Source organism: Pyruvatibacter sp. HU-CL02332 (assembly GCF_040362765.1).
Taxonomy (GTDB): Bacteria; Pseudomonadota; Alphaproteobacteria; order CGMCC-115125; family CGMCC-115125; genus Pyruvatibacter.
In genome coordinates, this window is sequence record NZ_BAABWK010000001.1 from 795702 (window position 1) to 853372 (window position 57671).

A 57671-nucleotide genomic window follows, 5' to 3' on the forward strand; every position below is an offset into this window, starting at 1 on the left:
ACTCACCGCAATCACCGTGTCTTCCACAGGACCAATCGGCAGGCCGCGCACATAGTTCACCAGCGACGTCGAATGAAACAGCGCCAGAATGAACATGCCGAACAGCATGGAATAGAGTGCACGCTTGAACGTGCGCGTGGTTTCCTGCTCTGCGTTGAGGGAGGCCTTGGGCTTCATTTCAAAGCCGGGCTCGTAAGCGTCGGCTTCAGGATCGATATGTTCCATCATTGTCGAACGCCCTCCCTAGAACTGGAAATAGATGAATGGGGCAACGCCTTCAGGCGCCATGGCTTCAATGGCAAGGATGCCAAATCCAAGCATCAAACCCAAGACCGGCCACGGCGCGCGCTGCAACAAACGTCCTGCACCGCTTGCCCAGTTGGATGGCAGGAACTGACCGGCCAATGACAGCCCAACAAGGCCGACGATAAACGGCGTCGCGAATTGCGCAGGCTGCGACCAGTCAAAGATGCCAATCACATAGTCCCACGCGCCGGAGAATGTTGGCGCGCGGAAGAAAATCCACGCAAAGCACACGAGGTGGAACGTCAGGACGATACCCAGCACAGTGGCAAAAGAATTCTGGATGCCGCGACCGACCCCAAGGAAGAAGGCCACTGCCCCGCCACCATAACCATTGGTGTCCTTGTTCAGCTCTTCCCAGCGTTTGGTCAGCGCCCGCTCGACACCCAACATCGCGCCGTGGAAGGCGCCCCAGAACACGAATGTCCACGCTGCCCCGTGCCAGATGCCACCGAGGAACATGGTCAGGAACAAATTGCGATACGTCTTGAACGTAGAGCCGCGGCTGCCACCCAGCGGAATGTAGAGATAGTCCCGCAGCCAGGTGGACAACGAGATGTGCCACCGCCGCCAGAACTCCTGCAGGGAGGACGAGCGATACGGATGATCAAAGTTGCGCGGGAAGCGATAGCCAAGCAGCGCTGCTACCCCAATGGCAATATCTGAATAGGCCGAGAAATCGCAATAGATCTGCACCGCATAGGCATAGACGCCCAGCAACAGATCACCGCCGCCAAAGGCTGTGGGATCAAAGAACACATGATCCACCACTTCCGTCGCCAGATAGTTGGCAATCACCATCTTCTTGAAAAGGCCGACGAGAATAAGCACCACCGCCAGCGAGGCCATGCGGCGGCTCACATGGGGCTTGCGCTCAAGCTGCGGCAGGAAATGCGCCGCACGCACAATCGGACCCGCCACAAGCTGTGGAAAGAACGAGATGTAGAGGAAGATATCCAGCAGCGACCGCGAGGCGTCCACATGACGGCGATACACATCCACCAGATACGAGATGCCCTGGAAGGTGAAAAACGAGATGCCGACCGGCAGGATCACTTCCAGGAATGGCAGGTCCCGCTCGATGCCCCAGGCGGTCAGAATGTCGGCCAGCGAATCCAGGAAGAAGCCGTAGTATTTGAAGAAGCCCAGCACCGCGAGATTGAGCGCAATGGCAATACCCAGCACCCATTTGCGCGTGATGCCGTCATTCAGTCCGCCAATGACGCGGCCAGCCGCATAATTCAGCAGCGATGAGCCGGCGAGCAGCAGCGTAAAGCGCCAGTCCCAGTAGCCGTAAAAGAAGTAGGAAGCGAAGACGAGAACCAGCTTGCGCGCGTCCATGTCCCGTCGCAGTTCCCATGCAACTAGGAACACGATGACGAAGAACAGAGCAAAATCCAGTGTTGGAAACAGCATGCCCGAGCGCGTCTCATTTGGGACAATGAGCCATGGAACGGGTCAAACCGCGCCACAAATCTTAATCCCTGGTTACCCCTGAGCCCGACTTGTCCCGATCTGGAACAGGTCGACCCTCCCTATCCCCCTGCCTTGCCACAAACGCGCCATTTAGCGCCTCAAACAGCGCCTTGGCGGATGCCTTGTAGCCGTCGCCGGTCAGGTGAACATGATCGGGCCGTGCGAGTTGGGGGTCCTCGGCCAGTCGCCAGCGATGGACCGAGCACGGGCCGCCCATGGCCGCCCGCCAGTCCCAGTGGGCAGCCCCCACATCAAGCGCCACGCGTTTTTGCAAAGCGAGTACGGCTGACAGCTGCGGTGCATCGTGCCAGCGCAGCAGCGCCTCGCTCTCCTCGGCAATCAGCTCCACATATTGCTGCCGCTCCGCCTCGGTGAGCGGCGCACACGTCCACTCATGAGGCTCGCGGGCATCCGTATCCGCGTAGTACGGCAGCCGCGTCCCGTCCGGTCCACCCGTCAGCAGGATCGACGCACCGGGCGCGAAACGCTTCAGCCGCGCCAGCTGCGCCCGCAAAGCGGCTTCGTAGTCCCCAAGCTCCAGCTTGTCGTCAAAACCTTCATTGGTGCCGTAGCCGACAATGATCAGATCAGGGTCAAGCCGGGCAAGCTCCATGCGCAGCAGATCATCATCCCACCGCGCCATGATGTCTGCCGTCGCCCCCGGCCAGCCGGAATTGGACAGCACCGCCCCGCCCGCATCCGCTTCAAGTGCCAGGGAGAACAACGCCACCGGCCCGTCACCGGCGGCCGCAATCCGAACAATCTGAGTGCCGCTGGGCACCGGCAATGCTGCAAACGCAAATCCACGGTCACCTGACGTGGGCACCGCATGGATCTTGCTGTCCACATGCACCTGCAACACGCCGCCTTGCGGCTGGCGCTGATAGCTGATCAGCAACCGCTCAACCGGTGTTTCAAAACCTGAAAGGGCAATCCACGGGCTGGTGCCTGCCTCCGCCACCACCCGCGCATTCATCAGGCCAAAGGGCCCTGAGGCGTCCTCGTTGCGGGCCCGCACCACGTCCCATCCATCGGACATATCCATCTCGACGCCACGCGCCATGTAGAACGGATAGACAGTGCCCGCAGGCAGCATGCCGCGCGGCCCGGACTTGCCATCGGCAGCAAACAACGCCCGCAGATCACCGGAAAATGTGTCGCGCGCAATGTGGCTGTCGCCGATATGCAGAATGCGCACATCAGGACCGGCAGACTTCGCGTCAAAAAACGCTGACAGGCCTGCTGGATTGGAAATCGGGACAAAGGTCGTCTGCGGCACGCCCGCACCCATCAGCCCCACAGAGGCTGACGCAAACGCAGCAGCCGCAGCCACCCGTCGCAAGGGAAGGAAAGTCACTTACTCAGCCGGTTGGCGCAGATCATCCGCCCGGCCGGGCTTTGGCTCAGGCAGCACAAACCCGCGCAGATCAGACAGCGCCCCGGCAATGGTAGACGCCACTTCTGACACACCCGCCCGTTCGGAGCGTTGCGGCGTACCGGAGACAGCACTTTGATCCCCCGGCGCGTCAGGCGCAGCGGGTTGATCGACACTTGGCGCAACAGGCTGATCCGGTGCCAGGGGAGCCGGGGGGGCCGGAGCCAAGGGAGCCGTGATCGTCGCACCGGTGATGGGGTCAATGAGTGGGGCCACGGCCACCGGCTCGACCGGCAATTCCACAATCGGCCCGACTTCTTCCATCCGGGCAGCTTCTTCCATGGCTGTGGTTACAAAACCCGCCATCTTGACGTAGCCGCGCATGGTGAAATGAATGCCGTCATTGGTCCGCATCAACCGCTTGCGGCCTTTGTCATCAAGGCCGTATGCGGAGTATTTGCCATTGCTGCCAAGGGTGCGCTGCCATGTGGGCACATAGGTAATGCCATTGGCTGCCGCACGGTCTTCGAACAGCGTGTTGAAATACTTCATGTCGCGGCCAAACCGCGGGCTGCGCATGGCGGGCAGTTCCACCCAGAAGACCTCCGCCCCCTCATCCTTGAGGACCTGCGTCATGTCATCAATGCGCGCCTTGTAAATCGCTTCCCAGCCGGGCGAGCGCAGCGCATGGCGACCGCCCTCAACAATCGTCTGCCGGTCATTGGTGCCGATCATCACAACCGCCACATCGACACGATGCTTGGCAACGATCTGCCGCACGGCCTTCGACCAGTTGTAAAAATCCTTGCGCACCAGCCCTGTTGAAACGCGGGAATGTTTGGTGACCTTGTAGCCGTCAGCCTTGGGCAATTTGCGATAAAGCCCGGCCCAGATGCCGTCCCCCAGTGAATCCCCAAAAACATGCACATTGAGCGGACCTGTCCGCTTTTCAGGCACGACATCAGGAATAGGCGCCATGTCAGCCGCCTCGGCCGGTACAGGGTCCTGGATCGGTGGCGGCAGTGTCTCGACCAAAGAGGTGGTCGAAGACGTGATGGAGGGCAGATTGGCGGATTGCACGGGCTCAATCGCCTGTGCCAGCGCAGCGCTGCCAAAGCCCAAAGCCAGGCCCGCAACGACAACCGTCCCAATCACAGCTCTACGCAATACGCTTAACCCTACCATGTGCCAAATTGGCTCAATGCGGCTCACACTTGCCCCCACAAGATTGTCCCCCACGCGTGGCTCAATCGTGCCCGAGATGGGCGGATGAGTCACCCCGCTAGCGGCCAATCTCCCCAAATGACGTCATACGGCGCGGGCTGGATACGCGGTTTCCCGTCAGGGTGTGCCACCAGCACAACATTTTAGGCTGTCCGGCAAGCACTCTCGCGACCCGCCCCGCATGACGCCCTGACAACATCCAAGCAATTTGCGCGCCCTTCGAAAATGAGATGCCTCAATTGGGTGCCGTTAACGTAAACCGCGGGGTTCCAGCGAAACGCCGTCCACAACCCTGTCGCTTGGATGAACAACCACACGGTCCCCCGCCTCAAGGCCCGCCACAACCTCCGCCTCCAGAGCATTCCGGCGACCGATCTCAACAGGTGTCAGTGCTGCCTCACCCTCAGCTTCCCGAAACACCACCCAGGCGTCCCCATCGCGAAACAAGGCGCTGACCGGCAGCTTCAGCACATCTTCAGCTTCCCAGACAAAAATGCGCGTATCCAAACGGTACCCATGGCCAAGCGCGGACCATGCTTCCGGCGTGTCTTCAAAATCAATGATGACATTGACCCGCTGCTCCTCGATGCCAAGCGCTGACACCTTGGTGAACCCAAATGGCTCAATCCGTCGAACGGTGCCATTCAGGTCCTGCGTGCCACCCCAATCCTCGACCAACACCCGATCGCCTTCGCTTACGCGCACCGCATCTTCTGAGAGCAGGTCCACCACGATTTCCAGATCAGCAGCATCGCCAACCTCAATCAGTGGCGCGCCCGGAAGAACAATCGCTTCGCTTTCCTGCATGATGCGTAGCACCCGTCCGGTAATCGGCGCACGAACCGGCACGCAACACCCAAGGGCACCAGTATCAACGTCTCCGTCTGCCTCTCCCGGCTGGATCAGGAGCGCTCGCGCATTTTCAAGTTCAAAGTCACGCATCTTGAAGGCAGCCTTGGCTTCATCCAGCGCTGCCGCGCGCGTACGCATATCCAAGCGTGCCTTGTCCAGCCTGGCCTGTGAAACTGTGCCCTTGGCGGCAAGGCTCTTGGCACGACGATACTCAGACTGTGCGAAATCAAGTTCGGCCTGAGCCCGCGCCACGTCTGCTTCAGCCAGAGTGCGCGCCGCCTCCGCAGCTTTGGCCAGCGCTTCTGCCTGCCCCAGCGAGCGCGCATCCAGGAAAGAAGGGTCGGTCGGCTGAATGGTGGCAACGACCGTTACGCGCTCAGTCACCGGATCGCCAACGTCAGACCGGATACGCAGCAGACGCCCACCGACTGGCGCGGACACAGTGTAAATGTCCTTGACCCGCGTCCGACCTTCTTCATGCACTGTCACTGCCAATGAACCGCGCTGCACCTCAACCAGGTCTGCTGGAACTGCCTGTGGCATGAACGCAAGAGCAATCGCTCCCAAAACAATCACTCCAATGACAATGCTGACTATGTTGCGAATGGGCATGAGGCTAATCCCTCGTTTTTAGAACTGAAATAAGATCAAGCCGCGCCACCCGGCGGCCTACAATTAGGCTGGAAACAAAAGAGGCTGCCAGCACCACCAAAATGGCGGTGCCATAGGTTGAAGGCGCAATGATAATGGGGATCCGGTAGAGCTCGGTCTCAAGCCCAAGCTCGCCGACCAGATGGGCCAGCCCAAACCCGAATAGGCAGCCCGGCAGCAGGGCCAGCATGGTCAGCAGCGCCAGCTCGCCAAGCAGGATGTAAGCCACCTCGCCACGGCTGAACCCCAACACCCGAAGGCTTGCAAGTTCACGTGCCCGCTCCGCCAGGGAAATACGCGCAGCATTGTAGACAACGCCGATGGCGATAAGAGCTGCAAAAACGACATTGAAAATAACCGTCGTGGAAAAATTCTCATCCACGGTCTCGCGAAAGGTTTGCAAGGCCTTACGCTGCAAGGTGACGCCGGCAACGGCTGGCGTGTCCTTTAGCTCTCGGTACAGCTCATCCTGATATGCCGTATCGTTGAGGATGTACGCACCGGACACCGACCGGCCCTCCTGCATCACCGTGTTGAGGGCTGGCAGCTGCATATAGGCACTGAGCCCGATATAGGTTTCCACGATCCGTGTTACCGGGACAAACAGGGTCGGACGGCGTCCCTCCAACACTTCTATCGTGATGGTGTCGCCTTCATCTACATCCAGTATCTTGGCGAGATAGTCACTCAGCAACACACCAGCTTCCGGCAGCTGCACGGGACGTTGGTTGGCATCCAGAACACGGGAAATCTGTGGGTCCTGCACCAGACCCGTAATAGACACCCGCTTCTCGCGCGGTCCATGGATCATCCGCACACCAACCGCCCGGAACGGCTCCACCGAGAGGACACCCGGCAAGCCTTCGACTGCGTGAATGGCATCGAAGTGGCGCGGCTGCTCAAAGATCACCGTCATGTTCTGCCGCTCGGTCTGAAAGAAGTTCACGTCCATCATGAACTCCATCGAGTCGAGCGCAAAACTTGACCCGATCAATAAGCCAACAGCAGCAGAAATCCCGGCAACGGTGAGACCCGACCGCAGCGGCCAACGACCGATATGACGCAGGATCATACGGGTCGGTTGATCCGTCATCCGCCGCGGCAGCATCCGTTCGATGAGAGAGGTCCCATAGCGCGTCGGCGGAGCAGGCCGCATGGCGACAGCTGGCGGCAAAAGAGCTGCCCGGCGCACGGCGACAAGTGTTCCAACCACCGCCGCTAGAATGCTGATGGCCGCACCCAATGCAAAGACGGTCGGATCGGCCTTGTAGTAGAGGAATGGAAACTTGAACAATTGCCCGGCATAGATGCCAGCTAGCCCGCGACCCATCCAGACCCCGGCAGCAATGCCCGCCACAATGCCAAGCGTCGTAAGAACGCCAACGAATTTGAGGTAGTGAAGCCCGACGTCCCAGTTTGAGTAGCCGAATGCCTTGAGCAGTCCGATCTGTTCCCGCTCAGTCTCAATCATCCGACTGATCACCACATTGAGCAGAAAGGCCGCCACCAGCAAAAAAATCGGCGGCAACACCGCGCCGAAATTGCGCAGTTGATCCATTTCACTCCTCAGGAACGCGTCGGAGATCTGGTCCTTTCGCTCATACGCTCCACCGCCACCATATCGGTCCGTCAGAGCATCCACCTCATCAATCACGTCCGAAACATTTGCGTGCCGCAGCACACGGATCAGCGCTTCGTTGAATGCACCGTCCAGGTCGTAAGCTGCGGCAAGAGCCTCCCGGTTCATCCACAGAATGCCAAAACGTTTTTCGTCCGGCATCAATTCGCCCGGCGCAATCGCATAGACAAACTCAGGACTCAGAACGACACCTACAACCGTCAGCGTGCGCTTTCGGCCATTGATGATGGCGGCGACTTCACTGCCGGGTTTGAATCCATGAGCATCCATGAAGGTCTGATCGGCCAGCACTTCGCGTGAGTGGTTTGGTTCAGGCCACCGACCGGCGCGCAGCACCACATCATTGATGGCTGGCCGTCCCGATTCAGGAAGCGATATCATTCGCCCAGTGGCCGGTTCCACCATGCCCGGCACATCCAGCGTCACATCCACGAATACTCTGGTCTCAACCGATGCAACCCCGTTGATACGGGAGATGTCCGTTTTAAGACTTTCAGGCGCACGCTTCACCGGCACCCAGATGTCGGCAAACCGGTAGCGCTCATAGTAAGCCGCCCGCGTTGACTCAAGCGATGCCAGCATCCCGTACATCATCACCAGCACAGCCACACCGGCGCCAATAACCGCTGCAATGGCCAGCGCCTGGCCACGCACCCGCCACAACTCGCGAAGCACTTTCTTGTCCAGGGGATGCAGCAATGTGTGAAACATGCGTTGTGCCCCTACCAGGTGATGTCGCGCGCTGGCTTACGCGCATCATTGACCTCAACACGGGCAATAGTGCCATCAGCAAAGCTCACTACCCGATGCGCCATGTCTGCAATCGAGGCGTTGTGGGTAATCACAGCGGTTGTGGTGCCAAGCTCTGCATTTACCCGCTCAATGGCCTCCAGCACGATGACACCCGTCTGGGAGTCGAGTGCGCCGGTGGGTTCATCACACAACAAAACATCCGGCCGTTTTGCGATGGCGCGGGCAATGGCAACGCGTTGTTGCTCGCCGCCTGACAATTGTGCCGGAAAATGATCGACCCTCTCTTTGAGGCCGACAATGTCCAGCGCTTCGCGTGCATCCATCGGATCGCGCGCAATCTCCGTGACCAGCTCAACGTTTTCACGCGCAGTCAGGCTGGGTACCAGATTGTAGAACTGAAAAACAAAACCCACATTGTCGCGACGGTACCGCGTCAACTCGCGTTCCGACGCGGCTGTGAGTTCCTGATCGCGAAACCACACCTGCCCGTCCGTTGGCTGATCCAACCCGCCCAGAATATTGAGCAGTGTCGATTTGCCGCTCCCCGAAGGGCCCAGCAGGACGGCGAATTCGCCTTCATAGAGCTCAAGATCGACACCACGCAGCGCATGGACCTGCACGTCGCCAGTGTCATAGACCTTGGTTATGCCCTTGGTCTGAAAGGTAATCTGCGGTTTCGGGTCGCCGCTTATTGCCGGTGTTCCCATGACAGTCTCCCTTATAGGAAGAATGTCGGCCCTTAGACCGCCGTGCGCAAGATGTCGTCGACCACCCGTTCGAGATCCTTGAGAGACCCGCACATCTGCGCTTTGTGGCAGAACGGCTTGAGCTTCAGCATCTCGCTGTCGCCGGTCCCCCAGATGCCTTCCGGCTCCGGGTTGAGAATGATGACCCGCCGCGCGCGCTGATAAACCAGTTTCATGATGTCAGCCCGCGGATTGCTGAAGTTCGACCGCGCGTCCCCCATCAAGATGACAGTGGTTTTGTTGTCGATGTCATTGAGCGCCAGATTTGAAAAATCCTGCAACGACGCGCCGTAGTCCGTGGAGCCACCGCCATACTCTTTCTGGATCAGCGGAATGGCCTGTTCCAGGTCCAGCGTCTCAAACAGATCCGTCACCTCTCCCAGATGCCCCGAGAACGCAAACGACCTGACATTGGGCAGCACTTCGCCCAGCGAATACAGGAACATCAGCAGGAAACGCGACACCGTGGCGACAGAGCCTGACACATCGCAGATCGCCATCACATCCGGCTTGTCCACCTTGCGGCGCTTCCAGTGGGTATCAAACATCAAGCCGTCAAAGGCGATGTTGTGCCGGATGGTCCGCCGCACATCCAGATGGCCCCGTCGTGCTTTCTTCTTGCGGCGCGAATGCACGGAAACCAGCTTCTTCGACATCTTGCGCACAAGCTGCTGCATCATCTTGAAGTCGCGAATGTCCACATTTGTCAGGCGCACGCTCTCCAGCACTTCTTCGCGCAGCCGCTTGCCTTCGTTCTGTGCGTGGAGCTGCAAATTGCGCTCCACATAGTCGTCCACATCCTGGCGCAACATTTCGCGCATGCCTTTGAGCGCTTCTACCTGCGGCCCGCCGACGCCTTCAGCCCGTTCTGCTGCAATGATCTGGTCGGTGATTTCCTGCAGCCCGATGCGCTCCATGATCCGGCGGCCATAAAGCCCCCGCTGGGTAAAGAACCGAATGTTCCGTATACCCACCTGTTCGCCAGCCCGCGCAATCGCCATGGACAAAGATGTCCGGTCGCCCGATTGCAGCATCTCCATCAGGGTCTGATTGAGGTTGGCGTCTTCATATTCCGTGTCGTTGAGGTCGCCTGTCTGCGGCTTGTCGGTCGCACCACCTTCGCCTGAACCCGACGGCTGGCCGCCGGACGCGGACGCACTTTCAGACGCGTCTCCGTCGCCCTCGGCGTCGGACTCTTCCCCATCGCCCTCACCACTATCTTCGCCGTCAGCATCCTGAGACCCGTCACCAGCTTCCTGCTGATCCTGTTCGTCGCCGTCCTCACCAGACTGCGACGCCGCGTTTTCCCCTGTCGCATTCTCCATCGTCTCAAACGAGAAGAACCGGTCAAACGCCTCATCAAACGATTGCTTTTCGTCCGGTGTCTTCGCCAGGGACAGCGCAAGCGTGTCCTTCAGCAGCGCCCGGTCGCCAAACCCCACAAGGTCGGCCGCCTCCATGGCATCCAGCGTTTCCGCTGGCGAAACCTGCAGGTCCGCAGCGCGCAGCGCATCGACAAAATTTGTCATCATCTTGGACAAGACAGCGACCCTCAAAAATATGCGCCGGGATACCCGGCTTTTCGCGGCCTTTATGCCATGAAAAGCCCAAGTGCCACAGGCATTCATTCCGGCAACGAAACATCAGAGTCAGATTCATCCTCAATTTTGATGACGAACCTCCCATCCCAGAGTCTCTAGTCTCACCATTGAAGCGATGGCCGCGACGCGCGGAAGCCGGGGTTACGGGAATTTGTCTACAACACTGAGATGGCTGTGCGCGATTGCCATAGCCGCGCCAACATATGCGGCATCAATAACGCCAGCGTTCGCTGTTTCTGCCGGCTGTACAGCCGCCAATGGCGGAGCCTTCAACCAGAACGTCGTCGCCGGTGGGGCCAATGCTGTTGGAATCGCAGGCGCGTTTGACCAGGGCGACACGCTGACCATCACGGCCGCCGGCAATCCCAATCTGGCCACGGTTCAGCTCCTGCCGAGCAATACGGGTATATTCGGCACCGCCGTCAACCTCGTGCAAACGGTCACTGTCAACGAGGCAGGTGTGGTGGGTCTGGGCATCACGGTGCTCGCCTCCGTCGGCCAGGCAGCAACACTGACCATCACATGCGTGCCTGTTGCAGCAGCGGCAGCCCCTCAGGCGTCCGGCACCAACAGCAGCGCCGGTACGGCCAGCACACCGGTGCAGACCGCCAACGCCGTGGATGCGGCCACAACTGCCGTCACCGGCAACCGCCTGCCGACCACACCCGCAGCCCTGCCCGGAGCCGGCCGCGCCTTGGTTGCCCGCCCGCAAACACGGGCGCAGACCAGCCGTAAGGACCACGAGGCCCTGTGGGAAGAATTTCAGAACGCACTCAACGATCTGTATGTGCGCGACCATGAGGAGCAGCAACAGTTCCTTCCCGACAACGAAAAACGCATCGACCGTTTCAAGCACGGCATCAGCCTGTTCGAATCCGGCAAGCCATTCCCCTCCGATCAAGACTCCGCCGACACGCGGCGCGGCTGGACTTATGGCCGCGCCCGGCAGGCGATCATTGACAGATACCGCAAGCGCTTCGAGGAAGCGGGCCTGCCCATGTCGGACCCGCGCCCCCAGGTCGAGTTGCCGGAGCCTGACCCCGACCTCGATCCCGATGTCGATCCCGATCCCGAAGAGCTTGGTGACGGCGACATCGTGCTGTTCCGACCGGACGCCAGCGGCCGCGGCTTCAGTTTCGAGCTGTCATCCGACCTGCTGCACCGGCACATGATGCTGAAGCTGGAGCAGGATGGCGCCGCCTCCGCGGCACCAGCACCGCTGACGATCGCCGGCATGCCCGTCAACATCTGGGCGCGCGGCCGCGGCACCGTGTTTGACCGCCAGAAGCGCGCCGGATCGGACGGCTGGGCGGCGCATCTTCTCAGCGGGATCGCCTTGCGCGTCAACGAATCCGTCACCGTCGGCGCGTTCGGCTCCCATCTTGCCGCACGCAGCGACACCGACCTGACCAACACAAAGGTGGATACGCGCCAGGGCGGCGGCGGTGCCTATTTGCGCCTTGCAGTCGCCCGGGGCCTGACCTTTGGCCTGTCAGCCAGCCGCGAAACCGGCGAGCAGGACATCACCACCGCAGCGGCCTCCGGGTCTGCCGACATCGATCTGTGGTCTGTTTCATCCTCCGTACAAGGAGCGGTCTTCCTCGACCCGGTTCTTTTGTCGCCGTCCTTCGCCGTCACCTATGCCGAGTTCACCCGCGACGGCTACACGGATTCAACCGGCACCGTCATACCGGGCAGCAGCTCAGGCGACACCACGCTCACGGCCGCACTCACCGCGTCGCGCGCCTACCGCTATGAAGAGGGATGGGTGCGGCGGCTCACCCCGCGCGTGAGTACATCGCTCAACTATGTGGCCCGTGAACACACAAGCTACCGCGTATCCGCCACCGAGATAATCGATGCCGACACCTGGAGCGGCAATGTCGGCGCCGGCGTAACACTGCACACGCAAGGCTCAAGCCGCATATCGTTCGACGCCGGCGTCATCGGCATTGGCCAGGACACGCTGGGCTACACCGGCCAACTTCAGGTGGATTTCGGCTTTTAGCACCGGCGGCATCTGCAGCAACGCCAGTGTGGGCCTGACTCTCAGGTCAATTGAGGCTATAAACACTGCCGAGCAAGGTCATCCGTGGGGGGAGTAAAATGATCAGCTTGAAACATGCGCACGCCATACCTCAGGCTATTTCCCTAGCCTTCGGGGTTTGTTTCGCAACCGTATTGGTACTCGGCTCTCCTACAAAGGCCCAAGCAGCCTCAACCGGTTGCAATGCGCTAAACGGCGGCGGGGGTGACACAACCATCCCCGCAGGCGGTGCCACCATGGGCACAGTCACGATCAATGAAAGCCTGGATGCTGGCGAGAAGCTGGTGATAACAATCACCGGCAACCCCAACTCCGTACGCATCGGCACCAACCCCGGCAATGCGCTGGTGAGTGCACAGGCAGGCAACCTAAACCTGACCATCACCCTGACAGCAGGGATTACCGGCATCACAATTTCAGGCGGCGCAAGTGCCGGTGCCAACACCGTCATAACGCTAAGGTGCACAGCCGTTGCCACGTCCACAACGACAACACCGACGTCCACGGGACCCACTCCGGATGAGACGTCCGATGCCATCGACAGTGCCAACACATCTGTCAGTACGGTCCGCCAACCCACGACACCAAACAACCTGCCGACCGTCTCCCAACAGATCGTAAAACTAAGGGAAGCTGGTGCTGACGAATCCTACATCAGAAAATTGGATGATGACGCTCAGGCCGCTCGCGATGTTGAGTACGACCAGCTGGATAACAAGATAGAGACTCTAAACGACCAGATAGGCTCCACTTATGATCAGGTACGGGCGCTGGTGGACGCCGTGGATCCGGACTACTCCGGTGACAGGAATTTTGGACTGGATTACGGAGAAGCTCTCGAGGACAACACAACGCCCGGAACGGAGTATCACGAAAAAGACAATTCCCCCGAGTTTGCCCAACTGCTCGTCAAACTCGAAGCGGCTGGTCGCCTCGGTGAGTATCAGGCCCTCGCTGAAAAAACTCATGATCTGTATGACCAACGCAACAATGCTTACGTGCGGCAGGACGACATCCGCGACGAAAACGACTCGCGCAGTCAAAGGCAGGCCCCGCCCGACAAGTACAACGTACCCGGAATGTGGTTTACAGGGGCGACCAGCGGCGATTTCATTTTCAACATCGACATGTCCACCGACATGTTGCGTCAGATAGTTCAGGCCAATCTGGACGACGCAGGCACGCCGGAAACCGTCCTGCCGCCACTCACGATTGCCGGACGGCCGGTCAATTTGTGGATACGCGGACGCGGCACACTGTTCGACGCCCAAAACCGATTTGGCAATGACGGCTGGGCGGGCCATGTACTCTCAGGCATTGCCATGCAGGCAAACGAGACAATCACGATCGGTGCATTTGGATCCTTCCTGACATCCAGCACGGAAACAAAGTTCAACAATTCTGAAATAGACAGCACATCGGTTGGCGGTGGCGCCTATATCAACATGCGGCTTGTTGACACAATCTCAGCCGGGTTGTCGCTCAACCGTGAAGTCGGTGAGCAGGACATCAAGATCGGCAGCACCACCGGCACCGCAGACACGGGCCTCACGGCAGTTGGTGCATCGTTGCAAGGCTCATGGTTTGTGGATCCGGTGTTCGTTTCGCCATCGCTGTCCGTCAGCTACTCGGATTACATTCGCGAAAAATATACGGACTCAACAGGCACACTTATTCCGTCCAGCCGCTCACGCGACACAACCATTGCTGCCGCAGCAACAGCCTCACGCACCTATAGCTTCGAGGAAGGCGGCTGGTTTACATCCGCCAGCCCGCGGGTGTCGGCGACAGTCAATTACTTTGCCCGCGAAAACCGGTCCCTGCGCGTATCCACGACGCAGATCATTGATCTGACAGACTGGGGCGGCAATGTCGGCACCGGTGTGACCCTTGCGACCAAAGGCAACAGCACCATCTCCATTGACCTTGGCGTCATCGGCATCGGTCAGGACACCCTCGGCTATACAGGACAGCTTCAGGTCGATTTCGGCTTCTAGCCAAAATGAAACGGGCGGCGCTCCTACCTGAGCACCGCCCGCCATAACTCTTTGTATCGTGCAGCGATCAGTCGTTACGCCGCTTCAAAGCCCCGTGCCGTCAGCTTGGCCAGTTGAGACATGTGTACTTCGTCCGGCCCGTCCGCAATCCGGCAGAAGCGCGCAAGGCTGAGCCACGACGCCAGCGGCGTATCTTCGCTCACACCCATGCCACCATGAATCTGGATCGCACGGTTGATCACATTCTCCGCCATCTGCGGGCCGACGATCTTCACCATCGAGACCAGATCACGAGAACCGGACAGGCCTTCCCGGTCCATCGTGTCCGCCGCCTGCAGCACCAGCAGACGGCACTGCTCGATTTCGCAGCGGGAGCGGGCAATCTCATGCTGCACGCTCGTCTTGGCCATCAGCTTTTCACCAAAGGCAACGCGCGCATCTGCCCGCGCGCACATCAGCTCCAGTGCCCGCTGTGCCATGCCCACAAAGCCCATGGCGTATTGGAATCGTCCCGGCCCAAGGCGACCCTGCGCGATTTCAAATCCCCGGCCTTCGCCAAGAATGAGATTGCTGACAGGCACCCGCACATCTTCATACAGAAGCTCCGCCTCACCGCCGGGCGAGTGATAGTCGCCAAAGGCCTTGAGAGGACGGACAATCTTGAGACCCGGCGTGTCACGCGGCACCAGTATCGTTGAGTGTTGGCTGTGCCGTGCCGCATCCGGGTTGGACAGCCCCATGGTCAAAAGCACTTTGCACTTTGGCCCCATGGCACCGGTGATCCACCACTTACGGCCGTTCAGCACATAGTGGTCGCCATCCCGCTCGATCTTCAGCTCCATATTGGTCGCATCAGACGATGCCACCTGCGGCTCGGTCATGGCATAGGCAGAGCGGATTTCTCCGGCCAGCAGTGGTTTCAGCCACTGCTCCTGCTGTTCGGTCGTGCCGTATTTCGCCAGCACTTCCATATTGCCCCTGTCCGGAGCCGAGCAGTTGAACACCGCCTGCGCCCATGGCACCCGGGACATCTCTTCCATGATCGGCGCGAATTCCAGATTGGTCAGCCCCGGGCTCCACTCGCCATATTCCTCAGGCAGGAACCAGTTCCAGATACCAGCCTCGCGCGCCTTGGCGGTCAGGTCGTCCCACCATGGCGGATAGACCCAGAGGTTCTCGTGGTCCTCTACCCACGCGTCATATTCCTTCTCGCGCGGATAGATATGCTCCTTCATGAAGGCCTGCACCTGCGCGGTGAGTTCCCTGGTCTTGTCATTGGGTTGAAAACCCATGAGCCGTTCCTCCTGATCAATATTTTTGTGGGATCAGGCTAAGCCAGGACGTGCACGAACACACCCGCTAATGCAGGGTCTGTTCGCCGTCACGGATGTATAAGTGGGGAAGGCCCTTAGCTCTCGCCGCGCGCGCGACGGATCATGCCGGGGATTTCATTCTCCACGCTCTCAATGTCGTCTTCGAACTTGAGCAGCAGGTTGAGCGTGTTGCGCACCAGGTCTTCATCCAGCTCGTCTGTGTGGAGCAGCATCAAGGCACGGGCCCAGTCGATCGTTTCACTGACAGCCGGCAGCTTCTTGATCGTCTTCGTGCGCAGCTCCTGCACGAAGGCCACCAGCTGATCCAGCAGCGATTCAGGCACGCCGGGCACGCGCTTGTTGATGATCTTCATTTCCAGCTTCTGGTCCGGGAATGAAATGTACAGATGCAGGCAGCGGCGCTTGAGCGCATCACCCACTTCGCGGGTGTTGTTGGACGTCAGAAACACCACCGGCTTCACATCGGCCTTGATGGTGCCGATTTCAGGGATCGATACCTGGAAGTCAGACAGGATTTCCAGCAGGAATGCTTCAAACTCATTGTCTGATTTGTCGATTTCATCGACCAGCAGTACGCCGCCGTCAGGCACCTGCAACGCCTTCAGCAGCGGGCGCGGCTCCAGAAACTCCGGCGAGAAGAACGTGTCGTCAAACTCATGCAGGCGCACCATGGCTTCGGTAATGCCGTTGGTGCCCTCCATCAGGTCAGCCAGCTTGTCCTTGAGAACCTGTGTGTAGAGCAGCTGCTTGCCGTACTTCCATTCATACAGCGCCTTGGCCTCGTCCAGCCCCTCATAGCACTGCAGCCGAATAAGCTCGCGGCCCAGATGGGCTGCCGTCGCCTTGGCCAGCTCGGTCTTGCCCACGCCGGGAGGGCCCTCAACCAGAATGGGCTTGTCCAGCGCCTTAGCGAGGTAAACAGCTGTGGAAATCTGGGTGTTGGCCACATAGCCACCAACCTCAAACCCCTCTTGAATAAGCTGGATTTCACGTTTGGCGTCGTCGGACTTGATGTGATTGGTCACGGGAACTGGTCTGCCTGTCTCTTGATATCGGTTCGCCCAAGGGCATACGCGAGCCCAAGCGCTGCGGCAATGGCACATTTGCAAACCCCTTTGCATAAGAGATTGCCCCAATACCGGGCGCCTATAGGAACACATTGGGTGAATCCAAGACTCGCATCGTCCGCCAAGGTCACTAGAATGCGCCCCAACCAAGGGCCGATATCCGCCCTTCAAGAACAAATACCCGCCGGACAGTGACCAAAAAGGCGGGCCAGACAGGGAGTGCCCAAATGACCCAGATAAACGAAGTCACCACACTGACGCGCGAAGGCGATATCGCCGTCGTGACCCTCAATTCTCCGCCGGTGAACGCCCTTTCCGCCAATGTGCGCGAAGGTCTGTTTGAGGGCTTCAAAGCCGCCATCGCCGACGATGCTGCCAAAGCCATCGTTCTTATCTGCGACGGCCGCACCTTCATTGCCGGTGCCGACATCACGGAATTCGGCCAGGCCCCCAAGGGCCCGGGCCTGCATGAAGTTCAGGCGATGATCGAAGATGCGCCCAAGCCGGTTGTGGCAGCCGTTCACGGCACAGCCCTTGGCGGCGGCCTCGAAGTAGCTCTCGTCTGCCATTACCGCGTTGTCGTTCCCAGCGCCCGCATGGGCCTGCCGGAAGTAAACCTCGGCCTGCTGCCCGGTGCCGGTGGCACCCAGCGCCTGCCGCGCGTCACAGGCGTTGAAAAAGCGCTCGAAATGATGACATCAGGCCGTCACGCCTCCGCCAAGGAAGCCCATGAAAGTGGCCTGGCTGATGCCATCGTTGAAGAAGGCAAACTTCTGGAAGGCGCCATCGCCTTCGCCCAGAAGATTGTCGCCGACAACGCCCCCCTGACAAAAATCCGCGAACGCGACGACAAGGTTGCCGGCGCCCGTGGCAAGCCAGAAATCTTTGAAGCGTTCCGCAAGTCCATCGCCCGCAAGACCCGCGGCTTCCTCGCACCGGAATACAACATCCAGTGCATCGAAGCAGCCGTGAACCTGCCCTTCGATGAAGGCATGAAGGTTGAAGCCAAGCTCTTCCGTGAGCTGGTCACCGGCGAACAGTCCGCTGCCCAGCGCCATGTCTTCTTTGCAGAACGTCAGGTCGCCAAGATCCCTGATGTGCCCAAGGACACCCCGCAGATCGACGTCAAGTCAGTCGGCATCATCGGTGCCGGCACCATGGGTGGCGGCATCGCCATGAACTTTGTGAATGCGGGCATTCCGGTCACGATCGTTGAGCAGGCACAGGAACGTCTCGACGCCGGTCTCGCCGTTGTGCGCAAGAACTACGAAAACTCAGCCAAGCGCGGCCGCTTCCCCATGGAAGAAGTGGACAAGCGCATGAGCATGTTCACCGGCACAACGAACCTCGAAGATCTGGCCGACAAGGACCTCGTGATCGAAGCCATCTTCGAGAACATGGACGTCAAGAAGGACGTGTTCGGCAAGCTCGACAAGATCGTCAAGCAGGGCTCTATCCTTGCAACGAACACGTCAGCGCTGGACATTGACGAGATCGCAACAGCCACGACGCGCCCTGAAGCCGTCATCGGCCTACACTTCTTCTCACCCGCCAACGTCATGAAGCTGCTGGAAATTGTCCGCGCAGACAAAACCAGCAACGAAGTGATCGCCACCTCCATGTCCCTTGCCAAGAAGATCGGCAAGGTCGGCGTGCTTGTGGGTGTGTGCCCGGGCTTTGTGGGCAACCGCCTCCTGGCCCAGCGCCAGCGCGAAGCCAACAAGCTCATCCTGGAAGGTGCGATGCCCTGGGATGTAGACCGCGTGCTCTTCGACTTCGGCCTGCCCATGGGTCCCTTTGCCATGTCAGACCTTGCAGGTCTCGACCTTGGCTGGAACAAGGAAACCTCCAAGGGCGAAACCCTGCGTGACCTGCTCTGCGAGCGGGATCGTCGCGGCCAGAAGACCGGCGCCGGCTTCTACGACTATGACGAAAACCGCGTGCCTTCCCCTTCCAAGGAAGTCGAAGGCATCATTCGTCAGTACGCAGAAGAGCGTCAGATCCAGCAGCGCGAGATTTCAGACGAAGAAATCCTCGAGCGTTGCCTGCTGCCGATGGTGAACGAGGGCTACAAGATCCTCGAAGAAGGCAAGGCCATCCGCGCATCCGACATCGATATCGTCTGGATCATGGGCTACGGCTGGCCCCGCTATCGCGGCGGCCCGATGTGGTACGGCGAAAACTCTGTAGGCCTCGAAAAAGTCCTCGAGCGCATGCAGCACTACGAAGAAAAGCACGGGGCCGACTTCAAGCCAGCAGCAATGCTTGAAGACCTGGTTGCCGAAAGCAAGAAGAAGGCAGGCTAATGGCTCTTGCCCTCTACGACCTCGAAGGCCGTGACGGCCGCCGCATGAGCCCCTTTTGCTGGCGCACAAAATACGCGCTGGCCCATAAGGGCCTCACCGCGGAGGACCGCCCGGTCGGCTTCGGGGAAATCAAAACCATCGGGGACGGCTCATTCAAGACCGTCCCCGTCATTGAGCATGACGGCCAGTTCATCGGCGATAGCTGGAAGATCGCGATCCATCTGGATCAGAATTTTCCTGACACACCTCCGCTGTTCCCCAGCCTCGACGCCCTGCACTACGCGCAGTTCGTTGAACGCTGGCTGTTCACCCAGGTGTTCACCGCCATGTTCCCGGCAATGGTCAAGCAGGTGTTTGAGCACTGCCGCGAAGAAGACAAGGCCTATGTCCGGGAAAGCCGCGAAAAGCAGCTTGGCGGCATGACCCTTGAACAGGCGGACAAACGCGGCAAGGAAGGTCTCGGCGCCATGTCCGTGGCCCTTGGTCCCCTGCGGGCCAAGCTCATGGACACGCCGTACCTCAATGGCAACGAAGCAGGCTATGCGGACTACGTCGCCGCAAGCACATTCATGTGGGCCCGCGCCGTGTATCCGAACAAGCTGTTTGCACCAAAGGAGCCCGTGGCGGATTGGTTCAAGCGCATCCTTGAGATGTATGACTCTCTGGGCCGCTCAACGCCGGGCTACGACATCGCAGCCTGACGCCTTTGCACTATTTCGCGCAGCGGTCCTAGCGGGCTGCTGCGCGAATTTTTTCCAGCAGCTTCTCGGTGGCAAAACCATCCTGCGGCTGCCCCAGGCTTCCCTGGAAACCACGAATGGCTTTCCGGCTCATGGGGCCGATGATGCCGTCAACGCCCCCCGTATTGAACCCGATCGCCGTCAGCTTACGCTGCATCTCTTTGGCTTCTGACAGGGTCAAAGGCCGCTCATCCGTCGGCCATGTTCCCTGAATGGCAGGCTCACCGGCAAAGTGCCGTGCAAGATAAGACACTGCCATCGCATAGGAGGTCGCGTTGTTGTAGCGCAGGATCGTGCGGAAATTCGGGTAGGCCAGAAACGCTGGCCCACGATGGCCCGCAGGCACAATCAGATAGGCTTCAAGTCCGCGTTCGCGGCGCGGCAGCGTTTCGCCGGACGTGGTGCGAAGCCCCAGAGCTTGCCATTCCTCACCGCTCTTCTTGATGCTGCGGCCCGCCTGCGCATAGTCAAAGCCATTGGGCAGCTTCACTTCGCGCACGGCAGGGTCGCCCTTGTCCCAGCCAGACGCTTTGAGGTAGTTGGCAGCAGATCCAAGCCCGTCCGCCGCGCTGACCCAGACATTGCGGCGACCATCGCCGTCAAAATCCACCGCATGCTCAAGATAGGTCGTGGGGATGAACTGCGTGTGCCCCATGGCACCCGCCCATGAACCGTTCATGGCTTTGGGCGTGATATCGCCGGACTGAATGATCTTCAGGGCCGCAATAAGCTGCGTGCGGCCAAAGTCAGCACGACGCCCTTCAAAGGCCAATGTCGTCAGTGAACGGATGACACTGCGACTGCCCATGAAAGTCCCGTAATGGGTTTCAAGGCCCCAGATCGCTGCCAGCACTTCCCGCTCGACGCCATAGCGCTCTTCCAGCCGGTCAAACAGCTTGCGGTTGGCCCGCAGTTGCTCTGCCCCATCGGCCTTGCGCTTGTCTGACAGGGCCGAGCCCAGATAGCCCCAGATCGGCCGAACAAATTCCGGCTGCTTCTGGTTTAGCTCCAGCACCTTCACATCCAGCGAAATACCCTGAAAAGCGCGGTTGAACGTGGACGACGTGATTCCTTCTGCCAGGGCATCACGGCGAAAACCGGTTAGCCAGGCTGAAAGTCGCTCCTCCATGGCTGGTGTCACAACAATATCATCTTCCACCGGCTGCCCTTTTTGAGCGAGCGCAGCACCCGCACCACCCAGGGTGAGACCGGTTGCCAAAAGAAGGGCCGACAGGGGAGAAAGTGCCCCAAAGCGCGTTGTTTTCCGCCGCATTTATTCTCGTTCCGCTGGTTTGTGAATCGCAGGAAAGCTCAAAAAGTCCGTCACCATAGGCGATGGACTGTGGCAATTCTATGCACGAACAACCTGCTGTTTAGGTTCATGTTCTAGGGTGCGTGCGGGCGTGCAACAGGTGCGTCTTGCCGTGGCGCATAGCCCCGTGGCAAAACCGGCTGGCAATCGTTGCTGCGCCGCATCATCTACCCTCGTCTGCGTAAAGGCTTCTCATGTCCAAACGGATCCGCAAGGTTGTTTTCCCGGTTGCCGGTCTCGGCACGCGCTTCCTCCCGGCCACCAAATCTGTGCCCAAGGAAATGCTCCCGGTTGTCGACCGCCCGCTCATCCAATACGCCGTAGATGAAGCAAAAGAAGCTGGCATCGAGCATTTCATTTTTGTGACCGGTCGCGGCAAGACAGCCATCGCTGACTACTTCGACCACGCCTACGAGCTTGAGCAGACACTGTCTTCAAAAGGCGCAGGCGACGCGCTCAAGATGCTGGCAGACATGCGCCCGCCCGCAGGAGCTGCCTCCTTCCTGCGCCAGCAGGAGCCCGCCGGCCTTGGCCATGCAGTGTGGTGCGCGCGAGATCTTGTGGGTGACGAACCCTTTGCGGTCGTTCTCGCGGACGAACTTCTCAAATCCTCTCCCGGCTGCCTCGCGCAGATGGTGGAGGCCTATGAAAAAACGCAGGGCAATATCGTTGGCCTTGTGGATGTGCCCAAAGAACACACGGACCGATATGGCGTGATCAAACCCGGCACCCGCGATGGCAAACTCGTGGAAGTCTCCGGTATGATTGAAAAGCCAAAGCCCGAAGCAGCCCCTTCCACATTGGCGCTCGTCGGCCGCTACATTCTTCAGCCATCCGTGTTCGAGCACCTGTCGCGGCAGGACCGCGGCGCCGGTGGTGAAATTCAACTGACAGACGCCATGGCACGCCTGATCGGCAACGAACCCTTCCACGGCCTTGAATTTGACGGCATCCGGTTTGACTGTGGCAACAAAGTAGGCTTCATGGCAGCCAATGTGGCCTATGCCCTTGAACGTGAAGACATGGCCGACGAACTTCGTGAGTATCTGCGGACAGTCATCTAGACCACGCCCACATCTGAAGCGGCCCTGGCCGCCAACACCTAAAGAGGTGCGCCATGCGCGTCGCAATGATCGGAACAGGCTATGTAGGCCTGGTTTCAGGAGCCTGCTTCTCTGATTTCGGCCACGAAGTCACCTGCGTCGACAAAGACGCCAGCAAGATTGAAGCGCTTGAGCGCGGTGAAATTCCAATCTACGAGCCGGGCCTCGATGTGCTGGTCAACGGCAACATGCAGGTCGGCCGCCTGACCTTCACCACCGATCTTGCAAACACCGTCCCCGAAGCCGACGCCGTCTTCATTGCCGTCGGCACTCCCTCACGCCGGGGCGATGGCCACGCAGACCTGTCCTATGTCTATGCAGCTGCCCGCGAAATCGCGCCCTTGCTGACGGGCTACACGGTGGTGGTCACCAAATCGACAGTCCCCGTCGGCACCGGCGACGAAGTTGAACGCATTATCCGTGAAGTCGCGCCTGACGCAGACTTCGACGTCGCCTCCAATCCGGAGTTTCTGCGCGAAGGGTCGGCCATTGAAGACTTCAAGCGCCCCGACCGCGTAGTGGTCGGCACCGATGCCGAGCGCGCACAGGATGTGATGCGCGAGCTGTACCGCCCACTCTTCCTGCGCGAGACGCCGATGGTCATCACCAACCGGCAGACGTCAGAACTCATCAAATATGCCGGCAACGCGTTTCTGGCGACGAAGATCAGCTTCATCAACGAAATGGCGGACATCTGCGAGAAGACCGGCGCCAATGTCATCGATGTCGCAAAGGGCATCGGCCTGGATGGCCGCATCGGCAAGCTCTTCCTGCATGCAGGTCCCGGCTATGGCGGGTCGTGCTTTCCCAAGGACACCCTTGCCCTCGTAAAAACGGCAGAGGATGTCGGCGCACCAACAGGCATTGTCAGCGCCGTGGTGGAAGCCAACGCCAGCCGCAAGAAACGCATGGCTCACAAAGTCATTGAGGCGGCCGGCGGCGACGTCAGCGGCAAGAAAATTGCGGTCCTTGGCGTGACCTTCAAGCCGAACACGGACGACATGCGCGACAGTCCAAGCCTCGACATCATCCCCATTCTCAAGGACTCCGGCGCATCAATCCGTGCCTTTGATCCAGCGGGCATGGATGAGGCCAAGGAGCTGATCGATGGCGTCGATTGGGCACAAAACGCTTATGACGCCATCAATGGCGCGGATATCCTGCTGATCCTGACCGAGTGGAACGAGTTCCGGGCTCTGCAGTGGGACAAGGTCGCAAAGGCCATGCCGGGACGGCTTGTGGTCGACCTCAGAAACATCTACACCCCGCATGAAGTGGCCCGTCAGGGCTTCACCTACCACTCCATCGGCCGTGCGCCTGCAACCGCCTAACGGCGGCAGGTTTCACAGCGCTCAGCCCTTTTCCGGATTTCTGCCGCAATTCGCGTGCATTGATTTCGCCGGACATAAAAACGAAGGCCGCGCCCCGGCGGAAATCACCATGATCAAAAGCATTCTTACTGCCGTTCTGTTTGTCATGACGTCTGCCACCATGGCAGCAGCTGACCCAGAAGGCACAGCAAAGACCTTCATCACCGATGGAGTTGATCAGGCGATCACAATTCTGCAGGAAACAAAGCCGGAAGATCCCGCCCGCGCGGCCCGCTTCCGTGACTTCGTCTCACAGATCATCGACACCCGCTCTGTTGCCCAGTTTACTCTTGGTCACTACCGCAAAGGCGCAGACCCACAACTGGTGCGCGCCTTCGAGCAGCAGTTCAAGGAATACGCCACCGCCAGCTATGAGAGCCGTCTGGGCCTGTATGGCGGTCAGACCATCAACATTACCGATGCTGTTGCGCGCAAAGACACTGATGTGCTGGTCAAAGGCACCATCAACGCGAAGGACGGAAAGCACCTGGCAGATGTCGCCTTCCGTGTCCTTACGACCAAGCGCGGACCACAACTCTTTGACGCGCAGGTTCAGGGCATCTGGCTGGCCGTTGAACAGCGCGCACAGTTTGGCAATTATCTGGGCCAGCATGATGGTGACATCCAGCAGCTGATCAACTTCCTAGCAGATGAAACAGCTCGGCTGCGGTCTGGTGATGCGGAAGCGACGCTGGCTGAAGGCTAAGGCCTACTCCACCGCTTTAAGCGCGGGGACTCGGCCATAGACATCATCAAAGCGAACGATGTCATCCTCGCCGAAATAGCTACCTGACTGCACCTCAATGATGGAGAGCGGCATTTTGCCGGGGTTCTCCAGACGGTGCTTTGCGCCAATTGGGATGTACACGGACTCGTTTTCCGCAACGAGATGTGTCTCCTCGCCAAGTGTCACTTTGGCTGTACCCCCAACGACAACCCAGTGCTCAGCCCGGTGATGATGCATCTGCAATGAGATGGCCGCGCCTGGCTTGATCATCAGGTGTTTTACCTGATGGCGCTCGTCCGTTGCCAGGCTCTCGTAGAAACCCCATGGCCGGTAGACACGCGCATGAACTTCCTGCTCCGCCCGGCCTTCCGTTTTCAGCCGACCCACAATGGCTTTCACGTCCTGCACCCGGTCACGATGAGCCACAAGCACAGCGTCGCCCGTCTCAACCACAATCAGATTTTCCACGCCCACCGTCGTGACGAGCCGCCCTTCAGCGCGCACAAAGGTATTGGCCGTGTCCTGAACCATCACGTCGCCGCTCAGCACGTTGCCTTGAGCATCTTTTTCGCCGATGTCCCAAAGCGCCGTCCATGAGCCAACATCGCTCCAGCCGATATCTGCAGGCACCACCACCGCATCCTTGGTGTGTTCCATAACGGCATAGTCGATGGAGTCAGACGGGCACGCCTCAAACGCTTCACGATCGAGCCGCAAAAAATCCATGTCGCGATTGCCACCGGAGACGGCCATCGCTGCCTGTCGCCAGATGTCAGGCGCCAGAGCTTCGAGTTCTGCAATCATCCGGTCCGCGCGAAACAGGAAGATCCCTGAGTTCCAAAAATACCGGCCATCATCCAGATATGTCTGCGCTGTCTCCACGTCCGGCTTCTCAACAAACGCATCCACCTTGCTGCCGCCATGATCAACGGCCTCACCGGAGCGGATGTAGCCATACCCGGTCTCTGGCGCGTCTGGCACAATGCCGAAGGTTACGAGCTTGCCTTCTTCCGCAAGTTTGGCGCCCGTAGCGATGACATCCAAAAACAGATCAGGCCGGGCAATATGATGATCCGCCGGCAGCACGAGCATCAGCTCGTCCCGGCTGTGCGCCGCGCATAGAGCTGCGGCTGCCGCGATCGCCGGAGCTGTGTTGCGGCCAACCGGCTCAAGCATTTCAACCTCAAGCTCGATCCCCGCGTCCTGAAGCTCCGAGGCGACCGTGAACCGGTGCTCTTCGTTGCACACCACGATAGGCGGCAGAAAACGATCTGCATCGCTCACACGCAGTGCGGTTTCCTGAATCATGGTCCGCTCGGATGTAAGCGCCATGAATTGCTTGGGATGATGCGCCCGTGACGTCGGCCACAGGCGTGTCCCCGAGCCACCGGACAGGATGACAGGACGGATGGGCTTCATCGTCGTTCAGTCCTTAACGAAATCGCGCGCGCCCTAGGACGGCACACGCTCACAAATGACGCATGGGTTCTAGCACAAAGCGGGCCTCTCTTTGGCGTCCCAATACGACACAACAATTGCGCCAATAAGAACCGTCACCCAGCCAGGTCTTAACGCGCAGCCGGTTTGGCGCAGCTGCCGCAAGCAGGCAAACCCAGACAAAAAGCCTCAAAAACCCAGCAAAACTGCCGAAAAAGGTAGGCAGCCACCTCCCTGACGCGCCTTGGCACAAGGCTTGATCTGTAACCAGCAGTCATTAACGCGCTTGAGAGGCATCCCCCCAATGTCTGCACTGCTGAAAAACAACGCTGAAGTCGCCCTGCCGCTTGGTTCTGCTGAAGAGACGGCACGTCCCCTTCCCCGTTACATCGCCCGTCGCGACGCTGCTTATGCGGTGCTGACGGCTGAAACACCTGCATCTCTGCGCCCAAACGCACGCATCCACGCTGTGGACACAAACGCTTCCGCCCTGCGCGAAGCCACAATCCGCGCCCTTGACGTACTGGGCGCGATCGCAGGCCTCATTCTCGCGGCACCCATCATGATTGTTGTCGCCTTCCTCATCATGCGCGATGGCGGCTCGGCTTTCTTCAGCCAGACCCGCGTTGGCCAGCAGGGCCGCGGCTTCAGCTGCTTCAAACTGCGTTCCATGGCATCAGATGCCGAAGCGCGCCTTCAGACACTGCTCGACAATGACCCGCAGGCTGCTGCTGAGTGGGCTGAACACCGCAAGCTCAAGAACGACCCACGCATCACCAAGCTTGGCCACTTCATCCGCAAGACCAGCATTGATGAGCTGCCACAGCTCTGGAACGTCCTCAAAGGCGACATGAGCCTCGTTGGCCCACGCCCAATCGTTCCGGATGAGCTCGCCATGTATGGCAAGGATGCTGCTGGTTACCTGTCTGTCCGCCCTGGCCTGACTGGCCTGTGGCAGGTTTCAGGTCGCAGCGACTGCGATTATGAAACACGCATTGCTCTGGACGTTGAGTGGACCGAGATCCGCACTGTCGCCTCCTACCTTGAAATCATCTTCAAGACGGTTCCTGCAGTGCTCGCCAAAGATGGCGCTTACTAAGAGTTTCGAGAGGGGAAGCTAGCCAACCTGCTTGGCAACTTCGTCGGCAATAGCCAATGACGATGTGAGTCCGGGGGACTCGATGCCAAGCAGGTTGACCAGCCCAGCAATTCCATGGGCATCAGGCCCATCAATCCGAAAATCAGCAGCCGGCTCGCCCTGCGCATTCAACTTTGGACGAATGCCCGCATAGGCAGGCACCAGCGACGCGTCTTTCAGCCCCGGCCAGTAACGCCGAATGGCGTCGTAAAACCCGTCAGACCGTGCAGGGTCAACCGAGTACTCAACGCCATCCACCCATTCCGTGTCAGGCCCAAAGCGCGCCTGGCCACCAAGATCAAGCGTCAAGTGAACACCAAGTCCCGCCGCTTCCGGGACCGGATAAATCAGGCGTTCAAAAGGTGCGCGCCCCTGCAGAGAGTAATAATTGCCCTTGCAGTAATAGGCCTTGGGTTTGTGGTCTGCCGCCAGACCCTCAATCTGGTCCGCAAGACCAGGCGCAAACGGACCAGCAGCGTTGATGAACCGTTTGGCTGTTACCACCGCAGCCGCTTCCCCGCCGGTGGTAATAGTGAAGCCCGAACCGGTCACCTCCACCCGCTCAATGCTGGTGCCAAAGGCAATCGCCCCGCCATGCTCCTCAGCCTCGCCCTGATAGCTCATCATCAGGCCATGACTGTCGATGATGCCCGTTGAGGGAGACAGCAACGCCCCGTCACATTTCAGGTGAGGCTCAAGCGCAAGGGCTTCGTCCCGACTGAGGAATGTCAGATCGTCCACACCATTGGCGGCAGCCTTGGCCTTGATGCCTTCAAGCTCGGCAACCTGCTCCGGGGTGGTCGCAACAATCAGCTTTCCGCATCGTTTGTGGTTGAGCCCGCGCGCCGCGCAGTACTCATAGAGCTTATGCTTGCCCTCAACGCACATGCGCGCCTTGAGAGAGCCCTGTGGGTAATAGATGCCCGCGTGAATGACTTCGCTGTTGCGCGAACTCGTATGACTGCCAATCAACGTCTCGCGCTCAATCACAATCACTTCCTGGCCCGCAAGAGCCAGCGCGCGCGCCACAGCAAGGCCGATGACACCAGCCCCGGCAATGACCGTATCCGTTTCGAAATGATCCAACGTGATTTACTCGGCAGTTATTCAGGCAGGCGGCTGCTGTCGCAGGCGTTCTTCCCATCGCAGCGCGTGTTCAACAATAACTGATAGATCATCCAGCTGCGGTGTCCAGTTCAGTGTTTCGCGCAATTTACTGGCATCGGACACCAGCGCTGCCGGATCACCGGCCCGCCGCGGCCCATGGCGAATATCAATGGCCCGCCCCGATACCTTCTGGACCGTCTCGAGCACCTCAAGAACCGATGCGCCACGACCATACCCACAGTTGAAGGCACCGCCTTCATTCCCCTCACGCAGATGATCAAGTGCTGCCAGATGCGCAGATGCCAGATCAGTCACATGAATATAGTCACGCACACCTGTGCCATCCGGCGTATCAAAATCATCGCCAAAGACCGATACGTGATCTCGTGCACCGGTCACAGCTTCCACAGCCACCTTGATGAGATGGGTCGCGCGCGCCGTTGATTGCCCCGCACGCCCCTTGGGGTCGGCACCGGCGACATTGAAGTAGCGCAACGCCACATAGTCAAAGTCGTGTGCAAACGCTGTATCCCGCAACATCCATTCGGTCATCAGCTTTGAGGCCCCATAGGGAGAAATGGGCTCCAGCAACATGGTCTCTTTGACCGGCACCGTTTCCGGTGTGCCGTAAACGGCCGCCGTGGAAGAGAAGATGAACCGAGGCACTTTGTGGGCCACACAGGCCGCAATCAGCTCGCGGGAATTGACCGTGTTGTTGTGATAGTAGCCCAGCGGGTCTGACACAGAATCCGGCACCACAATGGATCCGGCAAAGTGAATGACCGCGTCCAGCTTGGTCTGGCTCATGACCTGATCGAGCAGCGCCCGATCACCCACATCGCCCTCAACCAGCGTGACGCCTTCAGGAATGACAGAGGGAAAGCCCGTCGAGAAATTGTCGAGGACCATTACGTCCTCTCCACGGTCAATCAGCGCCAGCACCGTATGGCTGCCGATATACCCTGCCCCGCCTGTCACCAAAACCGTCATTGATCCAACCCCTTCGCAAATCAGCGATATCGGCAGTCAGTCGGCCACAGCTGCCACCAGTGAGGGAGCCTCACCTGCTGCCGCCAAAATCTTCAACCGCTCAATATCGGCCTGCACCATCTCATGAACTAGTTGCTGGAACGTGACACGTGGACGCCAGCCCAAAACACGCCGTGCCTTGGAGGCATCGCCGATGGCAATTGGAGGATCAACCGGACGGTAAAACTTGGGGTTGATGCGCACCAGAACTTCGCCGGTTTTGGCATCCCGACCCGTCTCATCAAGTCCGCGCCCCTCCCACACCACGTCGTGGCCAACATAGGCAAAGGCTGATTCCACAAAAGACCGCACGGATCGCGCCTCACCAGTCGCCAGGATCATGTCTTCGGGCACGTCGTTTTGCAGCATGGCCCACATGCCCGCCACATAGTCGCTCACATGGCCCCAATCACGGCAGGCATCAAGATTGCCCAGGGCCAGCGGCGCCTCGATGTCCAGATGCTTGGCCGCCACCGCGATGGAGATCTTCCGGGTCACAAACCCTTTCCAGCGATACGGCCCTTCGTGATTGAACAAAATGCCGTTGCAGGCGAACACGCCTAGTTTGTCGCGGTAGTGACGGATTGTTTCAAAGGCATGCACCTTGGACTCAGCATAGGGACTGCACGGGTTAAACGCCGTTTCCTCCGTATGCGGATGCCCGTCACTTGGTCCAAATATCTCAGACGATGACGCCTGATAGACCCGCGATGTGTCACCCAGCCCCAAAAGGCGCATGGCACGCAACAGTCTCTGCGTGCCAGTTGCGTTGACGTCAAACGTCTCCTCCGGCTGCTCGAAGCTCAGCCCCACATTGCTCTGCGCTGCAAGATTGTAGATTTCGTCCGGCCGCGCCTCATGAAGCGCGCCCACAAGACTGCCCGCATCCTGCATGTCGCCCGTATGGAGAAACAGGTTCTGACGCGCGTCAGCCGCACTCTCGACACGCGCCCAGTCAAACCGGTCCGGTGATCGGGCAAGGCCATGCACGCGGTATCCCTTGCTCAGCAACAGCTTGGCCAGCTCACCGCCATCCTGACCGGTGACGCCGGTAATAAAAGCGGAGCGTTGTGTCACGGAGAATTCCTGAGTAATGAGGCAATCCGGCGCGTCGGCAGATGCCTGCAGAACCCGGCTACGAAACTGTCATATTTCGTAAAGACAAAACGCCAGATTCACAAGTCACGGCCCTAGGCGCGCAGACTGTCGGCATTATCCAGATACCACTGGTAGGTACGTGCAATGCCTTGTTTCAATTGCACTTTTGGCGACCAGCCCATTCCCCGCAGCAGACTGCTGTCCATCAGCTTGCGCGGCGTACCGTCCGGTTTGCTGGCATCAAACACAAGTTCACCGTCAAACCCGACGACCTCACACATGGTTTCAGCAAGCGCGCGGATCGAGACTTCTTCTCCCGTGCCCACATTGACGTGGCTCTCGCCGGAGTAGTGTTGAAGCAAATGCACCAGCGCGTCAGCACAATCATCCGCATACATGAACTCTCGCAAAGGCGCCCCACTGCCCCAGACTTCATAGCTCTTGTCACCGTTCACTTTGGCATTGTGCACCTTGACCATGAGAGCCGGCAGCACATGGGATGACTGCAGATCAAAATTGTCGTTGAAGCCGTACATATTGGTGGGCATGGCCGAAATGAAATCGCACCCATGCTGTTTGCGATAGGCCTGACACATCTTGATGCCGGCAATCTTGGCGATCGCATACCATTCGTTTGTCGGCTCAAGAGGCCCGGTCAGCAGGGCGTCTTCGCGCATCGGCTGATCTGCAAGTTTGGGGTAGATACACGACGACCCTAGAAACAGCAGCTTCTCGACCTGCGCCTCAAAGGCTGCATGAATGAGGTTCGCCTCAATCATCAGGTTGTCGTAGAGAAAATCAGCCGGCTGCGTATCGTTCGCCAGAATACCGCCCACCTTGGCCGCCGCGACAATGAGAGCATCAGGCTTTGCATCGGCCATCCAGGCATGAACAGCCTTCTGATCACGCAGATCAACATCGCCGCGCGTCGTTGTCAGAACCTCGCAGTCCTCAGATGCAAGCCTGCGATGGACGGCAGACCCCACCATGCCCGCATGGCCAGCCAGGTAAATGCGTTTGCCTACAAGATCCATGGATCAGGCGTTCGACTTGAGAAGGGCCAGATCAGCGGCAACCATTTCGGAAACCAGCTGCTTGAAGGGCGTCGTATGCGTCCAGCCCAGCTTGTCCTTCGCTTTGGTCGGATCACCCAGCAACAGGTCCACTTCGGTCGGACGGAAATAGCGCGGATCAACTTCCACAAGGACCTTGCCCGTCTTGGCGCAAGCACCCTTTTCGTCAACACCTTCACCTGACCATTCAATGGTCACGCCGGTTTCTGCGAAGGCCAACTCGACAAACTCACGAACCGGATGCGTCTCGCCTGTCGCGAGCACAAAATCGTCCGGCTCATCCTGCTGCACAATCCGCCACATGCCTTCCACATAGTCGCGCGCATGACCCCAGTCGCGCTTGGCGTCCAGATTGCCCAGATAGAGTTTGTCCTGCTGACCAAGCTCGATCGCAGCAACGGCACGGGTGATCTTGCGCGTGACGAAAGTCTCTCCACGCGTTGGGCCCTCGTGATTGAACAGGATGCCATTCGACGCGTGCATCCCATAGCCTTCGCGGTAGTTCACCGTAATCCAGTAGGCATACAGCTTGGCAGCAGCATAGGGACTGCGCGGATAGAAGGGTGTCGTTTCGCTCTGCGGGGTTTCCTGCACCTTGCCGTAAAGCTCAGACGTAGATGCCTGATAGAACCGCGCCGTCTTCTCCATCCCCAGAATGCGCATGGCTTCCAGAAAGCGCAGCGTACCAATGGCATCAGAGTTGGCCGTGTATTCGGGCGTTTCAAAACTCACCTGCACGTGGCTCTGCGCCGCGAGATTGTAAATCTCGTCCGGCTGCACTTCCTGCACGATGCGGATGAGGTTTGTTGAGTCTGTCAGGTCGCCATAGTGCATCTCGAAATGCCGGTCATCTTCATGCGGATCAACATATAGATGATCCACCCGACCGGTATTGAATGACGACGACCGCCGCTTGATGCCATGCACCTTGTAGCCTTTGGAAAGCAGCAGCTCCGCCAGATAGGCGCCATCCTGCCCGGTCACACCAGAGATAAGGGCTGTTTTTTGGGTCATTTGGCTTCCAACACATGAACAAGGACGTCGCGACACCACCAAGGCGGCATATCACGGCCCCTTCTTAGCGGGCCTGATTGCACATTTGAAGATGGCAGAGATACTCCCAAAACGTGTGAAAAGCGTAACGCGAGCCCTCAGCAGGCTCCACAAACGAGAAATGCCGCCTCCCGGATCACGGAAGACGGCATTTCAATTTGTCAGTTCAGCTGCCAGACGGGTCTAGACGCGGAAATTCGCTTCCACGTAGTCAACCAGCTGCTGCACGCAATCCTCGATGTCACAGGCAGACGTATCGACCGTCAGCTGCGGTGCATCAGGCGCTTCATAAGGGGCCGAGATACCAGTGAATTCCTTGATCTCGCCGGTACGGGCCTTCTTGTAGAGACCCTTGGGATCACGTTCCTCACAGGTCTCGAGGTCTGCCGCCACATACACCTCATGGAAGTGCTCACCGGCTGCCTCACGCGCCCTGTCGCGGTCAGACCGGTAGGGAGAAATAAACGACGTGATGGCAATGGCGCCGGACTGCGCAAACAGCGCCGACACTTCACCAACGCGGCGAATGTTCTCCGCCCGGTCCTCGGGTGAGAACCCGAGATTGGCATTGAGGCCATGGCGCACATTGTCGCCGTCCAGCACAAAAGCATTCATGCCTTTTTCGAACAGCCGCTTTTCAAGCTCGACGGCCAGTGTGGATTTGCCGGCGCCTGAAAGCCCGGTGAGCCAAAGCACGCCACCCTTGTGGCCATTGCGCACAGCACGGGCGTCCAGCGTAATCCCGTGCTCCACCTTTGTGATGTTGGTGGACTTCTGGGTGATCAGGTCACGCTGGTCCGCATACCCTTCCATGGAGATGATGCCACCGCCGGAAATGTCATAGCCATCAATCAGCACAAAGCGGCCGGTACGCGGGCTGTCCACAAAGCTGTCCAGCGCCAGCATGCGCTTGGAGCGCAACACGATTTCAGCCACCTGGTTGCGCTCAACCTGACCAGCATCCGTCGCGGAAAGATCGGTCGTATCGATGATACGCTCGATCTCCTGCACCTGAACGCGCGCCTCAAACGTGTTGAGCTTGAGCTTGTACGTCTTACCGACTGTCAAAGGTTCTTTGCCAAGCCAGAAAAGCCGTGCACGGAACACATCCGTTTCAATCGGCGCTTCTTCCACATGGCTGGCCATATCGCCACGCTCGACAAAAATCTGTTCATCCAGGGTCACGCCAACGCTTTCGCCGGCTTGCGCGGATTGTGGGTTCACAAACTCGCCCTTGGATGACCAGCCTTCGATGCTCGCTACCTTGGCGCTCTTGTTTGAGGGCGAGAACACAAGTGTGTCGCCCACATTCAAGGAACCAGCTTCAAGACGCCCAGCAATGATGCGGCGCGTATCAAACTTGTAAACATCCTGGATAGGGAACCGCAGCGCCTGATCCACGGTCGGTGCCGACGGCAGGAAGCTGTCCAGCGCCTTCACAACGGTTGGGCCTTTGTACCAGGCCATATTGGTGGACTGCTCGGCGATGTTGTCGCCTTCGCGCGCGGACACCGGAATAACAAAAGTCGGCGTCACACCAATGGATGTGAGGTAATCGCGATATTCTTCCTCAATGAGGTCGAACTGCTCCTGCTCATAATCCACCATGTCCATCTTGTTGACGGCCACGGCCACCTGACGAATGCCCATGAGGTGCAGCAGATACCCATGACGGCGTGACTGCTCACGCACACCTTCTGCGGCATCGATGATCAGCAGCGCTGCATCAGACTGGGCAGCACCGGTGATCATGTTCTTGAGGAATTCTTTGTGACCCGGCGCATCAATGATCGTGTAGTCGCGCTGATCCGTCTTGAACCAGATCTGCGACGTATCAATTGTGATGCCCTGGTCACGTTCTGCCTGCATGGCGTCCATCAAGAACGCCCACTCAAACGGCATGCCGCGACGCTCACACATGGCCTGAATGGCCTCATACTTGCCTTCGGGCAGCGAGCCAGTGTCGTGGAACAGGCGGCCCACAAGTGTCGACTTGCCGTGGTCCACATGCCCCACGATCACGATACGCAGAAGGTCGCGCACGCGCTGGGCAAGGGCTGCTTCGTCGTCATTTACTGAAGCGAGATTGACTGATGTATTGGTCATGATTTCTGCTCCCGCCTACATGTAGCCATCGGCACGAAGGCGCTCGAAAGCATCCTCCGAGTCATGGTCCATGGCGCGACCTGCGCGCTCTTCGGTCTTGATGGTCTCAAGCTCGGCAATGATCTCTTCGATGTTGGACGCATGGCTATCAATCGGGAAGGTGATGCCCTTCTCGCCGAGTGACCGGAACCGCTTGCCGTCTTTGGCAAAGTAGAGTGGCACCAGAGGAATTTCTTCACGCTGGATGTACCGCCACACATCGAGTTCTGTCCAATGCAGGAGCGGATGAATACGAATGTGCGTACCGTCGGGATAGTCTGTCTTGTACTGGTCCCAGAACTCCGGCGGCTGGTCACGGAAGTCCCACTGGCCATCAAGGCCGCGCGGGCTGAACACACGCTCCTTGGCGCGCATGGACTGCTCGTCGCGACGGATACCGGTGATGAGACCGTTAAATCCGTACTTTTCGATCGCTTCCTTCACACCGGCCGTCTTGCGCGCAGCAAGGCGCGACGCAGGTGGCAGGGTCGGGTCAATCTTCTCAATCGGAGGGCACTCGTCCTTGATGAGCTTGAGGTCCCATTCCTTGGTGTAGCGATCCCGGAATTCATAGGTCTCGTCAAATTCGAGACCCGTATCGAGATGGGCTACAGGAAACGGCAGATGTCCGAAAAATGCCTTGCGCGAGAGCCAGATCATCACGTTGGAATCTTTGCCCAACGACCAAAGCATCGCGATGTTGTCGATCCGGTTGAACGCTTCACGCAGAATATAAATGCTCTGCGCCTCAAGCTGGTCGAGACGGTCCATTTTCTGGCCTCCACACTCGAAAATTGCTGCTGGCTTGATGATGAGCGAAATCTCTGCCGCACCACGCCGCCGTCTGGCAGATACACCCTGCCGCTTGACGGGCTAGATAATTATCCACCCACATAATGTCAAATATATTATTACACAAAATTTATTGTGAAATATTCGATGTCAGGGCCCAACACACTCAAATTGTGAGCGCCCCCGCAACCAAGTGGCCCACCAATTGCTCCATGTCTGACAAGTGCCCCAAACCTGTTCTAGAAGAGCACAACCTGAGTATGCCTATTTATCGCTTTCCAATCATCGTCAGGACGGCGCATAGTATGCCGCATCGCAGCAATAGGATTGAAGAACAGTCTGCTTTCAACAAGTTAGCGCAGATGCATATCTGCTGCCTGGCGGCGCGATAATGACTGACCACATGATCAAGCCCGAGCCCGACGAAAACACCCCGGACACAGGGTCAGGGCATGCCTCTGGCACACCACAACCGGCGAGCGCTCCCAAGAGCGCCGTGCGGCGTGGATCACTCGTTCGCGTTATCAGCGAAAGCGCTGCCCTGATTGATGTTGCGGCCATTATGCTGACGGCCTTTACAGCCGAACTCATATACTCCGGCATCGTGGTTCAGGCTCCGATAGACTTTCAGCGCACCTTCGGCCTGAGTCTCATTGCCAGCATCGCGACTGTCGGCATTTTTGCCTATCTGCGCCTATACCGCAGCGACAACGTGCTGCGACCACGATATGCCAGCCTGCAAAAAACAGTCGCTGGCTGGATCGTGGTCATCATTGGCTTGATCGTGATGGCATTCCTTACCAAGACCTCCGAAGACTTTTCCCGCGGCTGGGTGATGTTGTGGGCAATCGCGACGCCCGCCGTCATTCTCTCGGGCCGGTTTGTCGTCCGGCAGCTTGCAACGTGGATGATTGGGCAGGGCCGCCTGGCACGTCACGTTGCGATCGTCGGGGCAGGCCCTGTCGCTGACCGACTGGCTCTTCACCTGCGCAACCGAAATCCCGAACTGGTTCTTGTCGGCGTCTTTGACGATCGTTCGACAGGCCGCGAGCCTGGCGAAGGGACGCTGGCGCCGATCGGAACCACAAAGGACCTTGTCGCCCGTGGCCAGCGCGATCCCCTGGACGAGATCATCATTACGGTCCCGATGAATGCGCGTGCGCGCCTAGATCGGCTGATTGACACCCTTGCTGTCCTGCCGGTTGATATCCGTGTGTGCCCCGGCATGCCCGTTATTGAAGGTTCTGTCCCGCGGGTGAGCTATCTCGATGATATGCCACTCATCTCGGCCCTGAAGCGTCCAATCGGCGAATGGTCCTGGATGGCCAAGGCCGCTTTTGACCGTGTGGCAGCGACACTGCTGCTCATTCTTGTTGCGCCCTTGATGGCACTTATCGCCCTGGCCGTTCGCCTTGAAAGCAAGGGTCCTGCCCTGTTCCGTCAACGCCGCCATGGCTTCAACCATGAAATTATTACGGTGCTGAAATTCCGCAGCATGAGCGTGATGGAAGACGGCGGTGCCGTGAAACAGGCCAGCAAGAACGACAATCGCATCACGCGTCTGGGCGCCATCCTCCGCCGCACAAGCCTCGATGAACTCCCACAGCTCATCAACGTCATCAAAGGGGACATGTCGCTGGTCGGACCGCGCCCGCATGCGCTCACTCACAATGACCACTATGCCAAAATCATTGGCCACTACGCCAACCGCCACCGGGTCAAGCCCGGCATCACGGGACTGGCGCAAGTAAATGGTCTGCGCGGCGAAACAGATACGCCGGACAAGATGGCCGCGCGCATCAAGTATGACCTCTACTACATCGACAATTGGTCCATCTGGCTGGACATCAAGATACTCATCCGGACCGCCATCGTGGTGCCGTTCCAAAAGACCGCTTACTAAACATCAGAGCGTCACATCGCGACACCACTTTTGTAGAAGTTTCAGGTGCCATGCGCATTCTCATTCACGGCATCAACTACGCGCCCGATGAAATCGGCATCCCCAAATACACGACCGAAATGGCAGAGTGGTTTGCCGCACGCGGCCATCAGGTGCGCGTCGTCACGGCACCACCCTACTATCCAGCCTGGAAAGTGCCCTCAGCCTATAAACGCCTGCGCAAATGGCGCGAGACCCTGAACAAAGTGCGCATCGTTCGGTGTCCCATCTATGTGCCGAATAACCCAACCGGCCTGAAACGGCTGTTGCACCTCACGTCATTTGCCATCACCAGCGCCCTTCCAGCCATGCTGATAGCCACGTTCTGGCGTCCTCATGTAGTCATGGGCATTGCACCGGCTCTTACGTCGGCACCAGCCACATGGATGGCGGCAAGACTGGGCGGCAGTGCAGCCTGGCTTCACATCCAGGACTTTGAACTGGATGCTGCCTTTGAAATGGGTCTGCTCAAGGGAGAAAGGTCACGGGGCATTGCAGAAACCATCGAGAGGTGGATCCTCCGTCGCTTTGACCGCGTCTCGACAATCTCCAAAAAAATGATGGAAGGCCTGGAGCGCAAAGGCGTTAACCCAAAATCCATCCGCGAACTGAGAAACTGGGTCGACGTAAACGCCATCCAGCCCATGTCGGACCCTTCACCCTTTCGCGCGGAATGGGGGGCATCGGCGGACGACATCATCTGCCTGTATTCAGGTAACATTGCCAACAAGCAGGGCCTGGAAATCATCATAGATGCCGCTGATCACCTGGCTAAGCAGGAGCACATCAAATTTGTGGTGTGCGGGCAGGGATCCGGCCATGCGGCTTTCAGCGCTCAAGCTCAATCGCGACCCAACATAACAATGCTGCCGCTTCAGCCATTCGAACATCTCAACGCGCTGCTGAATGCAGCTGACATCCACATGCTGCCTCAAAAAGCGGGAGCAGCAGATCTGGTGCTGCCATCCAAACTGACAGGCATGCTTGCGTCTGGTCGCCCGGTGGTGGCTACAGCCGAAGACGGTAGCGGCTTAGCCAGCGAGGTAGACGGCTGCGGCATCACCACGCCACCGGAGGATGCCAAGGCCTTTGCTGAGGCAATTCAGGAACTCGCCGATACCCCCGCACTCAGGGACACACTGGGAAAAGCCGCGCGCGCAGCAGCCCTGGCCCGCCTTGACGTGAACGCGATCCTTGCCCGGGCAGAAGCTGAATTTGCGATGATCTTGGAAGGGGCAACCTCCCAGGCGGACACGACCACTTCCGCCGGCGGCTCCATCAATCCTCCGGAGGGCCAGTGACATGGCCTCCATCGCAAAACTCGCAGCCCTTGCCCTTCACCCAAAAAGCTGGCCTGCCTTGGCCAAAAAAATTGCACCAACCATTGAGCATCGCACCGCTCTGGGCGCGTTCGACTTCAAGACCGTAATTGACGTCGGCGCCAACAAGGGTCAGTTCGGCTACTTCGCCAAAATGCAATGGCCGGATGCGGACATACATTGCTTCGAGCCCTTGCCCGGCCCCGGTGCTCGCTTGACTGATCTGCTGAAGGACAGGGTCACACTGCACACCTGCGCGCTCGGCAGCCAGGACGGCACCGCCGACATGCACGTTGCATCGCGAGAGGACTCCTCGTCACTTCTGGCTTTGGGATCTGCTCAAAAAAGCATGTTCGAAATGGACGAAGTCGGAACACACACCGTCGAAGTCAAACGGCTGGACGAGGTCATTACGCCCCCACTCCAGCGTCCAGCACTTCTCAAAATAGATGTGCAGGGTTTCGAGTATGAAGTGCTGGAAGGGTCTGCAGCACTGCTACCTAACGTGGATGCGGTTTTTGTCGAGGCGTCGTACGTCGAATTGTATGAAGGCCAGAAACTGGCAGACAGCGTGATCGCGCTTCTGGAGACGCAAGGCTTTACGCTCAGCGCAGCACATAATGAGCAACATGATGCCAAGGGCACGCTTGTTCAGGCCGACTTGCTGTTCATCCCCACCCCGTCACACACCACTCACGCGTCATAGGAATACAGGATGCTGCGACACCTCCTTGGATGGACAAAACCCGCGCGATACGCCGCCGACAGCCTGCTGTTCAGCGCCCGAAACAAAAGCAACGCGCTCGAACCCCTCAAAGACAAATTCAAGGGCCAGCCGCTACTCGTGGTGGGCAATGGCCCCAGCCTCAACAACACACCGCTGGATGACTTCGCGCATATCCCCGCCATAGGCATGAATAAGATCGACCTGATCTTCCCGCGCGTTACCTGGCGGCCAAGCGTTATCGTCTGCATCAACAACATGGTCGTGAAGCAGCACGCTGACGTGTTCGCAGCAAGCGACATCCCGGTCTATCTTGGTTGGAAATCCCGATGGTTTGCACCCCGCAGCCCATCCATCAACTATTTCAACATGACCCTTGCTGAAGACTTCAGCACGGACTTTTCAACCCACGTTGGCTCTGCAGCAACCGTTACCTACCCGGCCCTTCAACTCGCCCACTATATGGGCGCAGATCCGGTGATTGTTGTGGGTGTTGATCACAGCTTCAACAAGACCGGCAAGGACCACGCCTACGAAAAGCGCGAAGGTGACGACGTTAATCACTTTGACCCAAACTACTTCAAAGCAGGAACCTATTGGGGCCTGCCCAATCTGGACGCCAGTGAACGCGTCTACTGGCGCGCACGCCAGGCCTTCGAAGAATCCGGCCGACGCATTGTTGATGCCACCATCGGCGGTAAACTAGAGGTATTTGAGAAAGTCTCGATCGAGGAAGCCGTGAGGATGGCAAGCTAGATGCGATCAGTTGCCCAACGGACCAATGTTGTCGCGCTGAGCTATGGCGCGTGGCTGGCTGGCATGATGTTCATCCAGTTCCTGCTATCCGGTGGTTTTGTATCGGTGGCACTAGGCTTTGGACTGATTGTGGTCCCTGTAACCCTGCACCTTTGGCTTCTCGGCGTGAGGCCCGGCAACGATACGCGTGGCGTTTTGTATTTCAGCCTCTTCTTTGCCACCGTCTTCATCAGCCTGTTTGCAAACACGGAACGGCTGACGACGGAAGTCATTGCTCAAATGCTGGGACTTCTGGGTCTGGTCGGCATTGGCTATCTGATTGCCCAGCATCAGGATAAAAACCTGCTGGAAAAGATTTTTGTCTGGTTCGCCATCTTCCTCTCTATCGTGCTCGTGATCGTTCTCATCGACAATGATCGCCTGTGGGCACGTCTGATGGGACGCCTGCATTCAAACCTTTGGGCGGCTGTCTGCATTGCGGCAATTCCCGGTGCACTGGCTTTACGCAGCCATTGGATGTCTGCCGCACTCACAACATTTGTCCTCTACATGGTGGCATTTGAGTTCAATGCACGCGGCCCGCTTCTCTACGGCATTGCGACAATCGTCGCATTTGCCGTCCTATGGGCCTTCCACAATCCGCGCAAGGCACTCACACCGCGAACACAGGTTCTGCTTGTCGCGGGGCTTGGCGTTGCCCTGACCGGACTGATTGTTAACTGGGACTTCGTCGCAACGAACATTCTGTTCATCGACTCTGTCACGCGTGGATTGGGCTCCGGTTTCACCGGCCGCTTCGTCCTGTGGGGTGAACTACTGGACGTGGCCCTGGCCAACCCGCTGACCGGCGTCGGCTTCAGGATGCATGACACATTCGTTCTGGTTCCAGGGCTTGTCTCTGCCCATAACGCCTATGTGGCCATGCTTGTTGATCTGGGCGTTATAGGGCTTGGCCTCTACCTGATCATTATCTCTGCAAGCCTATGGCGCAGCATCGCAGTACAGCGCCGCTGGCTGATCGGAGCATATCTGGTCGGCTACGTCCTGCTTGGCTTGACCGAGGCCCGGGCCGTTAATGTTGGCAATCCGGCTTCCATCCTCTTTATTCTCGCTCTCGCGTCTACGCTGAGCATCCGCAACGTAGCCAGCCGGCCGTCTACCGCTTCCGCAAGAAAACATGCAGCTTCGCTGAAAGCGGCGCAGGCATAAGCCAGCACCAAAGCTCAACAAGCCTGAAGAGAAGACGTCGGTTGCCGTGATAGGACGGAACGCCGTTATATCCATAGCTGCAATGCTGCCACTCTTCCTTCGGAAAGAACCTGGCTAACGCCCCATGTGTGTTCAGCTTGTATGCGGTTGGAAACACGTCCTCGGCTTTGCGTTGGGGCTGAAGTGAAGACAGCAAAGACGTATGCAACGCGTTGGGTACGGCGCGTGCCCCAAGACCGACATACCCCCACTTCGTCGGCGTGCGCGCACAAAACCACCCGCCTGGCTTGAGGACGCGAGCCACCTCCCGAGCAAAACTATCCGCGTCGGTGAGATGCTCCAGAACATGGTCACAGATGATCAGATCAAGGGAGTTGTCAGCGATCGGGTAGGTTTCGCCGATGGGCACAACATGCGCCTCATCAAGGTCTGGATTTTCCAGAACAGCGTCGTCCACATCAATGCCGATCACCCGCGAAACACGCCCTTTGAAGCGTTGTATGCGGCGTCGAAACGGCGAGTAATCCTGAGTGATGTTCGCACCACGCCCCGCCCCAAGATTGAGCAGAACCATGTCGTCACGAAGCAACGCACCTACGCGCGTGTAAAACGCCACCGTGCAGTCACGATGCGAGTAATCTCCGGCATCGCACTCCGGATAGACCGAGAACTCGTATGGCCTTACCAGCTCTTTTGGTTCATCAGTGCTCAAACTGTTCGCCTTCCACCATCGGTCAAACTACAGGGCCTCAAGAACAACGAGTGACATCGCCGCGAGCCCTGCTGGAACTGCCGCATAGGACAAGTCCCGTTTCCATCCAAACTCAAACTTACGAAGAGTGAGAACTCTTGCGTAGGGCACATAGAACAGGGCCAGCGCAATCAACTGGCAGATCGGGAATACATACATGCTGCTCACGCCCTCAAGCGCCAGCAGACCCAGGAACAGGGTCGTGTTCACGCCATCTACGATATGCCATCTGATGTCATTGGTAATGGTAAAATAGTGCAGGTGCATGGCGCCATATCGGAACGTGAAATTGGCAACCGCCAAGAGCGCCCACAAGTGCAGGTCCACGAACAGCAGAGGAACCGGCAAAAACAGATTGGCAATGTAGACACCAGCCGGAACAAGCGGCACCGCGGCGGCGTAGATAAGAAGCCCCTTGAGCATGACCGACTGCGCCAGCGCATTTTGATCATCCAATTGACCTCGCGCCAGATGCGCCGACAGGCTGGGCAATGCGCCAAACAGTGGCGCCAAAGCCAACTGCCCCACAATTCCAAATATGTTGAGCGCAAAGGCAAAAGCAGCCACATCCTCACTCTCACCAAACTGCGCAAACAGTATCCCGCTACCGTAGATGACGAGGGACGACATAAAAACGCCAACGCCGCCCCGCAATGCCCTTGGCCACACCTCAGGCAACAAACTGACAGTGGCCATTTGTTGTCGGGTAGCCCGCCTCCAACCCTGACGCATGGCCATGCGACGAAGCAAAATGAGATTGATGAAAAGAGGAAGCTGAAGAAGTACCATCGAGAGCAGAAAGTTCGGAAAAACAACGAGACTCCCGACCGTCGCAAGGCCACTTACGGTCCAGGTAAACGCCTCCAGTCGCCGCACCTCGGCTACAGACCCCCGCCCCAACAGGAAGGTGGCGTAAGCCTGCATGCCCAAGCGGACGGCCATCGCGCCGCTAAACACAGCCCAAGCTTGGTATCCCTCGATACCCAACCCAGATGCCTGTATGGGTCTCCAAACAATCCAACTTCCAACCGAGCCCGCCACAACAATCCAAGCGAGTGCGCATACAACAAATGTGGAGCTCAGGAATCGCGCCAGCTGGCTCAAAAGTAGAGTGTTGGGCCCGCCATTGTCGGTCGAGTCAAAACCGACACGTTGGTTCCCAATCTGCGATGACCCCGCATTGGCATACGAAACCATATGCATCAGGATTGTGGGCAGCACGCCTATTACAGCCGTCGCAAACGCTTGAAAAGTAAGGATGACAAACCAAAGGGCGACAACGGGAGTCTCGAAGTAGGCCGTCACAAAAGGAATCGGAGCCAGAAACGCGAACGCTCGCGCCATAACCGAAGCTGCAGTCATACTGCTTGCCGAGGTCATGGCCCGTTTGGTCAAGTGTCTTAGTCGATGAAGCAATTCCATTGCCTGTTGTGTGATGGACCTTGAAGCCGCACCTCGGTCCGAAACTCAGGAGGCGGTCAACTTAAACACATACCTACGAAGCCGCAGAAGCGTTCCAGCAACACGGTCAATTCCAAATATCGAACGACACAATGGAACGCCAAGATACTGTATCAGGCAGGGTGCATATGCGGTAAACAACCTGCAACTGTTTCAGGTCTATGCTGGCGGCAGTGAACAGCCATCAAGAGGTAGTTTGGGTGGACATCAGTATCGTCATCCGCACGTTTAACGAAGGCAAATGGCTCGGGCCGGTGCTCGAGGCTGTTGCGTCGCAGGAACTGGATGGAAACGCGATGGAAGTTGTATTGGTGGATTCTGGCTCCACCGACGACACACTCCCAATTGCGCAGAAACACGGCTGCCGCATCGTCCATATTGCCAAGGACGACTTCACCTTCGGACGCTCCCTCAATATGGGGTGTGACGCCGCGAAGGGTCGCGCCCTTGTGTTCATATCAGGTCACTGCATTCCCAATGATCCGCGATGGCTGGTGAATCTTGTCGCGCCACTTGGCACTAACGGCATCGTCTATAGCTACGGTCGCCAGCAGGGCCACGATATTTCCCGATACTCGGAAGAGCAGCTGTTCAGAAAATACTATCCGGACACGTCGCAGGTGCCGCAGGAAGGGTTCTTCTGCAACAACGCAAATGCTGCCGTCCTGAAAGAGCAATGGGTAACCAATCAGTTTGATGAGGATCTGACTGGCCTTGAGGATATGGAGCTTGCCAAGCGCCTGACCATCGCCGGCTTCAAGGTCGCCTATGTCGCCGACGCGCCCGTTATCCACATCCACGAGGAAAGCTGGCACAAGGTCAAAGTGCGCTATGAGCGCGAAGCAATTGCCCTGCAGGCCATCATGCCCGAGCTGCACGTGAATTTTGCAGACTTCCTGCGCTACTTCTTCTCCGGCGTGATGCTGGACTGGGGGCAGGCAATTGCCGACAAGTGTTTCCACAAGGTCGCAGGCGAGATACTTGCGTTCCGCTTCATGCAATACTGGGGCACTTATGCTGGCGCGAATGAACATCGTCGCCTGTCGCGCCAGCGAAAAGAAGAGTACTTCTATCCGCGATAGTGTCGGATTTTGACGGAGCTAACAGTGTCACAGACGCCGCGCATCGTTGCGCTTTTGCCCATGAAAGCCCACAGCGAGCGGGTCAAATCAAAGAACTTCCGCGAGCTTGCCGGAAAGCCCCTCTACCGCTGGATTCTGGATACGCTTCTGTCCCTGCCGGAGATATCGCAAGTCGTCATCAATACGGACGCGCGAGAAATTCTGGCCGACTCCGGCCTCAATGACGGCGACTCCAATGGACGCATCCTGATCCGCGACCGCAAGCCGGAAATCTGTGGCGACATGGTCAGCATGAACCTCGTGCTTGGCGATGATGTTGCCAATGTAGATGCCGACATCTACGCCATGACACATACGACCAATCCACTGCTCGGCGCGCCGACCATTCGCAGCGCCCTGGAGGCGTATACCGCAGGAACGTCCGCAGGTGAGGCTGACAGCCTGTTCACCGTGAACCAGGTTCAAACGCGCTTCTACCGTGAGGACGGCAGTCCGGTTAATCACGACCCGGACAATCTCATCCGCACCCAGGATCTTGAGATGTGGTTTGAGGAAAACTCCAACCTCTACCTCTTCTCCCGGGACAGCTTTGCCGCCACCCAGGCCCGCATCGGCAAAAAACCAATGATGTTTCCAACGCCCATGCTGGAATCTGTGGACATTGACGGCCCCGAAGAATGGTCTCTTGCAGAAGCCCTGGCGCTTTACGCGCGAGGAGACCAGTCATGAGCACATCCAAGGCGACTGTTCTGGTGACCTGTCCGCCAATGCTGGGCATGATCGACAATTTCCGGCCACGCTTTGCAGACGCAGGCATCGACCTTGTTGCCCCCAACGTTGTGCAGATCATGACCGAGGATGAGTTGTGCGACCTCCTTCCCGACATGGACGGCTGGATCATCGGCGACGACCCGGCCACAGCCCGCGTCCTTGAAGCCGGAAAGGCGGGCAAGCTGCGCGCCTGCGTCAAATGGGGCGTCGGCGTCGACAATGTAGATTTCAAAGCAGCTGAGAGCCTTGACCTCAAGATCACCAACACGCCAGGCGTGTTCGGCAAGGAAGTGGCCGACGTCGCAATGAACTATGTGTCGGGCCTTGCTCGCCAGACATTCATGATCGACAGAGAAATCCGCACACAGAACGCATGGCCAAAGCCATCCGGCATTTCACTTGCTGACAAGACCGTGGCCCTTGTCGGCCTTGGCGACATCGGCATGGAAACAGCAAAGCGCCTGCTCGCGGCGGACATGAAGGTCATCGCCTATGACCCCTTCGCCAAGACACCTGCCGACGCTTCCATAGAGCGGGCGGAGTGGCCGAACCGGGTCACCGAAGCTGATTTCCTTGTCTTTACCTGCCCGCTCACCAACGACACACGCCACATGTTCAATACGGGACTCCTGAACCACCTCAAGGCCGGGGTTCGGGTCGTGAACGTGTCTCGCGGCCCCGTCATTGACGAAAGCGCCCTCATCAAAGGCCTGAACGACCAAACGGTCCACTCAGCGGCTCTGGACGTTTTTGAGATCGAGCCCCTGCCAGACAACTCGCCATTGCGTTCGTTTGATCGCTGCATCTTTGGCAGCCACAATGGCTCCAACTCCAGCGATGCCGTAGCCCGTGTATCTGAAACGGCGATGGATCTGCTCTTCGGGTTTCTGGAGATCAAAGGTTGATGCGCACTGTAGCCATTACCGGGGTCAGCGGCGGCATTGGTCAGGCAATGGGCCGGGTGTTTCGCGAGGCCGGCTTCCGGGTGATTGGTATCGATGCCATTGAGGCACCGTTAGGCACCTGCGACCACTTCATCTCTGCCGATCTTGCCCAGGTTGGGCGAGGCGAACAGGCGGCACAGGCGCTGGCAGATCAAATCGACGAAGCCTGCAATCAGACTTTGAACACGCTCATCAACAATGCCGCGGTTCAGCATCTGGGCGACGCGACAACCCTCGATTGGGCACATTGGCGCGAGACGCTTGACGTCAATCTCGGCGCCCCCTTTGCCCTTGCCCGTGCGCTCCATGCCATCATGGCCCCGGCACGCGGCAACATCATCAATATCGGCAGCGTCCACGCAACGGCAACAAAACCGGGCTTTTCAGCCTATGCAACAAGCAAAGCAGCCTTGCACGGACTGACCCGCGCACTGGCGCTGGATTTCGGCAACTCCGTGCGCGTCATGACGCTTGCTCCGGCAGCAGTAGACACACCAATGTTGAGAGCGGGCTTTGACGGCAACGACGATGCGTTTGCAGAGCTTGAGACAACGCATCCGGTCAGCCGCATCGCCCAGCCGGAAGAAATCGCAAAAGCAGCGCTCTACCTTAGCTCTGAAGACGCCACCTTCATGACCGGCGCCACACTGCAGATGGATGGCGGTATTCTCGCGCGGCTGCATGACCCCGCATGAGTAAAGAGCCTCTCATCCGCACAGCCTGGCAAACCAAATCGGTGCTTGGCGAGGGACCGGTCTGGTCCCCGCACCATCAAGGCCTGCTGTGGGTCGACATAAAGCGACCTGCCATTCATCTATTTCGTCCGAAGACAGATGAAAAACAGAGCTGGCCACTCCCCCAGATGATCGGCTGCCTTGCTGTTCGCCCGGACAATACGCTCGTGGCCGCTCTGGAAGATGGTTTCTACGCCGTCAGCCTTCCCGAGCCCGGGACCACGCCCACGCTGGAAAAACTCGCAGCACCAACCAACCACGCGTCCCACATGCGGTTCAATGATGGAAAGCTCGCGCCCGACGGGTCCCTATGGGCCGGCTCGATGGACAACCGCGAGCAAGAAGCAACCGGTGCCTGGTATCGGCTGTCCCCCGACAACATCCTGTCGACCATGGCGACCGACTTCATGGTGACAAACGGTCCCGCCTTTGACCCTGCCGACAACCGAGTTTTTCTAAATGACTCCGCGCGGCAAATTACATACGTCGCGCCACTTGAACAGCAAGCCCCCCTGCAGCTTTCTGTCTTCCGACAGTTTGAACCGGATGATGGATACCCGGACGGCATGACCGTTGGCCCCGATGGCCTGCTGTGGATCGCATTCTGGGATGGCGCCTGCCTGCGTGGCCTTGACCGGATGAGTGGCAAAACGGTGCGTCAGATTCACATGCCCGTTCCCCGCCCCACAAGCTGTGCCTTTGGCGGCGAAGACGGCAAATCGCTCTATGTGACCTCCGCCAGCATTGGCCTTTCCGACGATGAACTCGCCGCAGCTCCGCTGTCAGGCAGTCTCTTCGAAATTACGGGTGTCAGCCCAACCTAAACGGACAAGCTACACCAGGTCAGCATCACTGGTGAGGCCGATGCCCATCGGGTCGCCGGCCACAAGTGTGCGGTCCAGGAAGTACATGCCAAGGCCTGCGCCACCGTCGGCCTGATCAACCACGAAACCGCCGCCGGGTGCCTCGAACAGAATGTCGTCGTCGCCGTCACCATCATAGTCGCCCACATCGCGCACCGTGTTGTTGGTGCGCGCAATCCAGCGGCCGACGCCATTGGGAGAGATGATCGTGTGGTTGCCGTCTGACAGACGGAACAGGATGTCGTCATTGCCGTCGCCATCGAAATCGCCGATGCCTGCGACGCTGCGGTCCGTAAAGCCGAACCACTGCATGCCGCCGCTTTCGCCATCATTGATGATGTGGCCGCCGGAATTCAGCACAAACAGAATGTCATCATCGCCGTCGCCATCGAAGTCGCCGATGCCGGCAACGTCGCGGTTTGGGCCACCCAGCCAGCGCCCGCCGGTGCCATCCACATTGTTGGTCACATAGCCGCCGGCATTGAGCTCAAACAGCACGTCGTCATCGCCATCACCATCAAAGTCGCCGACACCTTCAATGGAGCGATCAGCAAAGCCGACCCATGTATTGCCGCTGTCCGCATCCGCAATGTGCTTGTTGCCATTGGCGAACTGGAACAGCACATCATCATCGCCGTCCCCGTTGAAATCACCCACAGCCACAGCCGTGCGATCCGAGCGACCGAACCACGGTCCACCACCGCCACTATCAAAGCCCGAGTGATTGCCATCCGCAAAGCGGAACAACAGATCAGCATCACCGTCGCCGTTGAAATCACCGGTGCCAATGACAGTGCGATCCGAATAGCCGATCCAGCCACCACCCGTGCCATCTGCATTATTGAAGACAGAGTTCCCGCTCGCCGTCAGCGAATAGACGATGTCATCGTCCCCGTCGCCGTCGAAGTCGGACGTAGTATCCAGCGGCGTCACCGCATCGGCAATCGCCACATCCGTCGTACCGCCATTGAATGACAGAATCTCAATATTAGTGAGCGTGTCTGTCCCCTCGTCCCCGCTCAGTGCCGTGACTGTGTAGCTGTTCGACCCACTGTCATAGGTAACCGTGTATTGATTTTGGGCAAGCGAATACATCGCCTTGTCGACACCACCACGACCGTCAATCTGGTCATCGCCCGCGAGAGCACGAAAAGTGTTGCTGTCTAAATCGCCTTTGAGTAGGTCGTCAAAGCTAGAGCCCTCTACTGCATCAATACCATCCAGCGAATCAGTTCCGCCAAAACCATCCGTTGCACTTCCAGATTCTAGATCAACCCGCACTGCGGCAGGATCTAGGTGATAGCTCGCCCATGTCGACCCAACGCCAGATCCGAAAGCAACCAAAACGTCGTCGCCTGCCAGACCAATCACCATCGACCCGGCGTAGTATGCACCTGTCAAATGGTCGTCAAAGCTGCTGCCTTCGACAATCTCGATACTGCTAACCGTAAATGAATTCCCGTCCGCATCGGAATCAGTGTTTCCGTAGAGTGCAACTGTCACAGCAGTTTCATGATCTGTGAACGCAATTGTATCGCGGCCATGAAGTCCATCGACGATCAATACGCCTGGCGCCCAAACGTATCTATCATCGCCATGACCACCCGATACAAGCTCAATATTCGTAATTGTATTGGTGAGTCCCGATGCCTCGCGAAGCTGACCATGCCGAAAGTCAACAACCAAACTCTCCGTATGTTCACTCAGGAAAAGCCGATCGATGCCATCGCCGCCGTCAAAACTGTGCTCTCCTTGAACATCATGGAACTCATCAGTGAAATCACTGCCAATAAATCCCTCTACACCGACAAAGGAGTCAAAATCAGCTTCACTTGGTCGTACCCGGAGTTGAACTGCTTCGGAATTTGGAAGGTATACTTGAACGCCCAAGATACTGTCAGCAAATGAAAGAGTATCAAACCCACCGGCACCATCAATGGTGTCACTACCACGACCTGGTAGGAAGAAGTTATCCGCAGAGTTTCCTATCAGAGAGTCGTCGAAGTCACTCCCAATTATCCGCTCTATACTGACAAGAGTGTGCGTGTCTCCAACACCATTTACAGCTGTACCAGCAAGCAAATTCGCTGTGACAAAAGCTACGCTGTCGGAATAATCAATTGTATCGTCACCACCTCGACCATCGATCACATCGGACCCTGTGCCGGGCCTGAAAGACTCATCTGCGCCGCTGCCAGTCAGATTGTCATCAAACCTGCTGCCCAGAAGCCGTTCGATACTTGTCAGCGTATCGATATTTCCATATCCATCTTCGACAATTCCGCTTGAGAGATCGGCTATGACTCCTGAGGGGCTAAGCGAATAGTCCACTGTGTCGAACCCATCCCCCCCATCAATTTCATCTTGCCCATCGCCGGGCAGGAAAAAATCGTCGCCTGCACCCCCGACTAGCGTGTCATCACCAGCATTCGCCAACGCATCATCGATAGCAATAACATCAACGCCGCCATTGAACCCAAGATACTCAACGCCAGAAAGAACATCCGATCCTTCATTGCCGCTATTCGCTACGACAGAATGCGTACCTGTGGCCGCATCAAAGGTGACCGTGTAGTTTTGCAACGCGAGCGCATAAACCGCACGGTCGGAACCGCCTGCACCATTGATAATGTCATCACCATCTCCGCCAGAAAATGACTCATCAGCGCCGCTTCCTATAAGAATATCTGCATTGGAGCTGGCTATCACGCTCTCAATACTTGTCAGACTATCGGTACCGTTGTGCCCGTCGGACACAACCCCAGTTTCAAGGTTTACACTTATTCCCGCAGGACTATCGCTGTAGTCCACGGTGTCGTGACCACCAGCGCCATCGACCGTGTCATCGCCATCTCCTGGAACAAAAAAATTGTCCAGTTCGTCTCCGACAAGATTTTGAGATGACAAGTCCGGTGCCAATATCCGTATATCAATTGGCTCGCCACCAGCAAACGAAAGTAATTCTATTGAAGTAAGAGTATCGTTGCCTTCTCCACCGGCATGAGCCGCCACAGTGTATGTTTTGGCGCCCGCTTGGTACGTGATTGTGTATGCAGTTAAGGAAAGCGCGTAAACCGCTTCATCGGTACCATCACCTCCGTCGATGATGTCATCTCCAGACAATCCGCTAAATCGATTTGCCTCCGCATCGCCTGTCAGCCTGTCATCAAACTGCGATCCGACAACGCCTTCGATATTGATTAGTGCATCGTTGGATCCAAAACCATCAGCCGCCAGACCGGTCGAAAGGTCCACTGCCACGCCAGCCAAAGACAACGCATAGCTTGCCGTGTCAAATCCACCCAATCCATCAATACGGTCAGCGCCCTGAAGTCCTTCGATGACATTGTCCGAAGCATCCCCCCATATCGAGTCAAAAGATCTACTTCCGATGACATTCTCTATACTGATCAACTGATCTGTAGGCATAAATCCTTCAGAGACAGTGCCAGCGCCCAAGTCGACGACCACACTTGAAGTGGACGAGATGTACGATACCGTATCAACACCTCCACCGCCGTTGACCATGTCATTCCCACGGTCAGGCAGAAACTGATTATCATTGGCATCACCGATCAACGTATCGTCGAAGAGTGTGCCGATGACATACTCAATGCCAGAGATCGTGTCCGTACCGCCGAGACCGTCAGTCGCCACGCCCGTCGCGAGATTGACTGTGACAGCACCGCCGCCCAGTCCAACGTCTTCATATGACAGCGTGTCGATCCCATCACCACCGTTGATGGTGTCATTGCCGCCAAGGCCCAGGAAGTAATTGTCGTTCGCATCGCCAATCAGCGTGTCGCCAAACTGGCTACCGGCTAGTGCTTCAATGGAATTGAGTGTGTCTGTTCCGCCGAAACCGTCCGTGCCCGTTCCTGTCGCAAGGTTGATACTCACACCGGCTGGATCATAGATGTAGGAAGCGATGTCGGCGCCGGCCCCGCCATTAAGTGTGTCGTTGCCCGCAGCACCGAACAACAAATCGTCCCCATCTCCGGCGGTAAGGATGTTGTTGTTGGCGTTACCGAATATGATGAAGTCCGATGGACCTGTGGCAGTGACATCAAAAATGCCGCCAGTCAGACCAAACTGGACAGTCCCGACATCAACCGCTGTCGTGATGGTGATGCCTTCATCCCATACCGAACCATGGGCGTAGTCACCGCCGCCGGGGTTCAAGGTATTGATGATGATCGTGTCGCCAGGTTGCGCAGCATCAAGCGCCGACTGCAGGTCGAAGTAAGGCCCAAGAGTCCCGACGTTCAAGATGGCCATAATGCTTTTACTCTTTGGTCCTTGCCTAGCGGAACATCCTACACCAGGTCAGCGTCACTGGTGAGGCCGATGCCCAGCGGGTCTCCGGCCACAAGTGTGCGGTCCAGGAAGTACATGCCAAGGCCTACGCCACCGTCGGCCTGATCAACCACGAAACCGCCGCCGGGTGCCTCGAACAGAATGTCGTCGTCGCCGTCACCATCATAGTCGCCCACATCGCGCACCGTGTTGTTGGTGCGCGCAATCCAGCGCCCGACGCCATTGGGAGAGATGATCGTGTGGTTGCCGTCTGACAGACGGAACAGGATGTCGTCATTGCCGTCGCCATCGAAATCTCCGATGCCTGCGACGCTGCGGTCCGTAAAGCCGAACCACTGCATGCCGCCGCCTTCGCCATCATTGATGATGTGGCCGCCGGAATTCAGCACAAACAGAATGTCATCATCGCCGTCGCCATCGAAGTCGCCGATGCCGGCAACGTCGCGGTTCGGGCCACCCAGCCAGCGCCCGCCGGTGCCATCCACATTGTTGGTCACATAGCCGCCGGCATTGAGCTCAAACAGCACGTCATCATCGCCATCGCCATCAAAGTCGCCGACAGCTTCAATGGAGCGATCAGCAAAGCCGACCCATGTATTCCCGCTGTCCGCATCCGCAATGTGCTTGTTGCCATTGGCAAACTGGAACAGCACATCATCATCGCCGTCCCCGTTGAAATCACCGACAGCCACAGCCGTGCGGTCAGAGCGACCAAGCCACGGACCACCGCCGCCACTGTCAAAGCCTGAGTGGTTGCCGCCCGTAAAGCGGAACAACAGATCCGCATCGCCATCGCCGTTGAAATCGCCCGTGCCGATGACTGTCCGATCCGCATAGCCGATCCAGCCACCGCCGGTGCCATCCGCGCTGTTGTGGACAGAGTTCCCACTGGCGGTCAGCTTGAAGACAACATCGTCATCACCGTCGCCGTCAAAGTCGGAGGTCGCAGACGAAGTTACCTTGGTGACAGCAAATGAGATAGCGACATCTGTCGTACCACCATCAAATGACAGTGTTTCAACATTGCGCAGCGTGTCCGTACCCTCGCCCCCACTGAGCGCGACAACATCGTAGGTGCCGGTCGTGAGGTTATGGATTACGTCGTATTGATCCGCAGCCAACGCATATATTGCAGTGTCGGCGCCGCCGGCGCCGTCGATCAAATCATTGCCATCAAGACCGCGGAAAACATTGTCATCATTGTTACCGGTCAGACTATCCGCAAAATTTGAGCCCTCAACGCCTTTGATGGCCTGCAAGCTATCCGTGTCACCAAACCCATCGGTCGCTGTGTTGCCCGTGAGGTTTACCGACACTCCAGCAGGATCAAGCCGATAACTGATCCATGTCTCTGTCGTTGATCCGACCCAGCCGCCGCCCAGTGAATCGTTACCCGCGAGGCCAATAAGAACGACATCACCGGAACCAGAATAGGTAAGAGTATCGTTGAACGCAGAGCCTTCGACGATCTCAAACCCCCCTGCATCAATCTCGCTTCCATTGGCGTCAGTGCCATTCACGTGACCACGCACATCATACGAAACCGCGTATTCGTGTTGGGCAAAAGAGAGTGTATCTCGACCGCTCTGCCCACCGCTCAATCCAACGCCGGGAGCCCACACAAAGCGGTCATCAAAGTCAGATCCACTGACATGCTCAATATTGCTGAAGACATTGACCGATCCATTCGACTCTATCGCCCGGCCTTGACGTAGATCCACCGTTACAGCGGCAGTGTTCTGCATGAAAGACAACATATCGGCGGCACCACCAGCGCCGTCGTAGGAGTTGTCACCGTCAATATCAAAAAATCGGTCGCGGTGCGCCGAACCAATAAACCCTTCTACACCAGTTGTTATGTCTGTATCCGGACCAAAGCCAGAACCGGTCCACGAAGTAACTTTTCCCACTGTTTGCCAGTTGACCCAGATTTCCATGCTGCTGGTTTCGTAGGACAAAACATCAAACCCGCCCCCGGCGTGAATGTTGTCTGAGCCACCGGCATCCACAAAAAACTCGTCCGCATCGCTGCCTGTCAGATTGTCGGCAAAAGCAGACCCGATGATCCGCTCAATACTGGTGAGCGTGTCAGTTCCACCGTGTCCATCAGATGCAGTACCGGTGGCAAGATTGACTGTCACGCCACCAGGGGCACCCAGATAAGACACGGTATCGATACCGCCACGCCCATCGATCGTCTGGTCACCGGCACCGGGTGCGAACGTATTGTCAGTGTTGTCACCGACAAGAACATTGGGATCAGGATTGGAAAGACCAGCAGCCGCCCAGATATCAACGTCTACAGTGCCGCCTTCAAATGACAGGGTTTCAATATTGCTCAGGGTATCGACGCCCTCGGCACCACTTAGCGCTGTGACCGTGAAAGTATCTGCAATTGCATTGTATTGGACCGTATACTGATCAATTCCTAGCGCATAAACCGCTGTATCGTTCGCGGTCTGTCCAATCAAGGCATCGTTTCCGCCAAGCCCTGTTAGATAGTTAGATCCGCTAGAATAGCCAGTTAGAGAGTCTGCGAAAGCAGACCCTTCCAGGATACTGAAGCGCTCTATGCTGAATTGCCTTCCGTTCGCATCAAAATCGTTCGTATTCGAGTCCGCTGAAACGGTAACGCCACTGTCATGATTTCGAAAAGTTATTTCATTTGAACCTTGGGCCCCGTGCACAAAGGTGACACTGCTATCCCAGACGAACTTGTCATTGGCCAACCCTAAGAAGAAGCTCTCGAGGTTTGAAATCGAGACTTGGCGGCCTCCAGAAAATGATACCAGGCCATTTCCCGGGTCAACTGTCACGCCCTCCAAACTGAACTGCAGGGAATAGTGATCGGTCCCAGCACCACCATCGAGCAGTTGGATGTCTGGATGTTCGACAAACACATCATTAAATCTGCTGCCGACAAACGCTTCAATGCCTGAAATGGTGTCCTTCTGGGATCCCGAGAAAGGAAAAGGAAGTGGCTCCACCACACCGGCAAATCGGTGAACCGCCACGCCATGGCTCAGATCGGCATAGGAAAGCACATCATATCCACCGGCCGCATGAATGACATCATTGCCAGCACTGCCAACAAATATCTCGTCATTGGAGCTGCCGGTTAACGCATCATCAAAACTGCTGCCAACAATCCGCTCAATACTGGTGAGCGTGTCCGTTCCGCCCTGCCCATCCAATGCAACGCCGGTCGCAAGATTGACGGTCACGCCACTAGGAGCACCCAGATAGGACACGGTATCGATACCGCCACGTCCGTCGATCGTCTGGTCACCTGCCCCGGGTGTGAAGGTATTGTCGGTGTCATCACCGACCAGATTATTCGGATCTGGTTCTGGCAGCCCCGCTGCAGCCCAGATGCTGACGTCCGTCGTGCCGCCCTCAAATGAGAGGATCTCAATGTTGCTGAGCGTATCAACACCTTCGGTGCCGCTTAATGCCGTAACCGTAAACGTACCTTGAGCTTCGTTAAAAACGACCGTGTACTGATTAGATGCCAAAGCATAAATTGCCTTGTCGACTCCATCAGCGCCGTCAATAACATCATTTCCGCCACGTCCACGGAACGCATTGTCAATTGAACTGCCAGTAAAATTATCCCCGAACTCGGAGCCTTCCAGTCGCTCAATATCATAGAGTTCAAACGTGTTGCCCGATGTGTCAGTCCCGCTCCGCGCAGCTCCCGAAAGCCCGATCGTCACGCCAGACCCGTTTGAAATGAAAGTAGCGAGATCAGAGCCCAAGGAACCGCTGGCAATTGTATTCGGCGCCATGATGAATGTGTCGGACTGAAAGCTGCCCACCACATGCTCGATGCTTACCAGCGTGTCAGTCGAGCCAACCTGTGAATCAACTGTTGTGTTGGAGGTGAAGTCGACGACATAACTCGCGCTCGAACCCTCATAGTCGAGGATGTCTATCCCCGTACCGCCATCAAACGTCTCAGGCGCGTGGCGATTGTTGTTGTCTTTGAAAATATCCTGAAAGTCGGTTCCGACATATCGTTCGATGTCGTTGTAGCCAACCACAATCGTCTGACCTGTCGTGCCGGACGCATGAGAAAGCGTATCGAAGCCGGCTCCGCCATCAATGATATCGTTGCCAGACGTGAACTCGAAGATATCATCCCCGTCACTACCGGTCAGTCTGTCCTGATGATCAGTGCCGATGATGCGTTCGATGCTTGTCAGCGTATCGACACCGCCACGACCGTTGGATGCGGTGCCCGCGGCAAGGTCAACTTCCACACCAAGTGGAGCACCCGCATAGGACACCGTATCAATCCCGCCCCGTCCATCAATCGTATGGTTGCCCACACCCGGGGTGAACGTATTGTCGGTGTCGTCGCCTGTCAGGATGACAGGAGGCGGCAAAGCGTCGGCAATCGCCACATCCACCGTACCACCGCTAAAGGACAGCGTTTCGATGCCCGAAAGTGTATCGGTCCCCTCATTGCCGCTTTTAGCCACCACTCGGTATGTGCCGGTGCCCAGATCAAAAGAGACTGTGTAACTCGATTGAGCCAGAGCATAGATCGCACGGTCTGTCCCTGCAGCTCCTGTGATCGTGTCGTTGCCACCACCACCGGTAAAATCATTATCGGCGCCACTACCTGTCAGCGTGTCGCCAAAAGCGCTGCCGATAACGCTTTCAATGCTCGTCAGGGTGTCCGTATCCCCATAACCATCCGACACCACACCCGTTGCAAGGTTGACGTTGATGGCCGATGGGCTGGTGCTGTAATCCACCGTGTCTTTGCCGCCAGCACCATTCACCGTGTCATCGCCATCACGCGGCGTGAATGTGTTGTCCAATGAATCGCCGACAAAAGTCTCATCGGCCGGATCCGGCGCAACAACCGTGATGTCGACAAGCCCGACATCACTGAAACTCAAAAACTCGATGGACGAGAGCGTGTCAGTGCCTTCGACGCCTGTAGTATCAACAACCGTGTAAGTATTGCTGCCCGCGTTGAACGTGACCGTGTACGCACTTGCCGCAAAGGCATAGAGCACAACGTCAGCGCCGCCTCCGCCATTGATGATGTCATTGCCGCGAAGGCCGGAAAACAGATTGTCTCCGGAGTCGCCTGTCAGAGTATCGGCAAAATTCGAGCCGAAGACAGTCTCGATGCTGATCAACGTATCCGTCGAGCCGAAGCCGTCGGATGCAGTGCCAGCAGCCAGGTTGACATTCACGCTTCCCGCCGACCGGGAGTAGTCGGCCAGATCGGTGCCACCGCCACCATCAAGCCTGTCGGCTCCCAGAAGACCTTCAAGCCGGTTGCT

Annotated in this window: 41 protein-coding genes (2 of these 41 cut by a window edge); 18 read left to right on the forward strand and 23 right to left on the reverse strand. The window is 57.8% G+C overall.

The genetic code is table 11. The features are described from left to right. The 8 genes from ABXH05_RS03795 to ABXH05_RS03830 all read right to left on the reverse strand — a co-directional run. Positions 1 to 228: the 5' portion of a hypothetical protein gene (locus tag ABXH05_RS03795; protein ID WP_353559848.1), read on the reverse strand. Its footprint begins 171 nt before the window's first position; 228 of the gene's 399 nt are visible here — the first part of the coding sequence; the start codon lies at positions 226 to 228; its stop codon lies beyond the left edge, outside the window. A 15-nt stretch (positions 229 to 243) separates the two neighbouring features. Beyond that, the gene (locus ABXH05_RS03800; RefSeq protein WP_353559849.1) at positions 244 to 1719 is read right to left on the reverse strand and encodes an MBOAT family O-acyltransferase; all 1476 of its coding nucleotides are present in this window, start codon (positions 1717 to 1719) and stop codon (positions 244 to 246) included. Positions 1720 to 1780: 61 nt separating this feature from the next. Next, entirely contained in the window at positions 1781 to 3136 is a 1356-nt protein-coding gene (locus tag ABXH05_RS03805; RefSeq protein WP_353559850.1) for a GDSL-type esterase/lipase family protein, read from the reverse strand. Beyond that, on the reverse strand, positions 3137 to 4321 hold the full coding sequence (locus ABXH05_RS03810) for an SGNH/GDSL hydrolase family protein (protein WP_353559851.1): 1185 nt from the start codon (positions 4319 to 4321) through the stop codon (positions 3137 to 3139). 306 nt (positions 4322 to 4627) lie between these two features. Further along, positions 4628 to 5842 carry an efflux RND transporter periplasmic adaptor subunit gene (locus tag ABXH05_RS03815; protein ID WP_353559852.1) on the reverse strand — a complete coding sequence of 405 codons (1215 nt, stop codon included), beginning with the start codon at positions 5840 to 5842 and terminating at the stop codon, positions 4628 to 4630. 4 nt (positions 5843 to 5846) lie between these two features. Further along, the gene (locus ABXH05_RS03820) at positions 5847 to 8231 is read right to left on the reverse strand and encodes an ABC transporter permease (protein WP_353559853.1); all 2385 of its coding nucleotides are present in this window, start codon (positions 8229 to 8231) and stop codon (positions 5847 to 5849) included. A gap of 11 nt (positions 8232 to 8242) precedes the next feature. Beyond that, entirely contained in the window at positions 8243 to 8980 is a 738-nt protein-coding gene (locus tag ABXH05_RS03825; RefSeq protein ID WP_353559854.1) for an ABC transporter ATP-binding protein, read from the reverse strand. A 32-nt stretch (positions 8981 to 9012) separates the two neighbouring features. Continuing rightward, the gene (locus ABXH05_RS03830; protein ID WP_353560973.1) at positions 9013 to 10551 is read right to left on the reverse strand and encodes a VWA domain-containing protein; all 1539 of its coding nucleotides are present in this window, start codon (positions 10549 to 10551) and stop codon (positions 9013 to 9015) included. A 220-nt stretch (positions 10552 to 10771) separates the two neighbouring features. Here ABXH05_RS03830 and ABXH05_RS03835 point away from each other — a divergent pair, with 220 nt between their 5' ends. Continuing rightward, positions 10772 to 12628: an autotransporter domain-containing protein gene (locus ABXH05_RS03835; protein ID WP_353559855.1), complete on the forward strand. Its 1857-nt coding sequence runs from the start codon at positions 10772 to 10774 to the stop codon at positions 12626 to 12628. A gap of 275 nt (positions 12629 to 12903) precedes the next feature. Then, positions 12904 to 14664 carry an autotransporter outer membrane beta-barrel domain-containing protein gene (locus tag ABXH05_RS03840; RefSeq protein ID WP_353559856.1) on the forward strand — a complete coding sequence of 587 codons (1761 nt, stop codon included), beginning with the start codon at positions 12904 to 12906 and terminating at the stop codon, positions 14662 to 14664. A gap of 74 nt (positions 14665 to 14738) precedes the next feature. Here the strand turns inward: ABXH05_RS03840 and ABXH05_RS03845 are convergent, their stop codons facing one another. Beyond that, positions 14739 to 15956, reverse strand: coding sequence for an acyl-CoA dehydrogenase family protein (locus ABXH05_RS03845; RefSeq protein WP_353559857.1), 1218 nt, complete (start codon positions 15954 to 15956; stop codon positions 14739 to 14741). 116 nt (positions 15957 to 16072) lie between these two features. Then, positions 16073 to 17023, reverse strand: coding sequence for an AAA family ATPase (locus tag ABXH05_RS03850; protein WP_461496059.1), 951 nt, complete (start codon positions 17021 to 17023; stop codon positions 16073 to 16075). A gap of 278 nt (positions 17024 to 17301) precedes the next feature. Here ABXH05_RS03850 and ABXH05_RS03855 point away from each other — a divergent pair, with 278 nt between their 5' ends. Together ABXH05_RS03855 and ABXH05_RS03860 are read left to right on the forward strand one after the other, a co-directional pair. Further along, complete coding sequence (locus ABXH05_RS03855) at positions 17302 to 19371, forward strand: 3-hydroxyacyl-CoA dehydrogenase NAD-binding domain-containing protein (RefSeq protein WP_353560974.1); 2070 nt, start codon at positions 17302 to 17304, stop codon at positions 19369 to 19371. Then, complete coding sequence (locus ABXH05_RS03860) at positions 19371 to 20072, forward strand: glutathione S-transferase N-terminal domain-containing protein (protein WP_353559858.1); 702 nt, start codon at positions 19371 to 19373, stop codon at positions 20070 to 20072. The genes ABXH05_RS03855 and ABXH05_RS03860 overlap by 1 nt, the downstream gene beginning before the upstream one ends. A 28-nt stretch (positions 20073 to 20100) precedes the next feature. On the opposite strand, the gene ABXH05_RS03865 is transcribed toward ABXH05_RS03860, so the two are convergent. Further along, positions 20101 to 21384: a lytic murein transglycosylase gene (locus tag ABXH05_RS03865; protein WP_353559859.1), complete on the reverse strand. Its 1284-nt coding sequence runs from the start codon at positions 21382 to 21384 to the stop codon at positions 20101 to 20103. 233 nt (positions 21385 to 21617) lie between these two features. Between ABXH05_RS03865 and galU the strand changes: the two genes are divergently transcribed. The 3 genes from galU (at position 21618) to ABXH05_RS03880 (ending at position 24602) form a co-directional block, all read left to right on the forward strand. Next, complete coding sequence (gene galU / locus ABXH05_RS03870) at positions 21618 to 22487, forward strand: UTP--glucose-1-phosphate uridylyltransferase GalU (protein WP_353559860.1); 870 nt, start codon at positions 21618 to 21620, stop codon at positions 22485 to 22487. Positions 22488 to 22540: 53 nt separating this feature from the next. Next, complete coding sequence (locus tag ABXH05_RS03875) at positions 22541 to 23857, forward strand: UDP-glucose dehydrogenase family protein (RefSeq protein ID WP_348137760.1); 1317 nt, start codon at positions 22541 to 22543, stop codon at positions 23855 to 23857. A 109-nt stretch (positions 23858 to 23966) separates the two neighbouring features. After that, positions 23967 to 24602: an MlaC/ttg2D family ABC transporter substrate-binding protein gene (locus ABXH05_RS03880; RefSeq protein WP_353559861.1), complete on the forward strand. Its 636-nt coding sequence runs from the start codon at positions 23967 to 23969 to the stop codon at positions 24600 to 24602. Between the two features lie 3 nt (positions 24603 to 24605). On the opposite strand, the gene ABXH05_RS03885 is transcribed toward ABXH05_RS03880, so the two are convergent. Next, the gene (locus tag ABXH05_RS03885; protein WP_353559862.1) at positions 24606 to 26042 is read right to left on the reverse strand and encodes a mannose-1-phosphate guanylyltransferase/mannose-6-phosphate isomerase; all 1437 of its coding nucleotides are present in this window, start codon (positions 26040 to 26042) and stop codon (positions 24606 to 24608) included. 322 nt (positions 26043 to 26364) lie between these two features. On the opposite strand from ABXH05_RS03885, the gene ABXH05_RS03890 reads away from it, so the two are divergent. Beyond that, positions 26365 to 27159, forward strand: a complete 795-nt coding sequence (locus ABXH05_RS03890) for a sugar transferase (protein WP_348137754.1) — start codon at positions 26365 to 26367, stop codon at positions 27157 to 27159. Between the two features lie 18 nt (positions 27160 to 27177). Here the strand turns inward: ABXH05_RS03890 and ABXH05_RS03895 are convergent, their stop codons facing one another. The 7 genes from ABXH05_RS03895 to cysD form a co-directional block, all read right to left on the reverse strand. Further along, entirely contained in the window at positions 27178 to 28284 is a 1107-nt protein-coding gene (locus ABXH05_RS03895; RefSeq protein WP_353559863.1) for an NAD(P)/FAD-dependent oxidoreductase, read from the reverse strand. Positions 28285 to 28305: 21 nt separating this feature from the next. After that, on the reverse strand, positions 28306 to 29295 hold the full coding sequence (galE, locus tag ABXH05_RS03900) for a UDP-glucose 4-epimerase GalE (RefSeq protein ID WP_353559864.1): 990 nt from the start codon (positions 29293 to 29295) through the stop codon (positions 28306 to 28308). Between the two features lie 36 nt (positions 29296 to 29331). Further along, the gene (locus tag ABXH05_RS03905) at positions 29332 to 30411 is read right to left on the reverse strand and encodes a GDP-mannose 4,6-dehydratase (protein WP_353559865.1); all 1080 of its coding nucleotides are present in this window, start codon (positions 30409 to 30411) and stop codon (positions 29332 to 29334) included. A gap of 113 nt (positions 30412 to 30524) precedes the next feature. Further along, on the reverse strand, positions 30525 to 31466 hold the full coding sequence (gene fcl / locus ABXH05_RS03910; RefSeq protein WP_353559866.1) for a GDP-L-fucose synthase: 942 nt from the start codon (positions 31464 to 31466) through the stop codon (positions 30525 to 30527). Between the two features lie 3 nt (positions 31467 to 31469). Then, positions 31470 to 32519 (reverse strand): GDP-mannose 4,6-dehydratase, encoded by a 1050-nt coding sequence (gene gmd, locus ABXH05_RS03915; RefSeq protein ID WP_348137744.1) that lies wholly within the window; start codon positions 32517 to 32519, stop codon positions 31470 to 31472. A 222-nt stretch (positions 32520 to 32741) separates the two neighbouring features. After that, entirely contained in the window at positions 32742 to 34664 is a 1923-nt protein-coding gene (gene cysC / locus ABXH05_RS03920; protein ID WP_353559867.1) for an adenylyl-sulfate kinase, read from the reverse strand. Between the two features lie 15 nt (positions 34665 to 34679). Continuing rightward, entirely contained in the window at positions 34680 to 35474 is a 795-nt protein-coding gene (cysD, locus tag ABXH05_RS03925) for a sulfate adenylyltransferase subunit CysD (protein ID WP_353559868.1), read from the reverse strand. Positions 35475 to 35886: 412 nt separating this feature from the next. Here cysD and ABXH05_RS03930 point away from each other — a divergent pair, with 412 nt between their 5' ends. The 5 genes from ABXH05_RS03930 to ABXH05_RS03950 are packed head-to-tail and all read left to right on the forward strand — an operon-like array spanning position 35887 to position 41445. Beyond that, positions 35887 to 37398 carry an undecaprenyl-phosphate glucose phosphotransferase gene (locus ABXH05_RS03930; RefSeq protein WP_353559869.1) on the forward strand — a complete coding sequence of 504 codons (1512 nt, stop codon included), beginning with the start codon at positions 35887 to 35889 and terminating at the stop codon, positions 37396 to 37398. A gap of 50 nt (positions 37399 to 37448) precedes the next feature. Continuing rightward, on the forward strand, positions 37449 to 38738 hold the full coding sequence (locus ABXH05_RS03935) for a glycosyltransferase WbuB (RefSeq protein ID WP_353559870.1): 1290 nt from the start codon (positions 37449 to 37451) through the stop codon (positions 38736 to 38738). A gap of 1 nt (position 38739) precedes the next feature. Next, entirely contained in the window at positions 38740 to 39462 is a 723-nt protein-coding gene (locus ABXH05_RS03940) for an FkbM family methyltransferase (protein WP_353559871.1), read from the forward strand. Between the two features lie 9 nt (positions 39463 to 39471). After that, positions 39472 to 40236, forward strand: coding sequence for a hypothetical protein (locus ABXH05_RS03945; RefSeq protein WP_353559872.1), 765 nt, complete (start codon positions 39472 to 39474; stop codon positions 40234 to 40236). Continuing rightward, positions 40237 to 41445 carry an O-antigen ligase family protein gene (locus ABXH05_RS03950; protein WP_353559873.1) on the forward strand — a complete coding sequence of 403 codons (1209 nt, stop codon included), beginning with the start codon at positions 40237 to 40239 and terminating at the stop codon, positions 41443 to 41445. Here ABXH05_RS03950 and ABXH05_RS03955 read toward each other — a convergent pair. Next, positions 41393 to 42157: a class I SAM-dependent methyltransferase gene (locus ABXH05_RS03955; RefSeq protein ID WP_353559874.1), complete on the reverse strand. Its 765-nt coding sequence runs from the start codon at positions 42155 to 42157 to the stop codon at positions 41393 to 41395. The genes ABXH05_RS03950 and ABXH05_RS03955 overlap by 53 nt on opposite strands. A 27-nt stretch (positions 42158 to 42184) precedes the next feature. Next, positions 42185 to 43558 carry a hypothetical protein gene (locus ABXH05_RS03960; RefSeq protein ID WP_353559875.1) on the reverse strand — a complete coding sequence of 458 codons (1374 nt, stop codon included), beginning with the start codon at positions 43556 to 43558 and terminating at the stop codon, positions 42185 to 42187. Between the two features lie 299 nt (positions 43559 to 43857). Between ABXH05_RS03960 and ABXH05_RS03965 the strand changes: the two genes are divergently transcribed. Genes ABXH05_RS03965 through ABXH05_RS03985 form a run of 5 tightly spaced genes read left to right on the forward strand, consistent with a single transcriptional unit; the run spans position 43858 to position 48012 of the window. Then, the gene (locus tag ABXH05_RS03965) at positions 43858 to 44739 is read left to right on the forward strand and encodes a glycosyltransferase family 2 protein (protein WP_353559876.1); all 882 of its coding nucleotides are present in this window, start codon (positions 43858 to 43860) and stop codon (positions 44737 to 44739) included. 24 nt (positions 44740 to 44763) lie between these two features. Then, a complete protein-coding gene (locus ABXH05_RS03970) occupies positions 44764 to 45468 on the forward strand; it encodes an acylneuraminate cytidylyltransferase family protein (protein WP_353559877.1) in 705 nt (234 codons plus the stop codon). Further along, complete coding sequence (locus tag ABXH05_RS03975) at positions 45465 to 46415, forward strand: phosphoglycerate dehydrogenase (protein WP_353559878.1); 951 nt, start codon at positions 45465 to 45467, stop codon at positions 46413 to 46415. Before ABXH05_RS03970 ends, ABXH05_RS03975 begins: the two co-directional genes overlap by 4 nt. Continuing rightward, entirely contained in the window at positions 46415 to 47149 is a 735-nt protein-coding gene (locus tag ABXH05_RS03980; RefSeq protein ID WP_353559879.1) for an SDR family NAD(P)-dependent oxidoreductase, read from the forward strand. The genes ABXH05_RS03975 and ABXH05_RS03980 overlap by 1 nt, the downstream gene beginning before the upstream one ends. Next, positions 47146 to 48012, forward strand: coding sequence for an SMP-30/gluconolactonase/LRE family protein (locus ABXH05_RS03985; protein WP_353559880.1), 867 nt, complete (start codon positions 47146 to 47148; stop codon positions 48010 to 48012). Before ABXH05_RS03980 ends, ABXH05_RS03985 begins: the two co-directional genes overlap by 4 nt. A 9-nt stretch (positions 48013 to 48021) precedes the next feature. Here the strand turns inward: ABXH05_RS03985 and ABXH05_RS03990 are convergent, their stop codons facing one another. After that, positions 48022 to 52329 (reverse strand): beta strand repeat-containing protein, encoded by a 4308-nt coding sequence (locus tag ABXH05_RS03990; RefSeq protein WP_353559881.1) that lies wholly within the window; start codon positions 52327 to 52329, stop codon positions 48022 to 48024. A gap of 38 nt (positions 52330 to 52367) precedes the next feature. After that, positions 52368 to 57671, reverse strand: the 3' portion of a protein-coding gene (locus tag ABXH05_RS03995; protein WP_353559882.1) for a calcium-binding protein. It continues 924 nt past the right edge of the window; 5304 of the gene's 6228 nt are visible here — the last part of the coding sequence; the start codon falls outside the window, past its right edge; its stop codon occupies positions 52368 to 52370.

Coding starts and splice junctions, on each gene's coding strand:
- ABXH05_RS03800 (WP_353559849.1), bottom strand. CDS start 1,719: ATGCTGTTTCCAACACTGGATTTTGCTCTGTTCTTCGTCATCGTGTTC.
- ABXH05_RS03815 (WP_353559852.1), bottom strand. CDS start 5,842: ATGCCCATTCGCAACATAGTCAGCATTGTCATTGGAGTGATTGTTTTG.
- ABXH05_RS03820 (WP_353559853.1), bottom strand. CDS start 8,231: ATGTTTCACACATTGCTGCATCCCCTGGACAAGAAAGTGCTTCGCGAG.
- ABXH05_RS03825 (WP_353559854.1), bottom strand. CDS start 8,980: ATGGGAACACCGGCAATAAGCGGCGACCCGAAACCGCAGATTACCTTT.
- ABXH05_RS03830 (WP_353560973.1), bottom strand. CDS start 10,551: ATGATGACAAATTTTGTCGATGCGCTGCGCGCTGCGGACCTGCAGGTT.
- ABXH05_RS03840 (WP_353559856.1), top strand. CDS start 12,904: ATGGGCACAGTCACGATCAATGAAAGCCTGGATGCTGGCGAGAAGCTG.
- ABXH05_RS03845 (WP_353559857.1), bottom strand. CDS start 15,956: ATGGGTTTTCAACCCAATGACAAGACCAGGGAACTCACCGCGCAGGTG.
- ABXH05_RS03860 (WP_353559858.1), top strand. CDS start 19,371: ATGGCTCTTGCCCTCTACGACCTCGAAGGCCGTGACGGCCGCCGCATG.
- ABXH05_RS03865 (WP_353559859.1), bottom strand. CDS start 21,384: ATGCGGCGGAAAACAACGCGCTTTGGGGCACTTTCTCCCCTGTCGGCC.
- galU (WP_353559860.1), top strand. CDS start 21,618: ATGTCCAAACGGATCCGCAAGGTTGTTTTCCCGGTTGCCGGTCTCGGC.
- ABXH05_RS03875 (WP_348137760.1), top strand. CDS start 22,541: ATGCGCGTCGCAATGATCGGAACAGGCTATGTAGGCCTGGTTTCAGGA.
- ABXH05_RS03880 (WP_353559861.1), top strand. CDS start 23,967: ATGATCAAAAGCATTCTTACTGCCGTTCTGTTTGTCATGACGTCTGCC.
- ABXH05_RS03885 (WP_353559862.1), bottom strand. CDS start 26,042: ATGAAGCCCATCCGTCCTGTCATCCTGTCCGGTGGCTCGGGGACACGC.
- ABXH05_RS03890 (WP_348137754.1), top strand. CDS start 26,365: ATGTCTGCACTGCTGAAAAACAACGCTGAAGTCGCCCTGCCGCTTGGT.
- galE (WP_353559864.1), bottom strand. CDS start 29,295: ATGACGGTTTTGGTGACAGGCGGGGCAGGGTATATCGGCAGCCATACG.
- fcl (WP_353559866.1), bottom strand. CDS start 31,466: ATGGATCTTGTAGGCAAACGCATTTACCTGGCTGGCCATGCGGGCATG.
- gmd (WP_348137744.1), bottom strand. CDS start 32,519: ATGACCCAAAAAACAGCCCTTATCTCTGGTGTGACCGGGCAGGATGGC.
- cysC (WP_353559867.1), bottom strand. CDS start 34,664: ATGACCAATACATCAGTCAATCTCGCTTCAGTAAATGACGACGAAGCA.
- cysD (WP_353559868.1), bottom strand. CDS start 35,474: ATGGACCGTCTCGACCAGCTTGAGGCGCAGAGCATTTATATTCTGCGT.
- ABXH05_RS03930 (WP_353559869.1), top strand. CDS start 35,887: ATGACTGACCACATGATCAAGCCCGAGCCCGACGAAAACACCCCGGAC.
- ABXH05_RS03935 (WP_353559870.1), top strand. CDS start 37,449: ATGCGCATTCTCATTCACGGCATCAACTACGCGCCCGATGAAATCGGC.
- ABXH05_RS03940 (WP_353559871.1), top strand. CDS start 38,740: ATGGCCTCCATCGCAAAACTCGCAGCCCTTGCCCTTCACCCAAAAAGC.
- ABXH05_RS03945 (WP_353559872.1), top strand. CDS start 39,472: ATGCTGCGACACCTCCTTGGATGGACAAAACCCGCGCGATACGCCGCC.
- ABXH05_RS03950 (WP_353559873.1), top strand. CDS start 40,237: ATGCGATCAGTTGCCCAACGGACCAATGTTGTCGCGCTGAGCTATGGC.
- ABXH05_RS03960 (WP_353559875.1), bottom strand. CDS start 43,558: ATGACTGCAGCTTCGGTTATGGCGCGAGCGTTCGCGTTTCTGGCTCCG.
- ABXH05_RS03975 (WP_353559878.1), top strand. CDS start 45,465: ATGAGCACATCCAAGGCGACTGTTCTGGTGACCTGTCCGCCAATGCTG.
- ABXH05_RS03980 (WP_353559879.1), top strand. CDS start 46,415: ATGCGCACTGTAGCCATTACCGGGGTCAGCGGCGGCATTGGTCAGGCA.
- ABXH05_RS03985 (WP_353559880.1), top strand. CDS start 47,146: ATGAGTAAAGAGCCTCTCATCCGCACAGCCTGGCAAACCAAATCGGTG.
- ABXH05_RS03990 (WP_353559881.1), bottom strand. CDS start 52,329: ATGGCCATCTTGAACGTCGGGACTCTTGGGCCTTACTTCGACCTGCAG.